This window comes from Veillonella montpellierensis (assembly GCF_947090115.1).
In the GTDB taxonomy this organism is placed as follows: Bacteria; Bacillota; Negativicutes; order Veillonellales; family Veillonellaceae; genus Veillonella; species Veillonella montpellierensis.
In genome coordinates, this window is record NZ_CAMUMS010000001.1 from 57,672 (window position 1) to 115,342 (window position 57,671).

At 34.5% G+C, this 57,671-nt stretch carries 57 protein-coding genes, 1 tRNA gene and 1 riboswitch (2 of these 59 cut by a window edge); of the genes, 55 read left to right on the forward strand and 3 right to left on the reverse strand.

The window, feature by feature from the left end; translation table 11 throughout:
• The 23 genes from cobS to dapA all read left to right on the forward strand — a co-directional run.
• Positions 1–542: the 3' portion of an adenosylcobinamide-GDP ribazoletransferase gene (cobS, locus tag P6940_RS00260; RefSeq protein ID WP_028257702.1), read on the forward strand. Its footprint begins 202 nt before the window's first position; only the last 542 of its 744 coding nucleotides appear in the window; its start codon lies off the left edge, out of view; its stop codon occupies positions 540–542.
• 194 nt (positions 543–736) lie between these two features.
• Complete coding sequence (locus P6940_RS00265) at positions 737–1,615, forward strand: GHMP kinase (protein WP_028257703.1); 879 nt, start codon at positions 737–739, stop codon at positions 1,613–1,615.
• A gap of 121 nt (positions 1,616–1,736) precedes the next feature.
• On the forward strand, positions 1,737–2,858 hold the full coding sequence (cobD, locus tag P6940_RS00270; protein WP_277292845.1) for a threonine-phosphate decarboxylase CobD: 1,122 nt from the start codon (positions 1,737–1,739) through the stop codon (positions 2,856–2,858).
• A complete protein-coding gene (cobC, locus tag P6940_RS00275; protein ID WP_028257705.1) occupies positions 2,836–3,465 on the forward strand; it encodes an alpha-ribazole phosphatase in 630 nt (209 codons plus the stop codon). The genes cobD and cobC overlap by 23 nt, the downstream gene beginning before the upstream one ends.
• Before the next feature lie 15 nt (positions 3,466–3,480).
• Positions 3,481–4,173 carry a pseudouridine synthase gene (locus P6940_RS00280; RefSeq protein ID WP_028257706.1) on the forward strand — a complete coding sequence of 231 codons (693 nt, stop codon included), beginning with the start codon at positions 3,481–3,483 and terminating at the stop codon, positions 4,171–4,173.
• Positions 4,174–4,247: 74 nt separating this feature from the next.
• Entirely contained in the window at positions 4,248–5,321 is a 1,074-nt protein-coding gene (locus P6940_RS00285; RefSeq protein ID WP_028257707.1) for a M24 family metallopeptidase, read from the forward strand.
• A gap of 14 nt (positions 5,322–5,335) precedes the next feature.
• The gene (gene efp / locus P6940_RS00290) at positions 5,336–5,893 is read left to right on the forward strand and encodes an elongation factor P (RefSeq protein WP_028257708.1); all 558 of its coding nucleotides are present in this window, start codon (positions 5,336–5,338) and stop codon (positions 5,891–5,893) included.
• Between the two features lie 145 nt (positions 5,894–6,038).
• Positions 6,039–6,443 (forward strand): Asp23/Gls24 family envelope stress response protein, encoded by a 405-nt coding sequence (locus P6940_RS00295; protein WP_277292846.1) that lies wholly within the window; start codon positions 6,039–6,041, stop codon positions 6,441–6,443.
• 7 nt (positions 6,444–6,450) lie between these two features.
• Positions 6,451–6,807: an Asp23/Gls24 family envelope stress response protein gene (locus P6940_RS00300; protein ID WP_277292847.1), complete on the forward strand. Its 357-nt coding sequence runs from the start codon at positions 6,451–6,453 to the stop codon at positions 6,805–6,807.
• Complete coding sequence (gene nusB / locus P6940_RS00305) at positions 6,800–7,210, forward strand: transcription antitermination factor NusB (protein ID WP_038151521.1); 411 nt, start codon at positions 6,800–6,802, stop codon at positions 7,208–7,210. The genes P6940_RS00300 and nusB overlap by 8 nt, the downstream gene beginning before the upstream one ends.
• Positions 7,207–8,157 (forward strand): metallohydrolase, encoded by a 951-nt coding sequence (locus P6940_RS00310; protein ID WP_277292848.1) that lies wholly within the window; start codon positions 7,207–7,209, stop codon positions 8,155–8,157. The genes nusB and P6940_RS00310 overlap by 4 nt, the downstream gene beginning before the upstream one ends.
• 5 nt (positions 8,158–8,162) lie before the next feature.
• Positions 8,163–9,380, forward strand: a complete 1,218-nt coding sequence (gene xseA, locus P6940_RS00315) for an exodeoxyribonuclease VII large subunit (RefSeq protein ID WP_277292849.1) — start codon at positions 8,163–8,165, stop codon at positions 9,378–9,380.
• Positions 9,364–9,570 carry an exodeoxyribonuclease VII small subunit gene (xseB, locus tag P6940_RS00320; protein WP_028257714.1) on the forward strand — a complete coding sequence of 69 codons (207 nt, stop codon included), beginning with the start codon at positions 9,364–9,366 and terminating at the stop codon, positions 9,568–9,570. Before xseA ends, xseB begins: the two co-directional genes overlap by 17 nt.
• A 37-nt stretch (positions 9,571–9,607) precedes the next feature.
• Positions 9,608–10,486 (forward strand): polyprenyl synthetase family protein, encoded by an 879-nt coding sequence (locus tag P6940_RS00325; protein WP_277292850.1) that lies wholly within the window; start codon positions 9,608–9,610, stop codon positions 10,484–10,486.
• A gap of 1 nt (position 10,487) precedes the next feature.
• Positions 10,488–10,964: a divergent PAP2 family protein gene (locus tag P6940_RS00330; protein WP_277292851.1), complete on the forward strand. Its 477-nt coding sequence runs from the start codon at positions 10,488–10,490 to the stop codon at positions 10,962–10,964.
• Positions 10,961–11,767: a TlyA family RNA methyltransferase gene (locus P6940_RS00335; protein ID WP_277292852.1), complete on the forward strand. Its 807-nt coding sequence runs from the start codon at positions 10,961–10,963 to the stop codon at positions 11,765–11,767. Before P6940_RS00330 ends, P6940_RS00335 begins: the two co-directional genes overlap by 4 nt.
• A 9-nt stretch (positions 11,768–11,776) precedes the next feature.
• Positions 11,777–12,658, forward strand: a complete 882-nt coding sequence (locus P6940_RS00340) for an NAD(+)/NADH kinase (protein WP_277292853.1) — start codon at positions 11,777–11,779, stop codon at positions 12,656–12,658.
• Positions 12,655–13,260, forward strand: a complete 606-nt coding sequence (locus P6940_RS00345; RefSeq protein WP_277292854.1) for a tRNA (mnm(5)s(2)U34)-methyltransferase — start codon at positions 12,655–12,657, stop codon at positions 13,258–13,260. Before P6940_RS00340 ends, P6940_RS00345 begins: the two co-directional genes overlap by 4 nt.
• A 108-nt stretch (positions 13,261–13,368) precedes the next feature.
• Entirely contained in the window at positions 13,369–13,824 is a 456-nt protein-coding gene (gene argR, locus P6940_RS00350; RefSeq protein WP_028257720.1) for an arginine repressor, read from the forward strand.
• 3 nt (positions 13,825–13,827) lie between these two features.
• Complete coding sequence (gene recN, locus P6940_RS00355) at positions 13,828–15,507, forward strand: DNA repair protein RecN (protein ID WP_277292855.1); 1,680 nt, start codon at positions 13,828–13,830, stop codon at positions 15,505–15,507.
• 142 nt (positions 15,508–15,649) lie between these two features.
• Positions 15,650–15,817, forward strand: a riboswitch (Lysine riboswitch).
• Positions 15,818–15,913: 96 nt separating this feature from the next.
• Positions 15,914–16,711 carry a 4-hydroxy-tetrahydrodipicolinate reductase gene (dapB, locus tag P6940_RS00360; protein ID WP_277292856.1) on the forward strand — a complete coding sequence of 266 codons (798 nt, stop codon included), beginning with the start codon at positions 15,914–15,916 and terminating at the stop codon, positions 16,709–16,711.
• A gap of 139 nt (positions 16,712–16,850) precedes the next feature.
• Complete coding sequence (locus tag P6940_RS00365) at positions 16,851–17,882, forward strand: aspartate-semialdehyde dehydrogenase (RefSeq protein WP_277292857.1); 1,032 nt, start codon at positions 16,851–16,853, stop codon at positions 17,880–17,882.
• A gap of 35 nt (positions 17,883–17,917) precedes the next feature.
• The gene (gene dapA, locus P6940_RS00370; protein ID WP_277292858.1) at positions 17,918–18,796 is read left to right on the forward strand and encodes a 4-hydroxy-tetrahydrodipicolinate synthase; all 879 of its coding nucleotides are present in this window, start codon (positions 17,918–17,920) and stop codon (positions 18,794–18,796) included.
• A gap of 939 nt (positions 18,797–19,735) precedes the next feature.
• Here dapA and lexA read toward each other — a convergent pair.
• The gene (gene lexA / locus P6940_RS00375; protein WP_277292859.1) at positions 19,736–20,413 is read right to left on the reverse strand and encodes a transcriptional repressor LexA; all 678 of its coding nucleotides are present in this window, start codon (positions 20,411–20,413) and stop codon (positions 19,736–19,738) included.
• A 288-nt stretch (positions 20,414–20,701) separates the two neighbouring features.
• Here lexA and P6940_RS00380 point away from each other — a divergent pair, with 288 nt between their 5' ends.
• The 18 genes from P6940_RS00380 to P6940_RS00465 all read left to right on the forward strand — a co-directional run bounded on the left by P6940_RS00380 (position 20,702) and on the right by P6940_RS00465 (position 39,475).
• Entirely contained in the window at positions 20,702–21,724 is a 1,023-nt protein-coding gene (locus P6940_RS00380; RefSeq protein WP_277292860.1) for a GspE/PulE family protein, read from the forward strand.
• Positions 21,708–22,739: a type IV pilus twitching motility protein PilT gene (locus P6940_RS00385; RefSeq protein WP_277292861.1), complete on the forward strand. Its 1,032-nt coding sequence runs from the start codon at positions 21,708–21,710 to the stop codon at positions 22,737–22,739. The genes P6940_RS00380 and P6940_RS00385 overlap by 17 nt, the downstream gene beginning before the upstream one ends.
• Positions 22,726–23,904 carry a type II secretion system F family protein gene (locus P6940_RS00390; protein WP_277292862.1) on the forward strand — a complete coding sequence of 393 codons (1,179 nt, stop codon included), beginning with the start codon at positions 22,726–22,728 and terminating at the stop codon, positions 23,902–23,904. Before P6940_RS00385 ends, P6940_RS00390 begins: the two co-directional genes overlap by 14 nt.
• 15 nt (positions 23,905–23,919) lie before the next feature.
• Positions 23,920–24,321 carry a prepilin-type N-terminal cleavage/methylation domain-containing protein gene (locus P6940_RS00395; RefSeq protein ID WP_038113396.1) on the forward strand — a complete coding sequence of 134 codons (402 nt, stop codon included), beginning with the start codon at positions 23,920–23,922 and terminating at the stop codon, positions 24,319–24,321.
• Between the two features lie 20 nt (positions 24,322–24,341).
• Positions 24,342–24,959 carry a prepilin peptidase gene (locus tag P6940_RS00400; RefSeq protein WP_162138907.1) on the forward strand — a complete coding sequence of 206 codons (618 nt, stop codon included), beginning with the start codon at positions 24,342–24,344 and terminating at the stop codon, positions 24,957–24,959.
• Positions 24,960–25,000: 41 nt separating this feature from the next.
• Positions 25,001–25,483 carry a hypothetical protein gene (locus tag P6940_RS00405; protein ID WP_028257283.1) on the forward strand — a complete coding sequence of 161 codons (483 nt, stop codon included), beginning with the start codon at positions 25,001–25,003 and terminating at the stop codon, positions 25,481–25,483.
• Positions 25,484–25,699: 216 nt separating this feature from the next.
• Complete coding sequence (locus tag P6940_RS00410) at positions 25,700–26,029, forward strand: hypothetical protein (RefSeq protein ID WP_028257282.1); 330 nt, start codon at positions 25,700–25,702, stop codon at positions 26,027–26,029.
• Complete coding sequence (locus P6940_RS00415; RefSeq protein WP_277292863.1) at positions 25,998–26,564, forward strand: hypothetical protein; 567 nt, start codon at positions 25,998–26,000, stop codon at positions 26,562–26,564. The genes P6940_RS00410 and P6940_RS00415 overlap by 32 nt, the downstream gene beginning before the upstream one ends.
• A 147-nt stretch (positions 26,565–26,711) precedes the next feature.
• Positions 26,712–27,119, forward strand: a complete 408-nt coding sequence (locus P6940_RS00420; RefSeq protein WP_028257280.1) for a hypothetical protein — start codon at positions 26,712–26,714, stop codon at positions 27,117–27,119.
• 11 nt (positions 27,120–27,130) lie between these two features.
• Positions 27,131–27,982 carry a hypothetical protein gene (locus P6940_RS00425; RefSeq protein WP_028257279.1) on the forward strand — a complete coding sequence of 284 codons (852 nt, stop codon included), beginning with the start codon at positions 27,131–27,133 and terminating at the stop codon, positions 27,980–27,982.
• Between the two features lie 149 nt (positions 27,983–28,131).
• Positions 28,132–28,533, forward strand: coding sequence for a hypothetical protein (locus tag P6940_RS00430; RefSeq protein ID WP_156004865.1), 402 nt, complete (start codon positions 28,132–28,134; stop codon positions 28,531–28,533).
• Between the two features lie 76 nt (positions 28,534–28,609).
• Positions 28,610–28,951 (forward strand): hypothetical protein, encoded by a 342-nt coding sequence (locus P6940_RS00435; protein WP_277292864.1) that lies wholly within the window; start codon positions 28,610–28,612, stop codon positions 28,949–28,951.
• 265 nt (positions 28,952–29,216) lie between these two features.
• The gene (locus tag P6940_RS00440) at positions 29,217–29,915 is read left to right on the forward strand and encodes a shikimate kinase (protein ID WP_277292866.1); all 699 of its coding nucleotides are present in this window, start codon (positions 29,217–29,219) and stop codon (positions 29,913–29,915) included.
• A 293-nt stretch (positions 29,916–30,208) separates the two neighbouring features.
• Positions 30,209–30,673 (forward strand): PaaI family thioesterase, encoded by a 465-nt coding sequence (locus P6940_RS00445; RefSeq protein WP_028257276.1) that lies wholly within the window; start codon positions 30,209–30,211, stop codon positions 30,671–30,673.
• A gap of 422 nt (positions 30,674–31,095) precedes the next feature.
• Positions 31,096–32,118: a phenylalanine--tRNA ligase subunit alpha gene (gene pheS / locus P6940_RS00450; RefSeq protein ID WP_028257275.1), complete on the forward strand. Its 1,023-nt coding sequence runs from the start codon at positions 31,096–31,098 to the stop codon at positions 32,116–32,118.
• A 12-nt stretch (positions 32,119–32,130) separates the two neighbouring features.
• Positions 32,131–34,575, forward strand: a complete 2,445-nt coding sequence (gene pheT / locus P6940_RS00455; RefSeq protein ID WP_277292868.1) for a phenylalanine--tRNA ligase subunit beta — start codon at positions 32,131–32,133, stop codon at positions 34,573–34,575.
• Positions 34,576–34,627: 52 nt separating this feature from the next.
• Positions 34,628–37,078 carry a DUF3656 domain-containing U32 family peptidase gene (locus tag P6940_RS00460; protein ID WP_277292869.1) on the forward strand — a complete coding sequence of 817 codons (2,451 nt, stop codon included), beginning with the start codon at positions 34,628–34,630 and terminating at the stop codon, positions 37,076–37,078.
• Positions 37,079–37,096: 18 nt separating this feature from the next.
• Positions 37,097–39,475, forward strand: coding sequence for an endonuclease MutS2 (locus tag P6940_RS00465; protein WP_277292870.1), 2,379 nt, complete (start codon positions 37,097–37,099; stop codon positions 39,473–39,475).
• A 284-nt stretch (positions 39,476–39,759) separates the two neighbouring features.
• Here P6940_RS00465 and P6940_RS00470 read toward each other — a convergent pair whose 3' ends face one another.
• Positions 39,760–41,838, reverse strand: a complete 2,079-nt coding sequence (locus P6940_RS00470) for a transglycosylase domain-containing protein (protein WP_028257271.1) — start codon at positions 41,836–41,838, stop codon at positions 39,760–39,762.
• Positions 41,839–42,192: 354 nt separating this feature from the next.
• Between P6940_RS00470 and tyrS the strand changes: the two genes are divergently transcribed.
• The 4 genes from tyrS (at position 42,193) to P6940_RS00490 (ending at position 47,875) form a co-directional block, all read left to right on the forward strand.
• Positions 42,193–43,404 carry a tyrosine--tRNA ligase gene (gene tyrS / locus P6940_RS00475; RefSeq protein ID WP_028257270.1) on the forward strand — a complete coding sequence of 404 codons (1,212 nt, stop codon included), beginning with the start codon at positions 42,193–42,195 and terminating at the stop codon, positions 43,402–43,404.
• 482 nt (positions 43,405–43,886) lie between these two features.
• On the forward strand, positions 43,887–46,268 hold the full coding sequence (ppsA, locus tag P6940_RS00480) for a phosphoenolpyruvate synthase (protein ID WP_277288180.1): 2,382 nt from the start codon (positions 43,887–43,889) through the stop codon (positions 46,266–46,268).
• Between the two features lie 96 nt (positions 46,269–46,364).
• Positions 46,365–46,997: a helix-turn-helix transcriptional regulator gene (locus tag P6940_RS00485; protein WP_028257268.1), complete on the forward strand. Its 633-nt coding sequence runs from the start codon at positions 46,365–46,367 to the stop codon at positions 46,995–46,997.
• A gap of 53 nt (positions 46,998–47,050) precedes the next feature.
• Positions 47,051–47,875, forward strand: a complete 825-nt coding sequence (locus P6940_RS00490) for a pyruvate, water dikinase regulatory protein (RefSeq protein ID WP_028257267.1) — start codon at positions 47,051–47,053, stop codon at positions 47,873–47,875.
• Between the two features lie 373 nt (positions 47,876–48,248).
• On the opposite strand, the gene rpmB is transcribed toward P6940_RS00490, so the two are convergent.
• Positions 48,249–48,437 (reverse strand): 50S ribosomal protein L28, encoded by a 189-nt coding sequence (rpmB, locus tag P6940_RS00495; protein ID WP_028257266.1) that lies wholly within the window; start codon positions 48,435–48,437, stop codon positions 48,249–48,251.
• A 158-nt stretch (positions 48,438–48,595) separates the two neighbouring features.
• Between rpmB and recG the strand changes: the two genes are divergently transcribed.
• From recG to P6940_RS00545, 10 genes are all read left to right on the forward strand, one after another.
• On the forward strand, positions 48,596–50,638 hold the full coding sequence (recG, locus tag P6940_RS00500; protein WP_277292871.1) for an ATP-dependent DNA helicase RecG: 2,043 nt from the start codon (positions 48,596–48,598) through the stop codon (positions 50,636–50,638).
• A gap of 411 nt (positions 50,639–51,049) precedes the next feature.
• Positions 51,050–51,235: a 4-oxalocrotonate tautomerase gene (locus P6940_RS00505; protein WP_028257264.1), complete on the forward strand. Its 186-nt coding sequence runs from the start codon at positions 51,050–51,052 to the stop codon at positions 51,233–51,235.
• A 112-nt stretch (positions 51,236–51,347) separates the two neighbouring features.
• Positions 51,348–52,802: an IMP dehydrogenase gene (gene guaB, locus P6940_RS00510; RefSeq protein WP_277292872.1), complete on the forward strand. Its 1,455-nt coding sequence runs from the start codon at positions 51,348–51,350 to the stop codon at positions 52,800–52,802.
• Positions 52,803–52,868: 66 nt separating this feature from the next.
• Positions 52,869–53,546, forward strand: coding sequence for a WecB/TagA/CpsF family glycosyltransferase (locus P6940_RS00515; protein ID WP_423839089.1), 678 nt, complete (start codon positions 52,869–52,871; stop codon positions 53,544–53,546).
• A gap of 14 nt (positions 53,547–53,560) precedes the next feature.
• Positions 53,561–54,217, forward strand: a complete 657-nt coding sequence (locus P6940_RS00520) for a phosphatidylserine decarboxylase family protein (protein ID WP_028257261.1) — start codon at positions 53,561–53,563, stop codon at positions 54,215–54,217.
• On the forward strand, positions 54,210–54,878 hold the full coding sequence (gene pssA, locus P6940_RS00525; protein ID WP_277288470.1) for a CDP-diacylglycerol--serine O-phosphatidyltransferase: 669 nt from the start codon (positions 54,210–54,212) through the stop codon (positions 54,876–54,878). Before P6940_RS00520 ends, pssA begins: the two co-directional genes overlap by 8 nt.
• Positions 54,879–54,893: 15 nt before the next feature.
• Positions 54,894–56,153 carry a glycosyltransferase family 2 protein gene (locus P6940_RS00530; protein WP_028257259.1) on the forward strand — a complete coding sequence of 420 codons (1,260 nt, stop codon included), beginning with the start codon at positions 54,894–54,896 and terminating at the stop codon, positions 56,151–56,153.
• A 60-nt stretch (positions 56,154–56,213) separates the two neighbouring features.
• Positions 56,214–56,975, forward strand: a complete 762-nt coding sequence (gene surE / locus P6940_RS00535; protein WP_028257258.1) for a 5'/3'-nucleotidase SurE — start codon at positions 56,214–56,216, stop codon at positions 56,973–56,975.
• A gap of 47 nt (positions 56,976–57,022) precedes the next feature.
• Positions 57,023–57,097, forward strand: a tRNA-Ile gene (locus P6940_RS00540).
• 231 nt (positions 57,098–57,328) lie between these two features.
• Positions 57,329–57,671: the 5' end (the start) of a tRNA (adenine(22)-N(1))-methyltransferase gene (locus P6940_RS00545; protein ID WP_051211991.1), read on the forward strand. It continues 362 nt past the right edge of the window; only the first 343 of its 705 coding nucleotides appear in the window; the start codon lies at positions 57,329–57,331; the stop codon falls past the right edge of the window.

Sequence of the window (57,671 nt, forward strand, 5' to 3'; positions counted from 1 at the left end):
TTGAGTTTCTTTTTACTGGCGGTCTTCATGCTGATGGGTTCATGGATACTTGCGACGGCTTGTTTTCCGGAAGAGATAGAGAACGAAAGCTAGAGATTATGAAAGACAGCCGTATTGGCTCTAATGGGGTAGTAGGATTTGTTTTTTTAGTATTATTAAAATGGCAACTGTTGGTGTCTATACCTCATGAATGGATGCTATTAACTTTGATAAGTCTTCCTCTGTTAAGTCGTTATACTATGTGCTTCAGCATTACTGCATATCCCTATGCACGTCCACAAGGCATGGGAAAGGCTTTTGCTGAATTTGCCCCTAAATACACATTGCTGTATACAACAGTAATGGCGTTTATGCCTGCGTTTTATTTTGGATTAGCTTATGGGATTATGTTTATTAGTGCTATTGCTATTAATATCATATTAAATCGTTATATAGTAAAACATTTAGGTGGCACGACAGGGGATACATATGGATTTGTAACAGAACTAACAGAATTACTGTTATTAGTTGTTGTTATTGCTAGTATGACTATAGGCTTATAAAAACTTGATAGAATTAGTAGCTTATATTGTATGGATATACATGCTTGATAATACTGATATATTCTTTGATGAATCGAAAAGTATGAAATTCATGCCTTCAAACTATTAGCAATATTTATGAAAATGGCTTATAAAGATAATGTGTAGTTATTTTAATTTCTAGTAATATTATGTATAGAAAAGGAGAGCTAATTGTGACCTACCATGTGCGGGCACCAGGAACCTGTGGAGAATTTATACAAGGTTCTATGCAAGGGCAATCCTTTTTGGTAACTTGTCCGATTAATAGATATTCATATGCTATGAGTGATGTGTCATATCCATTAAAACGTTCTATGTGTGCCTTACAACCTAAAGCATATTTAGCCTATGAAAGAACGCTAGAGTATTTAGAGATACAGCCGGAACAGTTTTCTCCCATATATGTACGGTCTGATATTATACAAGGAAAAGGAATGGCATCTAGTAGTGCAGATATCAGCGTTACAGCTATGGCGACAGCATTGGCATATGGTCGACGTTTATCTATGAAAGAATTGGAAAAGATATGTTTGTCTATTGAGCCTACAGATGCGTCCTTTTATCCTTCCATCATACAATTTGATTATCAATCAGGTCGGATCTCAAAGTCTTTAGGCGTGTGCCCACCTATGAAAATAGTTATTTTTGATGAAGGGGGTACGATAGATACTGTAGATTTTAATAAACGCACTGATTTATCTGCATTGATTCGAGAAAAAGAGCCTTTTATAGAAGAAGCCATTAACTATTTTATTCAAGGATTAGAATTACACGATATATCATTAATTGGGCAAGCAGCAACAATTAGTGCTTTCGCTAATCAGAGAATATTACATAAACCTCATTTATACATATTTCATGATATCGGAATTCGTTATAAGAGTGTTGGCACTATTATTGCACATAGTGGTACGATTATGGGACTACTATTTCCTAATGATTATAGTGGTATTGCTGATTGTATTTATGAAATTAAGCAGAATCTACCCACATTAACTTATATTGACACGGTAGAAACAACATGTGAGGGAATTACATTTGTAAAACGATAGATGTATTGACAGCGATTAGCTAGAGTTATTACAATAAAATTATTAGTAAGATGATAACGTAGTAGAATATGTGATTTTATTTATAGAAAGGAGTCCGATAGGAATATCGGACTATTATTGTATGACACAGAAAGTTCATGGCGGTAATATTTATCAATTTGCTAAGAATCATAACATTGCACCACAGGATGTTATTGATTTTAGTGCCAATATTAATCCTCTTGGGGCTAATAAAAAAGGCGTTGACATGATGAAGTCTCAGATTGATATGATTACCCATTATCCAGATCCAAATCATAAGGAATTACTAGATGTAGCAGCTCAGTATTATAAGATAGATCCTTCTATGATTGTAGCTGGCAATGGGGCAGCGGAAATTTTATCTGCTATTTGTCGATTGCCAAACTATACAGGAGTTATGGTGCCAGCACCAGGTTTTTCTGAATATGAATCTTCGGCTAGTATGGCTCATATGGAAGTAGCACCTATTTATTATAAGTGTAATGAAGATGAGAAAATTTTTGAGGTTCCTTATACGGCACTTAAGTCATTTGCCGCTAAACTACATGGACAAGATGGAAGAGTCATTCTTTTTTTAGGAAATCCGAATAATCCTGACGGTACTCTATTAGATATTGATCAAGTTGATGAGTTAGCTCGTATATATGATTATATTGATAGCTTGTTGGTTATTGATGAATCATTTATTGACTTTACAGATGGAAGCCACAGTGTACGGCAATTAGTGAGAAAGCATGATAACTTAATTGTTGTACATTCGTTAACTAAATTTTTTGCTGTACCAGGGTTGCGAATAGGATTAGCTTTTGCAAATGCTTCGTTGACCAGACAAATACAATCATTAATTCCCACATGGTCCGTAAATTCATTAGCACAAGTATATGCTATTGAGGCATTACAAGATATATCTTATAGTCAAGCTACGAAGGAATATATTCAACAGGAAAAAGAACGGATGTATGACGCATATAACGCTCTGCCAGGTGTAGTGGCTTATAAGCCTTCTGTTAATTTTATGTTGATTCATTGGCAACACAAGAAGGTTACCGTAGAAGATTTAAAAACATTCTTAGAAGATCATCAAATATTGATACGTAGTTGTGATAATTTTTATGGATTAGGTAATGATTGGTTTAGAATTGCTATTAAATCAGTGGAGCTGAATAATAGATTATTGATGACAATTAAGGAGTTTATGAATGAATACAATTTATTTGGTTAGACATGGGGAAACGGAGTGGAACTATACAGGAAAATATCAAGGACAAACTGATGTACCGTTAAATGAACGAGGTATTTTACAAGCACAACAATGTTCTTTGGCAATGAATGAAATTACATTTGATAAGGTGATTTGCAGTGATTTGAGTCGCGCATATATTACGGCTAAAATGATTGTTGGAAGTAGAAATGTAGACATCGTAAAAGATAAGCGGTTACGGGAAATTAACTTTGGCGCATGGGAAGCATTAACATATAAAGAGATTGATGCCAAATGGCCTGGAGCCATTGAAGAAATGTATCGTCATCCTGAAAGATTACGCATTCAAGGCGGAGAAAGCTTTCAAGATGTGCAAGAACGTGCATGGCAAGCATTAGAAGAAACCATTCATACCACTCAGGATGGAGATACTATATTAGTAGTGGCTCATGGAGGAACGAATCGCACTATTATTTGTAAATTACTAAACTTGCCGTTGGATTATTCTTGGAATTTAAGTCAAGGTAATACTGGTATTAGTCGATTATTTTATTATGGTATGGGTGCAGAGGATCATAATATTTTAAATATGTTAAATGATACTAAGCACATTGAAAATAAATTGTAGTAGAGAAAGCCTTATATGAGAATTGATAAATTTTTAGCGAACAAAGGATTAGGAAGTCGTAAAGACGTTCATAGACTATTAAAAAGTGGTGTGGTTAGAGTCAATGAAGTTGTAGTTACTAAAAAAGAATACTCTATTACTCCTGCAGTAGATCAAATTACTGTTAAGGGAGAAAAAATATCGAATACCTTACAATACTATATAAAATTTCATAAACCAAAAGGATATATAACAGCAGTAGAAGATAGCGATCCTGTAGTTATGGATATATTACCAAAGGAATTCAAAAAAATGGGTGTTTTCCCAGTAGGACGATTAGATAAAGATACAGAAGGATTATTGTTACTCACTAATGACGGGCAGTGGGGACATCGTGTGATTCATGGTAAGAAACATATACCTAAATGCTATTACTTTGAGTATGATGGGAAGTTAACAGATGTAGGCGTTCAGCGTATTCAAGAAGGAATTACATTGGGTGATGGTACACAATGTAAACCAGCAGACATTCGCTTATTGGTGCATCAGGCTGGATATATTACTATTGAAGAAGGTAAATATCATCAAGTAAAACGTATGATTAGTGCAGCAGGGGGGACTGTTTTATATCTTAAACGAGTATCAATAGGACCTATTGATTTAGCTGGTATTGAGACAGCCGGATCGTACCAAGTATTATCAAATGAGGAGATACATTGTTTTGATTAATCGATAGAATATCTATTCAAATATACTTTTTTATGGTATTATAAAGTGAACTTTGTTCAGATAGGAGTTATCACATGAATGGATTACAACGATTGCAATCATATCTAGTTCAGAAGGATTGCCATGCTATGCTGATTACTAGCCCTACTAATCTTCATTATTTTGCAGGGTTTACAGGAACAACAGCAGTAGCCTTTGTTACGCCAAACCAGGCTTTTTTATTTACTGATAGTAGGTATACAGAACAAGCAAATAAGCAGTGTCAAGGGTATGAAGTAATTCAATATACTAATTCCATATGGAGTTCTATATGTGATGTGATACGTACCAATGATATTCCTATTAGCCTATGTGGTATTGAAGGAAATCAGTTGCCAGTCAACACGTATGAAACAATTTGTGAATCGTTCGATGATAAAGTTACATTTACATCGATAGATCTTACTGCATTGCGGCAAGTTAAAACAGAGAAAGAGCTAATATATATGCGTAAGGCTGCAACTATTGCGGACGAAGCATTTACTGTGCTTTTACAGTCGTTACAAGTTGGTATGACTGAAAATGAGGCACGCATTATATTAGAAACAGAAATGTTGCAACGTGGTTCGCAGGAACCATCATTTGCTACCATAGTAGCTTCTGGTTATCGATCTAGTATGCCACATGGTGTTGCTAGTGACAAGGTCATTGAAATAGGCGACTTTGTTACTTTTGATTTTGGAGCAGTGTATGAAGGATATCATTCTGATATGACACGTACAATCGTGATGGGACAAGCATCATCATTGCAGAAACAATTATATGATGTGGTGTTACGGGCGCAAACAAAAGGTGTAGAGTCTGTTCATGTAGGGCAGACTGGTGCAGAATTGGATGCGGTTTGTAGAGAATCAATTAAAGCAGATGGATATGGGGAGTATTTTGGTCATGGTACAGGACATGGAGTAGGTCTTGACATTCATGAATTGCCAGTAGCATCGCCACGATCTGAATCTGTTTTTGAGGCAGGAATGATAGTCACCATTGAACCAGGTATATATTTGCCAGGTACTATTGGATTGAGAATAGAGGACAGTGTTATTGTTACGTCGCAAGGTTGTGAGGTGTTAACACATAGCCCTAAGAATTTAATAGAATTAGGTATTTAAATGGAGGTATTTTAATGATTTCTAGTAATGATTTTCGCCCAGGTACAACAATTGAAATTGACAATAATGTATGGCAAGTCGTAGACTTTCAACATGTTAAACCAGGTAAAGGCGCAGCGTTTGTACGGTGTAAATTAAAAAACTTACAAACTGGAGCTGTAGTAGAACGTACATTTAATGCAGGTGAAAAAGTTCCTAAAGCACATGTTGATCGTCGTCGTATGCAATATTTGTATGAAAGTGATAATACTTATACATTTATGGACAATGAAACCTATGATCAAGTTGAATTAACTCTTGAACAATTAGGAGATGCAAAAAACTTTTTATTAGAAAATATGGAAGTAAGTATTATGTTCTTCCAAGGTATTGTTATTGGTCTTGATTTACCAGTTGCAGTAGAACTTAAAGTAATCGAAACAGAACCAGGCATTAAAGGAGATACAGCGACTGGTGGCAATAAACCAGCTGTATTAGAAACTGGTTATACTGTTAAAGTTCCTATGTTCATTAATGTTGATGATGTTCTTCGAATTGATACAAGAACAGGACAATATATTGAACGTGCCTAACGCTGAAGTTTTCAGATATAGTATATAGGCAATCGCTCTTTACCAATGGATTTATATCCTATATATGTGTTATTATTAAAAGCATTTGTCTATTTGTTAGCATACTGTAGGCAAATGTTTTTTTTAGAAAGGAGAGCGAAATAATATGGCAGAACGAGCTATCTATTTAGAAGAAGGCAAAATAAAAATTAATGAAGATGTATACGCAACTATTATTACTAACAAAGCTTTGGAGACTAAAGGGGTAGCTGGGATGAGTGGTACTTTTAGTGATGAAGTAGCTAATTTGTTAGGACGAAAAAAAACGAATGAAGGCGTGAGTATATCTTTCGAAGAAGATGGCGCTCTATGTATTGATATGTATGTGATTGTAAATTATGGGTATCGTATTCCTGATGTGGCATTACGATTACAAGAACGAATTAAAACAGCTCTTGTTGATATGACTGAAGCTAAAGTAGAACACATTAATATTTTTGTGCAAGGATTAGTATTTAATGATTTGTCACAGACAATCATTAAGGAGCAGCAAGATGAAACAAAAAAATAAGTCAATTATGTCAAAAATACATGTTACTGATAGGGAAATACTGGATGTAGCTACAAAAGTAGTAACTAATATGGATGAAGTTCATTCATTAAGTACAAGGCTTATTGATGATGTTATGGATGGTATTGGTCAAAAATTTGGAAAGAAATCATTACCAGGATTAAATTTAAAGCATCGTAAAGAAGGATTAGAAATTAATTTATATTGCAAGGTTTTTTATGGGTATCAGTTAATTGATGTATCTAAACATATACAACGTAATATTCGAACAAAATTAAAAGAAACGTTGGGATTAGAAGATGTTAAAGTAGATGTTCACATTGAGGGCTTAGTAACAAAACAAGAGGAGTTTCATAATGAGTAATAGTAATAAACGAAATCGTAGGCAAGCAAGACAATATGTCTTTCAAACACTCTATGCTAATGAATTTCATAATACAATCGATGAGATGGTATTCCCTGAAGGGTACAAAGATGGGAGTATGGATGCCACATATGTGAAGAATACGCTACAAGGCATAATAGCACATATGCAGGATATTGATATGTGTATGCAATCGTTTTTAAATAAGCGTCGCGTAGAACATTTAGATAGGATTGATCGAGCAATTTTACGATTGGCTATTTATGAAATTAAATTTTCTGATGATAGATTAGCACCTTCTATTATTATTAATGAAGCGGTTCAGTTAGCACAGTCCTTTGCATCCACATCATCATATCGATTTATTAATGGCGTGTTAGATAGTATAGTGAAATCAAAATGAATCATTACTATTTAGGCATTGATACGAGTTGCTATACGACTTCTTGTGCTATTGTTAATCAAGAAGGTAATCTCATTGGCGAAGCACGTCGATTATTACAAGTTAAATCTGGTGCATGTGGATTACAGCAATCAGAAATGGTATTTCAACATACACGTGCATTACCAGATCTTATAGAATCACTAACCTTGGATGGATCTATTAGTGCTATAGGGGTTAGTGCGTTTCCTAGACGTGAGGATAATTCTTATATGCCAGCATTTTTAGTGGGGTTAGGACATGCTAGGACATTGGCTCATATATTAAAAATTCCGTTATATCGATTTTCACATCAAGAGAATCATATTTTAGCAGCACTACGTCAGATTAAATTTATTCCTATGGAACCATTTTATAGCTTACATGTATCAGGTGGAACTACAGAGTTATTATATTGTCAATATGATACATCAGGTTGCTTTCATACAGAATTAGTGGGGGGCAGTTTAGATTTACATGGAGGACAATTCGTTGATCGCGTAGGCGTGGCTTTGGGCTTTCATTTCCCTGCCGGTCCTATGATGGAAAAAGCAGCAAATAAGGCATTTACCTATGATCCACTGCCTTCATCTGTAAAAAATGGACATATTAGTTTTAGTGGCCCTTATAGTGAAATGATGCGTCGCATACAACGATGCAAAGCGACAAATGAAATGGCACTTTCTGTATTTAAGTGTATTGCAAAGTCATTAGATAAAATGATTTCATATCATGTACAACAGAGGCCAGCTTTAACTCTAGTTGCTGTAGGAGGTGTTATGTCGAATCAATTTTTACGGCATCAATTAGAACGTACTACAGGAAAATTACATATGAAACTAGTTTTGGCAGATGCTAAATATAGCTATGATAATGCTACGGGCAATGCATTTGGAGCTTCTTTACTCCATCAAGCATGTGGAGGATAATATATATGGAACATATATTTTCTATAACTAAATTAAATGCTTTTATCAAGCGTACATTAGACAAAGAATATGTACTTAAAAATGTGTATGTAGTAGGTACTATTGTAAATGCTAAACATCATAGCAATGGACATTTTTATTTCACTTTGAAAGATGAAGAATCAGCGATTGATGTGACACTGTGGAAGAGCACGGCCATACAAAAAGGCCTGGTTAAGCAAATTGAAAATGGATTGCTAGTTACTATGAAAGCCTCTATTAATTTTTATAGTAAAACAGGACGATTACACTTGATTTGCCAGGATATGCAAGTGGGTGAAAAAAGTAGTATTCAACTCGAGTTTGAAGCACTGAAAAAAGAATTATCCGCACTTGGTTATTTTGATGATGATCATAAGAAAGCATTACCTACTATGTCTACTTGTATTGGCATTGTAACATCTCAATCTGGTGCAGTATTGCATGATATTTTGCATGTAAGTAAACAAAGAAATCCTCTGATTCCATTTAAGTTGTTTGCTGTACCAGTGCAAGGGGATAAGGCTGCTATTAGTATAGCAAAAGGAATTCAACGAGCCGATAAAGATAAGGACATAGAATTAATTATTGTTGGCCGTGGTGGTGGAACACCGGAGGATTTATGGTGTTTTAATGCTAGACAAGTTGTAGAAGCAATTTATGAATGTAAGACGCCCATTATTTCTGCAGTAGGCCATGAAACTGATTATACTCTTTGTGATTTTGCTGCTGATGTAAGGGCTGCTACACCAAGTCATGCGGCAGAAATGGCAGTGTACCCATTGCGTAGTTTACAAGAACAATTAGATGCAAAAGAGATGTATTTACACAATCATATAGATAATGTATTGTCTGAAAAAAAACGACAATTAAGTGCTATATTTAATCGAAAACTTGGTATTCCTGCATTAACTTCTATTCATCAAGAACAAAAACGATTGCAAAATTATAAAAGTACATTGATACAATTAGTGACTACAGAAGTAGATAGTAAAAAAAATCAATTATTTACGATAGGCAAGCAATTAGAATTGCTTAACCCATTACATTTAATGTTGAAAGGATATAGTCGTGTTGAATCAAAAAATCATGTGATTACTTCCGTAGATACCATATCAGTAGGTGATTCTATCAACATTACCTTATGTGATGGGAGTGTACAGACACGCGTTGAGGATATAAAAAGATATGACAACAACAATTAAAAACTATGAAAAAAAGTATGCTGCATTAGAATCAATTGTACAAACATTAGATAGAGATGATTTATCAATTAATGAATTGTTAATAAATTATAAAAAGGGATTAGTACTAGTTAAAGAATGTACTAGCATACTAGAAAATGTAGAAGATGAAATTCAACAGATTATTGAAGAAGTAAAAATTACAGAATAGTGATATATAAAATTACTGTAATAATTGAGAGGACATTATGATAGCAAACTATTTAGCAAAGGGTAAGAAGTTTGTAGAAGCAGAATTAGCAACGTTATTAGCATCAGAAATTCCAGAATATAGTCGATTATATGAATCTATGAATTATAGTTTATTACAAGGAGGAAAAAGAATTCGTCCTATTTTAACCATGGCGATATTGGAATCGTTAGGCGAGGATTATAAAAAATATACGGAATTCTTATGTGCCTTGGAGTTAATACATACATATTCTCTAATTCATGATGATTTGCCAGCAATGGATAATGATGATTATCGTCGAGGACACTTAACCAATCATAAAGTGTTTGGCGAGGGAATGGCTATTTTGGCTGGCGATGGCTTATTGACATATGCTTTTGAGTTGTGTACAAAAAATAAAGTAGTATCTGCACAAATATGTAAGGAATGCATTGGAGTATTAGCTGCTGCAGCAGGGCCAAATGGTATGGTTGGTGGACAAGCATTTGATTTATTAAGTGAAGGTAAGCACATTCCTTTAGAAGAATTAAAGATTTTGCATAGAGGGAAAACAGGTGCTTTATTTTCTGCCGCTGTAGAACTAGGATTAATTTTGGGGCAAGCAGATGCATCTACCAAAGAAGAATATCGTATTTATGCAAATTGCTTAGGATTATTATTTCAAATTACTGATGATATATTAGATGTGGTAGGAACGGTAGAAGAACTTGGCAAGACGCCAGGGAGTGATGAACGACAAGATAAATCTACCTATGTATCATTGCTTGGACTAGAAAAAGCTAGAGCAGAAGCAAAAAACGTAGCGAATATGGCTAGTCAGGCACTGGATAATACTACCCATGATACTAGGATATTAGAGGCGTTAGTAACGTATTTAGTAGGTAGGTCAAATTAATATGGATACGATAATAGTATTATTTCATAATTATGTAGCACAAAGTGCTTTTTGGGGATGGTTTGGGGCACAACTCCTTAAATTTTTTATTACATTAGTAAGATATAAAACATTTTCATGGGAACGGTTAGTTGGATCAGGTGGATTTCCTAGTTCTCATACATCCTTTGTTATTGCCACTACCACATCGATAGCTATTAAGAATGGTGTGGAGTCTGATATTTTTATTTTAGGTGTTGTTGTATCCTGCATTGTTATGTATGATGCATCGGGAGTGCGCAGAGAGGCAGGAAAACAAGCGCAAATTTTAAATCAATTAATTCATTATTTTAAAAATAAGCAGATTCCCGTACGACTAGATGGGGCTACATTAAAAGAATTATTGGGACATACACCATTTGAAGTATTCGGAGGCCTTATGTTAGGTATACTTATTGCATGTATTCAATATTTTGTAGTTTATGGTGGTGCTATATGAGTACGAAAGAACGATTAGATATAGTATTAGTGAATCGTGGTTTATTTGAAAGTAGAGAAAAAGCAAAAGCTGCGATTATGGCAGGTCAAATTTTTATGGACGAGTCCATACGAATTGATAAAGCGGGAACGAAGGTTCCTGTAGATGCTAATATTGTTATAAAAGGTAATACATTACCCTATGTTAGTAGGGGCGGTTTGAAGTTAGAAAAAGCGATACATTTATATGATATTGATTTAACAAATGCGGTTATGATAGATATCGGAGCTTCTACGGGTGGATTTACTGATTGTGCATTGCAAAATGGAGCGAGTAAAGTCTTTGCTATTGACGTAGGATATAATCAATTAGCTTGGAAACTACGACAAGATTCACGCGTTATTAACATGGAAAAACAAAATATTCGTTCTGTTACACCAGTCCAAATAGGCGAATTAGCAGATTTTATTTCTATTGATGTGGCGTTTATTTCATTGGACAAAGTATTACCAGTAGCCGTTCATTTATTAAAAGATACAGGATCTATGGTGGCATTGATTAAGCCACAATTTGAAGCTGGAAAAGATAAAGTCGGTAAAGGTGGCATTGTTAGAGATCCGATGATTCATAAAGAGGTATTGTCGCGTATTTTATCAGTTGCTAGTCAATGCCATTTGTATTTACAAGGTCTTACATTCTCTCCCATCAAAGGCATGGAAGGAAATATCGAATTTTTAGGTTACTTTACAAAGAATGAAGTGGGTGCATTACCAATTACTGATGAACTAATTCAATCAGTAGTAGATAAAGCACATACATTATAGGAGAAAAAAATGCGAATTGGATTTTTTCCTAATATGGGAAAGCCTAATATTATAGAAATACTGAATACAGCATATAGAATTTGTAAGGATAATGATATCGAAGTGTATATTCCTGATGATATTGAGGAGTATAATTTAGTAAATCTCTTATCCATACCTACTTCTCATGTGCTAAGAAAACCAGATATTTTTAAACAATTGGATATGGCATTTAGTTTTGGTGGAGATGGAACAATTATCCATTTAGCTCGTCAAATATACCCATATAATGTACCGGTTTGTGGTATTAATTTAGGGGAACTTGGATTTTTAAATCAAATTGAATTAGAACAAATGACATCGCATATTAAAAGAATCGCTAATGGAGAATATGTGATAGAAAATAGAGGCCATTTACATGCGAAAATTCAAGGACCAACAGGTACACAAGAATTAGTACCGATTATTAATGAATTGGTTGTTACACGATCTGAACCAGCAAAAATGGCACGTATTAACTTAGCTATTAATGGGGGCCATACGCAAATGTATCCTGCAGATGGCTTGATTGTTGCATCGGCTACGGGATCTACTGGTTATAATTTATCGGCAGGGGGGCCTATTATGGCACCGGATAATCGATCCATCATTGTGACACCCATAGCACCACATTTATTACAAAGTGTGTCAATGGTATTAAAAGAAAGTGCCCAGATTGATATCACTATGCCTAGTAGAGAGAAGCAATTGCATATTTGTATTGACGGCACCTTTGAATATAACTTTTCTAGAGAAGAGATATTGCATATAGCATCGAATCCAGTATATTGCCGATTTGTACGTTTTGAAGATCAGAAATTTTTTAGTACACTTTTTAAAAAGTTATCGGCAAGGCGGGATGAATTATTATGATTAATGTTAATCATGCTGTTCAATTTCAACATTGTATTTGGGATGAATGTATTGTTGATGCTCAGGTAGTTATTGATGCAACTTGTGGAAATGGGAATGATTTACTATATGTATGTGAAAAGGCATCTAGGCTAGATAATAGAAATTGTGAATTTATAGGAATAGATATTCAAAAAGTAGCAATTGAAACAGCAAAAGCCAAGCTCTCTATAAATCAACATAGTTGTAATCATAGGACTGGCGCGAAGAAAGTGACACTGTTAGTAGGTTCCCATGATATTCTTATTGAACAGATTGGGCACAGAGGAAAACGATTTGATTTGGTCTTATTTAATTTAGGATATTTGCCTGGAGGAGATCATACAATTACTACTCAAATTGAGAGCACCTTAGCAGCTATTTCAAGTAGCATGAAATATTTATCTACGAATGGTTATGTGACAATTGTAGCTTATCCTGGTACGACATATGGGCAATCAGAACAAGAGGCGGTAGAAGATTTTTTATCACAACAGTGTCAGAAGCAATTTGATATTGCTATGTGGAAGCCAATCAATCAAATTAATCGGCCACCTCAACTATACATAATAAAAAGACGCTAATTTAATAGATAATACATAGAAATGTATAAAAAGTCGTACTTTTATACATTTCTATGTGATATAATTAAAAATAATAGCATTGTGGTTAATATCATAAAAGGAGCCATTATGAAACGTTACCGATATAACAAAATTAAAGAAATCGTGCAATCTCATTCTATTGAAACACAAGAAGAATTGGCAGCCGCTTTATTGGCTGAAGGAATTGAGGTTACACAAGCAACTGTATCGAGAGACATTAAAGAATTAATGTTAATAAAAATTCCTACAGGTGATGGACATTATCGTTATGCTCTATCGCCGGAGGAAAATATTGTTTTATCTAGAAGTCGTATTAATCGTTTATTTCAAGACTCTATTATTAAGGTCGATAATAGTTTGAATATGATTGTACTTCATACAATTCCTGGATCGGCTCAATCAGTAGCATTTTCTATTGATCATGCAAAATGGTCAGAGATTATCGGTACCTTAGCGGGTGATGATACAATTTTATTGATTGCTAAAACAGTAGATGAAGTGCCAACAGTATTAAAACGTATTGCTGAATTAATGAAGGATTAATCTATGCTATTGCAAATGGGAATTCGAAACTTTGCTTTGATTGAGCAGATGAGAATCAACTTTCGTGAAGGAATTACTATTTTTACAGGAGAAACAGGCTCTGGAAAATCTATTTTGATGGATGCTTTTAGCATTTTATTGGGAGAACGAGCTAATAGTGAATTTATTCGCTATGAAAAGGATAGTTTTATTATTGAAGGTGTTTTTGATATTTCCCATAATAAAAGATTACTAGAGGTGTTGGATAGCAAGAATATTTTAGTAGAGGACGGACAACTTATTTTATCTCGTTCTTTCAATCGACAAGGAAAATCAACAATTCTTGCTAATGATCAACCTATCCCCTTAAAGGCGTTAAAGGAGATTGGACAGTATTTAGCGGATATTCATGGTCAATATAGCAATCAATTATTACTAGATCCAACTACGCATCATGAGTACCTGGATACCTATACGGAAGAAGCTAAGCAAGCTTATGAGAAGTATCAATCCTCCTATACAGTATATAAAAATGCTAAATGCAAGGCGGATCATTTGACAGAAACTATGGCTGAACGAGCTAGAGAGCTAGATATATTACGCTTTCAAATTGATGAAATAGAAACGGCTGCTTTAGAGCCTGGAGAAGATATATCTATCAGGGATGAGTTAAAAAGGCTTGATAGTTTTGAATATATTAATAAGGTAGTATCATCGTGCTATCATGCATTTTATGAGGGAGAAACACCTTTGTTAGATGTTATAACAAGTATTCAAAGTGAAATACAAGGTGTCACAAAATATGATGATCAACTTGCTACTATATTAGACTTGATGAATTCTGCCTATGTTCAATTAGAAGAGGCAGCACAATCACTAGATCGATATGGTGATACGATTAGCTTTGATGAAGAGCGATATGTGTATTGTCAAGAACGGGACTCTCTGTTATATGCATTGAAGAAAAAATATGGGACAACTATTGAAGAAATACAAGCATATGAAGAGAAGGCACAATCTCGTTTAGAAGAGTTGGAAAAAGAAACGTATGCACAAGAGACTCTGGAAGAAGAGTTAGCATTGGCAAAACAACAAGCAGAGACTGATTTACTTGCCTTATGCACTATCCGCCAGAAGAATGCTGACTCGATTGCAAAAGCATTACAAAAAGAGTTGTCTATTCTAGGTATGGAAAAAGCACGATTAGAATTTTCTATCGACTGTGATCATAGCTTAACTGCGTTAGGAGCTAACTCGATTGAGTTATTATTCTCAGCAAATACAGGAGAGGTTTTATTGCCTTTGCATAAAGTTGCATCTGGTGGTGAATTGGCGCGGATTGCCTTAGCCTTTAAGTCTGTATTTAGTGATAATATGCATAAAACACTAGTTTTTGATGAAATTGATGTTGGTATCAGTGGTGATATTGCATTACGTGTGGCGGAACGAATACAAAATCTATCTACCCATAATCAGATATTTTGTATTACCCATTTGCCGCAGACTGCAAGTATTACATTACATCATTATCATTTGTCGAAAATGGAAAAAAATGGACGTACGTATTCTACAGTGAAAGAACTTGATAAAGAGGAGCACTTACGGCAAATAGCATGCATGATGTCTGGTAAAAATATTTCTCATACAGCTATGGAAACAGCTAGAGAACTGATGGAACATTTTGCTATTTCTTCTAAATCTTGATTAGTATTTACATATGCAGGTGAGACAGAATAATTTTCTAATTATTCTAATAGGGGCATAAAATTATAGTCGGATAGTTGAGTATGCTTATATTTGACTTATATGAAAAATACACGTATACTAATTACATTAGAATATCATATACGGAGATAGAGGCGCGAGATGTAATAGTAATTTTGTGGAGTTTGGTAAGCAGAGAAGCATAATAAAAGGACTGATCGCCGAAGTGATAATTATACTAACGATTATTGCTGGTTATATACTTAATAGGTATGTGACTGTCATCATTTGATGGAGTGCTAACTCATTGTTCTTGCATTATTTTTATTCTCGTTATAGGAGAATAAGTAGTATATAGAAAGATCAGTGGATAACACCGCTGGTCTTTTTTTTAGGAGGCGTTATCATGATTAAAGTAATGGTGTCAGGTGCGGGCGGTAAAATGGGAAAAGAAGTAGTAAAAGCCGTACATGATGATAGTGAACTTACATTAATAGGAGGTGTCGATCCAAAATTAGCTGGCCGTGATATCGGTTCAGTGGCAGGGATAGAACCTTTACACATTGTAACTTCCCCATCATTAAAAGACGCTTTATCTCATGAGAAACCAGATGTGATAGTGGATTTTACATCGCCAGCGGTTATTTTTGAAAATGCGAAACAGATTTTGTCTGCGGGTATACATTTGGTTATTGGTACTACAGGCCTTACAGAAGAAGAACGGACTGAACTTGATCGTATTGCTAGAAAAAATGGTGCCAATTGTCTTGTGGCTCCAAATTTTTCCTTAGGGGCAGTGATGATGATGAAGGTTTCATCTGAATTAGCACCATACTTTCCAAATGTAGAGATTATTGAATTACACCATAACCATAAATATGATGCGCCATCGGGTACATCTATTCTAACGGCTAAATTGATTAATGAAGCTAAAGTAGCAGCTCATGTTACTGCGGCAGAAGATTTAACAAAAGAAAGTTTACCTGGTGCAAGAGGTGCCAAAGTCGATGACATTACTATTCATAGTGTGAGGTTGCCTGGGTATGTAGCTCATCAAGAAGTTATTTTTGGCGGATTCGATGAAACATTGACCGTTCGTCATGATTCTTTGAGCCGTAAATCTTTTATGCCTGGTGTTGTATTAGCTTGCAAAAAAATAAGTTTATATCCAGGATTAACCTATGGATTAGAACATTATTTATAATTAATGCATTAGGACATTTGTTATATCGGACGTATTATAGACGCTTGTTCTATATAGTAGTAGTAACAATATATTGAAATAGTAAGAACCATAGTTTATATAAATAGAATATGTGGTAATTAAAAAAAGAGGGATAGATATGAGGAAACCAAATGTTGCCATTTTAGGTGCTACCGGTGCTGTAGGGGCAGAATTTATTACATTAATTGAAGAACGCAAATTTCCATTTAATACATTAAAGTTATTAGCATCAGCTCGTTCAGCAGGGACTACACTTGTAGTTAATGGTAAAAAGTATATAGTAGAAGAGGCAAAACCAGAATCGTTTGAAGATATTGATATTGCTTTATTTGCAGGTGGATCCATTTCTAAATCTTTAGCACCAGAAGCAGTAAAGCGTGGTGCCATTGTTATCGATAATTCTAGTGCATTTCGTATGGACCCAGAAGTACCATTGGTAGTACCAGAAGTTAATCCAGAAGATATTGATAAGCATAAAGGAATTATTGCTAATCCTAATTGTTCTACGATTATTATGGCATTAGGGTTAAAGCCTTTGCATGATTTATCTCCTATTAAGCGTATTGTTGTTAGTACTTATCAAGCAGTATCTGGAGCGGGTAAAGAAGGGTTAGAAGAATTAGAAAAACAGGTAAGTGCATCTGTCCATCATGAGCCAGTAGTAGCGAATATATTGCCAACTACTTCTTGTCCTAAACATTATCCAATTGCGTTTAATGTGATTCCTCAAATTGATATATTTTTAGAAAATGACTATACAAAAGAAGAAATGAAAATGGTTTATGAAACACAAAAAATATTCCACGATGATACAATTCAAGTTGTACCAACTACTGTACGAGTTCCTGTGTACCGTTCTCATTCAGAATCTGTATTAGTCGAAACAGAATCATCTGTTAGTGTAGAGGATTTTAAAGCTGCTTGCCGTACATTCAAAGGTTTGCAGGTAAAAGATAATCCGATGGAACAGATATATCCTATGCCATTATATACATCTAATCAAAATGATTGTGAAATTGGACGTATTAGAAAAGATTTATATAATGAAAAAGGAATGAATTTTTGGATTGTAGGTGATCAAATCCGTAAAGGTGCCGCCTTAAATGCGTTGCAAATTGCAGAGTACCTTATTGAGAAACAAAGCTTTTAATAGATGAAGAGTCTATAGACTTAGGGAGGCTAAGGATGAAAACTTTTGGTCGTGTAATAACAGCTATGATTACACCGTTTTGTCAAGATGGAACAGTAGATTTTGAAGGAAGTGTACAGTTAGCCAATTATTTATTAGATCATGGATCAGATGGATTAGTAGTATGTGGTACAACTGGTGAAAGTCCTACAATTTCTGATGAAGATAAATTGCTATTATTTCAACGTATTGTAGAATCTTGTGGCAAGAAAGGTACTATTATTGCTAATACAGGCACTAATAGTACGCAACATAGTGTAGAATTTACGAAACGCGCTAGTGCTACTGGAGTAGATGCGCTTATGGCAGTTGTTCCATTTTATAATAAACCGAATCAAGAGGGGCAATATTTACATTTCAAAGCTATTGCAGAAGCTTCAAGTTTACCGATTATGATTTATAATGTACCAGGACGGGTAGGCACATCTATTACAGCTAATACGCTAGCACGTTTGCATAGAGAATATCCACATATATGTGCCATAAAAGAAGCTAGTGGTAATTTAAATCTTGCTTCTGAAATTAAATATTCTTTGCCAGATAGTTTTATGATGTATAGTGGTGATGATGGGTTAACATTACCTTTATTGTCTGTTGGTGCTTGTGGTGTTATTTCTGTTGTATCGCATATAGCAGCTACAAAGATGAGTAATATGATTCAAGCCTATGAAGAAAATAGAGGGCTAGATGCGGAACGCATTCATCGAGAACTAGTTCCTCTTTTTAAAGCCATGTTTATAACTACGAATCCAATTCCTATTAAATATGCGGTTCGAAAAATGGGATTACCAGCAGGTCCTTTTCACTTGCCTATGTGTGAACCTAATGACGCAGAAGCGGCCGTTATTGAATCTGCTTTAGAACCATATAAATGAGTAGTATGACACTGGATATAGTATATTAGATTGTATGTATGGTATAGAGTTTTATTATATAGAGACTATGCATTATGATTCTTTATAAAAAGCGCATTACAGAAAAATTTTATTAAGTTCTATAGTTATGAACAGATACTATTAAGTTACTTTTTAGGAATGAGTTTGGTATTCTACTGAACTCATTCCTTTTAATTTGAGATTATATAGTTAATCTTGTAATAATTAATATAACTCTCTAATTTATTGGTGAAATTTTAGTAAGTAATAAATTTTCTAACTATAGTGACTATGATTTGAATAAGTCAAAAAGTTAATCATTTTAGTATACAAATAATCTTTTGTAGGATACACTTTTCACAATGACGTATTTTATATTTTCTACATTCTATGTTGGTGGTGTCAGTCTTGATTTTTATGCAATATATAAAATTGGATATATAGTGCGATAAAACATATATATATTTTTTTTTTTTCGTAATTTTAATTTTTGAAAATTCTTTGTAGTTTTTGAAATTCTATTCAATACTCTTCTTAGTGATTCTGTCATTTTTGTTAGTAACATTACTAAAATTTATACCAGTGATAAAACCGTATACAGCAAGAAGAATAACTGGAAATTGTATATTATCAAAAATTTATATTTTTTAATAAGTACAATTTGCTTATAGTATGACCTATTTATATATCTTAGCAATGCTCGATCATAAATGAGTTGATTGGCTAACAGAAATTTAGAAATCATATTAAGCTAGGCAATTATTCTATGAATAAAATAATAAACAATCACCTACACGCATGTATTTTCATAAAATATATACGTGTAGGTGATTGTTATTTATGCAGATATTTATTATGTTAGTAGGTACATCTAGGTGTATCTATTAACATTGTTGCTTGTAATGCGTTGAAAATTATTTACTAATTTTGCGCGAATTATTATATAGAATCCCGAACTAAGCCTATTACGAGTCCTTCAATGACACAGTTTTGAGTAATAATAGGGGAGAAAGCATCGTTTTCTGGTTGTAGACGAATATGGTCACTTTCCTTAAAGAAACGTTTGACTGTTGCTTCATCATCAATTCTAGCGACTACAATATCTCCATTATTAGCAACATTTTGCTGTCGTATAATTAGCAAATCTCCTTCTAAAATACCAGCTTGAATCATCGATTCTCCTTGTACTTTTAATAAGAAACAATCAGAGTTACCTGTTAATCGAATCGGTAAGGTAATCATATCTTCTATGTTTTGTATAGCCGTAATAGGAGCACCAGCTTGTACAGTGCCAACTAATGGTATTTGACGAAGGTGAGATCCCATAAACTCAAATTCCTCAGATGTAGTACATTCGTTGGTTATGTTATTTACGGATGGTTGTGTTTTGGGCATATGCATTACAGAAATTGATCTATTTTTATTTTTATCGCGTTTAATATATCCAAAACGTTCTAAGGCATTTAGATGGGAATGGACTGTAGATGTAGAGCTTAATCCTATATATTCACAAATCTCTCGCACAGTAGGACAACGATATTCGTTTTGTAAGCAATTAGTTATATATTCTAAAATTTTTATTTGTTTTGAATTAATATCGGTAGCAGGGTGTCTCATGGAAATCCTTTCGTAATGGTATGGAGTGTGGAATAAATGCATCATAGAATATGGGGCGCTCATGTACTGTACCCAATATAGCTATATATACCTATTATATAGGTCATATGTTCGTATAGTCAATAAATATACTTAAAATAAATATATAGCATTACCACAGTATGAACGGTTATTTATGTAAATAAAAAAATTTTTATACCTTGGCAGGAGTTTAAAAAATAATCTCGAATTTATTGGTGCAACAGGTAAGACAGGTGTAAAAGAAAAAAGTTGCAGAAAGGAGGGCTTGTGTTTTACGTCGATTTAGAATTAGATAGCATCATAGAAGCAGCATTATTAGAAAAGGCTAGCGATATACACTTTGAATCAGTAGTCAATGGTGTATTAGTACAATTTAGAGTAGATGGGTTGTTAACACTTTATAAAAATATAGCAGCTGAATATGCAGAACAAGTTATTAATCGTATTAAAGTAGAAAGTGGACTTGATATAGGAGAAAAACGCATTCCGCAAGATGGTCGTTGGGATTGGAAGAAATCAGATAGATTTGTTCAAATGAGAATTTCTACCATGCCTACAATTTATGGTGAGTCGGTTGTATGTCGTTTGATGGGAGATGTGTGTAATTACAAATCATTAGAAGAATTAGGTATGGACGCAGAGTTAATCACTTATATAGATAAAATATTACAACGCCCATATGGTTTATTTCTAATTACAGGGCCTACTGGTTCTGGAAAAACTTCTACATTATATGCTTTATTACGGCGGCTTGAATTGAGTATGTATAAGTTAATTTGTTTAGAAGATCCAGTAGAGGCACATATTGAACATGCTAGACAAATTCAAATTAATGAAAAAGTAGGCGTTACATTTGCTACAGGTTTGCGAGCTGTGTTACGACAAGATCCAGATATTATTATGGTGGGGGAAATTCGTGATACAGAAACTGCGTCATTGGCCATTCAAGCAGCATTGACGGGACATAAAGTGTTTTCTACAATTCATACAAATTCATCAGAAGCAGTAGTGGAACGGTTGATTGATATGGGGGTTGCACCCTATTTGATTGAGGCTACTTTAATTGGTGCTATGGCTCAGCGATTAGTGAGAAAATACGTACCTACTATAGAAAGTTATCAGGGGCGAGTAGGTGTATATGAATTATTATCCATACCAAGTGATACGACACATTGGATACAGTCAATACCAGAACATTTAATTACATCATTAGCAGATAGTGCCAAAATTTTAGTTGAGCGAAAAGTGACAACACAAGAGGAGGTAAAAAGGCATGGAATCTTTATCTAGCCAGACCTCCACATTGATAGATGTTTTATCAAAAGCAATGGAAAAAGGTGCAACAGATATTCATATAGGAGAATTAGAATCCATTTATATGCGTATTGACAATGAATTACTTAAACAGGATGACATGCATGGGAGTTATCAAATTTTTTTAGATATTGCTAGTCAGTGTGGTATTAAGTTGATTGAAAAGCAATCCTATGATGCAGCCTTTACCTATAAGAATACTAGAATACGTGTTCATTTATATAGATCCAATGGGCATTGGAGTGCTACCTTGCGCATACTATATAATCGAACCATTGGATTTGAAAGAGATAGGCAAGCAGATTTATTTCGTTCCATATGCACTACAAAAGATGGACTTGTACTAATTACAGGACCGACTAGTTCAGGAAAAACATTTACTTTAGCATCTTGTGTGTCGTATATAAACGAACATATGAATCGTCACATAGTTACGTTGGAAGATCCTATTGAATATATATTTACTAATAAATGTTCATTGATTCATCAACGAGAGCTAGGCAAAGATATACAATCAATGTCGACGGGAGTTAGAGATGCACTACGAGAAGACCCTGATATTATTATGATAGGAGAATTACGTGATTCTTCAACCTTAGAGGCAGCACTGCACGCAGCAGAAACAGGACATCTAGTGTTTGCAACCATGCATACACAACGAGCCACTATGGCGATTCATAGAATGCTATCTATGTTTTCATCAGAGCAACAAGAAGAAATGCGACATCAACTATCACAGGTATTACGAGTTATTATTTGCCAACGATTATTTGTTTTTGACGGTAAATTTATTACTGCTCGTGATATTTTGATTAATACACCTGCTGTTGCAAATTTAATACGACAACGTAAAGAGCCACAAATTTGTTCTATTCAAGAAACGACTTATCCAATGCAGACAATGGAAATGGCAGTTAAGGAATTGCAAAAAACATGGGGAGCAAGATCTGAATTTACAGCATTATTAGGATATTGTTATGAAACTATATGAATATACATGTGTTGATACTTCAGATGCTTTTATAGAAGGTCATATGTGGGCAGAAAATCAACAAGAGGTAGCTATTAAGTTAAAAGAGCAAGAATATACAATTATATCTATTCATGGTGCTACTGCAAAATCACAAGAGACAAGATGGCGACGTAAGGATGTTATAGAATTTTCCTATCGTTTATCGCTGTTGTTGAAGGCTGGTATTCCGTTGAGAAGAATTATTGTATTGTTATGTGAGCAACATCCAGATAATATAAACTATATTCGATTATCAGAATCTATTCAAAGAGGTAAATCATTGGCTAGTGCATTATATGAGCAAGGATTTCCTTCAGTTGGTATAGCGGTATTAAAGGCTGGAGAAGCGTCTGGATCTCTAGATGATAGTCTTCTGTTGATTCGTAATTATTATGAACAAGAAAAGATTTATAAGGAAAAAATAATAGGTGCTTTAACATATCCATCATTTTTATTATGTTTAATGATTATTTTTATTGGTGTTGCTATTGTATTTATTTTACCTTCCTTTCAGCGTGTATTTCAAACTATGCATATGGATGTTCCTGCTATGACACAAGTTATTTTCACGGCAGGAAATATGATTCGTGAACATATAGTTAGAATTATACTACTTCATTGTTTAGGATTGATTATATTGGGAATATGGTATTACAAAGGGGGTGGAAAATTATACGTTCATAAATGGCTGTGGAAACAATCAAATCGCTATAATTGGCTAGCGTGCATCTATTATATAAATATTTTACAAGTTTGGTCGTTACTCATTCAGAGCGGTATTTCTCTTATTGAAACATTAGAACTATCGACTAAATTATGGAGAAATCAATATGCTAGAATATGTCACCAAGACATGATTAATGCTGTTAAGCATGGCAAACCATTAGGCCTAGCCATGAAGGATTGTTACGTAGGGACGCCTTTTATTCATGAACTCATTCAAATTGGGGAAGAAACTGGTGAAATGGTAGATATGTTATGTCATTGTAGTACTTATTATCAGGCACTATTAGAACAATATACTAAGAAAATGGAACGATTATTAGAACCTATTATGTTAAGTTGTATGGGAATTAGTGTAGGATTTTTAGTAATCACTATTTTATTACCTATGTTTGATGCTATTACATCTATGATGAAATAATATTAGGAGGTATATATGGGAGAATTTGAGAATGAAATCTTAAGATATAATAGACAACTGCGTTATTATCAAGAGGCTATACAGCGACAGATAAAAAATGGATTTACATTAGTTGAATTAATGGTTGTTGTTGCGATTATCGCTATTTTAGCAGCTATTGCTATGCCACAATTTATGACGGCCACAGACAAAGCTAGAACAGCAAAAGAAACAGCAGACATGCAAGTTATCAAAAATGCAACACAGTTGTATTTGCTAGATAAAAATGTAACAACACCTCCTACTGTAGAAACATTATATAAAGAGGGCTATTTAACAGAGCACGTAAAAGATACAAAAGATAAGGAATATACAATTAGTTTAGAAAATAAGAATGGGAATTCATTTAAGAGTATAGTTGTTACTAAACAAGAATAAAAATGATAAGGGCTGATGGTATGATATGGATTTATATTTGGACATATCTATGTATATGGTATGTTATCTATACCTTACAAGAATGGAATATTGTAACATGGAATGTATCTGTTATTAAACTACATAGTATTATTTCTTTGAATGCAGGCCTATTATTATGGATTTGTATGCAACACTTTCATCAGACAATAGACATTTTCTTAGTAGTTATTTTCTTAGGCGGGTTACTACTAGGTGCTACCATCGATCAGCAATATTATATATTGCCTGATATATATGCATGCTTATTAGCAATTAGTGGCTTATTATATCATTACATTCATGAAGCAGATATGATGTTATGTTGTGAAATATCATTGTTAGTTATGATAGCTACCTATATGCTTAGAAAAATAAGTCGTAATGGGTTGGGAACAGGTGATGTCAAGTGGTTTGGGGCTTTAGTTTGTTGGCAATCACCTATTGGCAGCCTATGTATGGTTATCAATTCTTTTTTATTAGGAAGCCTCTATCTCATATTTCTATATATTTCTAATAAAAAATGTGATTCATACATACCATTTGGCCCTTTTATCTGTCTTAGTAGTTGTATATCTTTTGTTATACCGCAAGAATGGTATGTGTGGATATGGCGATAGTATAGATACTATACATTATCACTAAAGAAAGAGATAAAAAGATGATACATAAGATACATCGATATAGTAGAGCTTCATATAATGGATTCGTTGGAGCAGAATGGATTATATCAATTACTATTTTATTACTAGTTGTATCTGTAGGGCAGGCAAGCTTACAACGATATACATCAAATCACTATGCACTACAATCATATGCAAGAGAATTAGCACTTTCTTTAAAAGAAGCACAATTAAATAATATGATGGGGCGCATAACTAATGAATCACTAAGAAGTGTATTAATAAAAACACATAGTTATGAACATCGTTCATCTTCAAAGGCAGTTCCTAATACCAGAGTCGAATTACCAAGTCATATAGTTATTATTGGTGGTACAGGAGAGGTATTTTTTAATGGTAATGGATTACCTGACCAATTAACTCGTATTATTTTAGAAGACACGATAACTAAAGAAAAAGTTCAAGTTATTATCGCTGTACAAACTGGACGTATTCGGTGTGATATGACTGGAGTTGGATGACTATAGTATATGCCTTATTGCTGTAAGTCAATTGATTTAATACGGCATACATTCTAGACGAATAGGAACAGTTTATTACTTTATGGTCATATTTTTTTATTTAAAATGTATTTCTCTAGATAATAAACATAATAATGTGAAAGATAATTATTATGATTAGTGGAAGGGGGATTTTATATTAAGTATAACCCAATAGATCATCCCTCAGGATTTATTATGAGTGACAGTATTATAGCAATATCAGTTATATGCATTGTATTGCCAATTATATATTTTTTATCTTATACCGTTATTTATGATATATATGAAGTCAAGTGTAAGGATACTTATTTGCAAGCAGCTATTTCTTATACAGAACGAGGGAAGATGTATTATAAAAATAATAAAAAACCTTTGTTGGATCGCGTTGAATATAGAGATTTTTATATTCAAGGAACTGTATCAACTGATATGGTAAATACAGTACGAGTTGTTAATTATCGAGTTGGTGTATATAAAAATGAACAAGAAGTATATGAATTATCGACTCTCTTGGGAACCATCTAATACAAAAGGATTTATATTGGCATCGACTATTATGGCCACTATTATTTCTTTTTTACTCATAGGCGTGATCTGCTTTTGTGCTTCTCACAGTATACAATATATCGAACAAGTACAATCCTCTTTAGAGACAATGGCAGACGGCAGATATACACGATTATTTATTGGTAATCGTATACGATTTTCTAATGAACCTTCTGTAGTTGATAGTGACTATTCAATGGTTTCTATTGGTAAAAAAGGATATTGGAGATTTAAAAAAGATGGCTGGATATTAGCTCGAGTTATGAGCAATGGTGTATTACAACCGATAAGTGGAACAGCTGTTGCGAATGAAGTCACTAATACGTATGTTACAAAGAATAATAATGAATTTGTGTTTTCTAAAAATAATGAAGGTATTCAGTTAAGCTGGCAGATTCAAAGAAAAAATCCATATGATGAAGCTGATTTATATATTATGGGGACGTATTCTGTAAAAGAAATTATTTTGCCAGATTATTACTGGTTTAGAAGTGTGTTAAATAGGAATGAATAGTTGTGTTGTATATGAAAATTATGGATAACATTCTATAGTGATATGATATAGCACATAGTAGATAGAACAATGAAAGAGGGACGTTCTATATATTCGATGTAAGATTTTATCCTGTTGTGTACTAATAGCATAAGGATTTGATTATAGGTGAAGCATAAATTAGAAAAAAATGGATTTATTTCTTATATGGTGTTATGTATTGCCATGGGGCTTATTCTAGTTTGGTCATTAACATATAGACAAGTGGTAGTGATGGAACAGACTGTACAAGAAGAATTAGTGTATACTAAAAATTTATACAAGGTAGATGGTGGTGTTACATGGTTTCTATTATACTGCAAAGATAATTGGCGCAAATTAAGGAGTTCTTATGTCTTAGAAAATAGTAGTCAATACAGACTTACGGTTCATCATATAGTAAATAAAAGAGATACTATATCGGCCATTGTTACTTGTGAAGATAAAAAATATCAACTGTCATCTCAAAAACGTATTGAACTAGGTATCGATAGGAATCGTCAATCTATTTTTATAGAGCAAATATATCCCTATTAAGGAGGAAATATATGAAAGGAAAATATGTAGGCATTTATATTGATGATAACATTATAACAGCCGTAATTATGCGCATTATAAAAGGTGTTTGTAGAATGGAAGATGCCATTACTATGTCTCGCTCTAAATCTAGCGGAGAGGACATCTCCTCGCTGATTCATAGATATTCGTTAGAAGAAGAAAAGATTGCTATTGTAGGGAAAACACAAGTGTATATTCATGGAGAATTCAGTAAATTACAAACAAAAGAAGAAGTACGTTCTATGCTTGAGTGGCATATTGATGAATATATACCTTGGGATAGAAACACTTATGAATTCGATTTTTTCTTGCGTACAATAGATGACAAACCATATGTATATATTGTTGCTGTCAATAAAAACGATACTAATGAATTGATTAGCGGTGTCACAAAAGGGGGAGGATACATTCGAATAGTTGATTATTATCCAGCTCCTTTAACGTATCTATATGAAAAAAGAACTGGATTGTTGTTAGGGATTATCAATGGGGAAACTAATACCATTCATTTTTTTGCATGGTGGAAAGGTGCCTGTGTTGCTGAATGTGAAGTGGCTATAGATGAAGAGGTGATCTGGAAACGGTTAGAAGAGATAGAAGATACATTAGCTATGTTTGAAGATACTACTATAGAAGGAGTACAGCTATATGGGAAAGAACAATTAGCTACTGAGAAAGCTATACTATGTGATAGTATTATAGAGCTTTATGGTTCGATAACGCCAGTAGATATCGAAATATCTGATAGAGCGTATGAGTTATATAAAACTGGAAATCTTGCATGGGAATGTGCAGCAGGACTCTGTATGAGAGGACTTTCTTATGTGAATATTACTCAATAATTTATGGAGATATAAGGATGATTAATTTATTGCCCATTGAAATATATTATAGAATACTAAGAAAACGGTACTATCCTTTTGTTCTCGGGAGCATGATTCTATCTATTTTCATTTTAATAATAGTAATAGGTGTAGGAATATATTCTTACTTGCAATATAATAATGCTCAAAAGGCTTATGACTTGTGTATTCATAGTGATACTTATTATGCACAACAAGAAAAAGAAACACGCTATCGAAATAGTTTACAAGCTTTATCTTCTGAGACAAATACAAACAAAGAAACGAGTCGCATTCCCTTATATATAGCAGATTCCATAGCAGAAGGAATTGTATTACAAGAAATTACATTTTCCGATACGGGAATTTTAATTACTGGCATAGCACAGAATAGTCAATATTATGAACGGTTCGTTCATAATATTAAATATAAAATCAAGGGAGTACAAGTGAATGGGAAGCAAAACCATACGAAGTCAACTGAAAGAATTACATTTTCATTACAGTGCGTATATGAGAGCAAATCACCTAAAAACGAAAAAAATTCTTAGTACTATTGTTATATATGTATTGCTAATAATTAGTGGCGTATATAGTATTTTCTATTTTCAGACTTTAAAGAATAAGATGATAGAATCCTATGAAAATATTACACAAGCTATGGCTATAAAAGAACTGGTACTTAATAGCAAAGATGCAAAGTTCATTGTTAATGCATTACGTCAAAAAGAAGATTATGAAGGTATATGTGGACGTGTTAGAGATATTATTGATACTAATCATGTACAAGTTGTGCGGATAGAGGATCATAAGGAATATATGGATGTCGAGATTATCGGTACATTGCGTGAGTATTTAGAACTGGTAGATGTACTTGAAAAAGAATTGATGATTGTCAGAGTGAAACCACAACAATTTACGTATAATCAAGGATATTTACATATTACATTTCATGTGGTCGTCGTATAATATAATCTAGTCAGTACAATTAGGATAATTTTATATGTATAGAGTTAGTCTCACATATGTACATAGTCACTGATAAAGTGTATAGAAGAGGTAGCTAGTGCCACTGTAAGAAAGATGAATTTTAGATAAGCTGGATATAGATACTATAAAAAGGTATGCACTATGAATAGCAATGAATGATGTATACCTTTTTGTAGTATATTTTATTGATAAAGTATAGTACAATAAGAAAATAAGATTATTAGAATATGATAAGGGAATGGATATGAAAGATGTGGTAAAAAGAAATATTGTACTTATCGGTTCTATGGGTAGTGGCAAAAGTCATTTTGGTAGAAATTTATCGGAAAAATTACATTGGCAATTTGTAGATACTGATAGAGTACTAGAAGCACGGTACGGGTTGCCTATTGCCGATATTTATCGAAAGTTGGGGGAAAAAGGTTTTCGTAAAGCAGAATCGGATATTTTAAAGCAAGTGTCTATCTATCATGAGGCCGTCATTTCTGTAGGTGGTAATTTTCCTATTGAAATGAAAACATTACGATTTTTAAAAAAATATTCTTATATTATTGGTATTAGAGCTGCGCAATATCGTATTGTGAGTCGAGTAAATCGCCGTATTGGTAAACGACCTACTATGAATTATGATGATGTATCAGGTTATGTTACGGCAATGCTTCATTGGTGGAAACCGGTATATAAAAAATGTGATTTTGTATTAGATACAACTAATGGGCACACAAAAGAACTTATAAGTGTAATTGAGGGCCAATTTCAAAAAAATAATATTTACTTTAAAAAAAGACATAATAATTCTAAGAAACTAGCAAGTAATATAATACAATCTGTTAATCGAGATAAGAGTCAAACGAGAGAAAAAAGACAAACTTGCCATAGCTATAAAGTAGCTCATTATCAACAAAAGACACGAGAAAAACACTTAAGAGGTAAAGAAAATTAGATAGTATTCATTTATAAGATACCAGAAGTTGTAGTGTAACTAACATGAAAGCACGTATGCTAGGTTAGCATTAGCTTTTCCCTATACTTGCCATCAGTCAAGATAATTAAGTGGGTATTTTTGATAATGTGCCACCAGTAATTTGTATTACAAATGAGTATTTTTATCTTTTGAACTCTAGTATTAATATAAGAATGTAACTTTTTCACTTGTTTTGTATAAGCATTGTAGCTATTATGTGCATCTGATAATGTATTACGGCATACATAAAGAATGGATAAAGGAGATAGTCTATGATTACCAATTTAGTGGATTACTTTGAAGATATTAGAAAGCGTAATACATTTGAGTGGACAAATGATGCATGGATTCATCAAGTATTACCAGGGCATTGTGAAATGTTTTTTCAAACACATATAGAAAGACATGCTAATTTACGAGGCGATTTACACGGTGGTGTATGTATTAGTTTTGCTGATAGTTTTATGGGGACAAGTTGTTTTACTTTAGGTAAAGCAGTTAGCACCTTAGAGATTAGTGGAAATTATTTAAAGTCAGTTAAGAGTGGTTCATTGCTCCGCGGAGTGGCTAATGTAGAACATAATGGAAAAACAACTATGGTTACTACTGGGCGTGTATATAATGAAGAAGGGGAATTAGTATTCATGTCTAAGGGTACATTTTTTGTGCTCGATGTAATTACATTACCTGATTTACCATGGCAAGTTATAGCAGAAGATAATCCAGATGAAGTATAAAGTATAGTATCTGGTTTTGACTTATAACCAGCACTCAATACGTCATTCAAAATAGTATAAATATAATGTCTGATTTTGACTTTTCTTGTGAAATTCAGTATAATTGATGTACTGTGAACTGATTGAATGATACTGTAATCAGTGTTTAATAGCATAATGAATTTGGCTATGATAAAATGAGCCTCTATAGTAAAAAAGATTTCAGAGAGCAAAATAGTGCTGAGAGTTTTGCATCTTTTTATAGAGTGCATTTCCTTTTGGAGCTATCAATTGAAAATATATAGTTATCACTATAGAATGATATATAAGTAGGTTGGTCGTTTTATTCTCGTTACGAATATTGAGTACTAATTAGGGTGGTACCGCGAGTTTAGACTTCGCCCCTTGCATGGGGTGAAGTCTATTTTTATAGGAGGATTCTAATGGAAGAGCAATTAAAAAGTATTAAAGAGTCTGCATTATCTGCGATTCATGGAGCAAGTAATAATCAAGAACTGCAAGATATACGTGTTAAGTTTCTGGGGAAAAAAGGAGAATTAACAGCACTATTAAAAGGACTAGGAAAATTATCTAAAGAAGAACGTCCTGCAGCAGGTGCTAAGGTGAATGAAGCTCGTGTAGTTTTAGAAGAAGCTATTAGTGCGTTGCAAGACAAATTTGATGCAGCGGAACTAAAAGAAAAATTAACGCGGGAACAAATTGATATTACACTACCAGGGCGTGCACCTCAAAAGGGTCATATGCATCCATTGACGATCGTTAATGAAATGATTGAAGAATTCTTTATGAAGATGGGATATACTGTAGAAGAAGGACCAGAAATAGAACAGGATTATTATAATTTTGAGTGTTTAAATTTACCAAAAGATCATCCAGCGAGAGATATGCAAGATTCGTTCTATATTACGGATAACTTTTTATTACGTACACATACATCACCTGTACAAGCACGGACTATGCAAGCTCATACATCGAATGCACCTATTCGTATGATTGCGCCAGGAAAAGTATATAGATGGGATTATGATGCTACTCATTCACCAGTATTTCATCAAGTTGAAGGATTGCTTATTGATAAAGATATTAAATTTTCTGACTTAAAAGGCACATTAGAGCTATTTTTGAAATATATGTTTGGAGAAAAGACTAAAATTCGGTTTCGCACAAGCTTTTTCCCATTCACTGAGCCAAGTGCTGAAGTAGATATATCTTGTGTTATGTGTGGTGGTGAAGGTTGTCGTGTATGCTCTCATACAGGATGGCTAGAAATTTTAGGATGCGGTATGGTGCATCCTAATGTATTGCGATTAAATGGCTATGATCCAGAAAAAGTTCAGGGGTTTGCCTTTGGAATGGGCGTAGAACGTATTGCTATGTTGTTATATGGTATTAATGATTTACGATTGTTTTTCGAGGATGATACACGTTTCTTAAAACAGTTCTAGGAGGTAGACACGATGAATGCAAGTTTAACTTGGATGAAAGAATATGTGCCAGTTAATTTAAAATGCCCTGCACAAGAATTGGCTGATACATTGACACAGGCAGGTATTCCTGTAGAAAATGTTATATCTGTCAATAAAGGAATTGAAAAGGTTTATACAGGACAAATTGTTGAAATTACAAAACATCCTGATGCAGATAAGTTGCAAATCTGTCAAATAAAATGTATAGATGAAAATGGAAATATTGAAATTAAGCAAATTGTTACGGGTGCTAAGAATGTAGAAGTAGGACAAATTGTACCAGTGGCATATCATAAGTCGCATCTTCCTAATGGTGTGGTTATAAAAAAAGGAAAATTACGTGGTATTGAGTCAAATGGTATGTTGTGCTCCACAAATGAATTGGGAATCTCTCCTGATTTAGTGTTACCAGAAGAATCCAATGGTATTTATATTTTGCCGCCAGATACTCCTATTGGGAAAGATATTAAAGATGTGATGATGTTAAATGACATCGTATATGAATTTGAATTAACTGCCAATCGTGCAGACTGTTTTTCTATGGTAGGTTTGAGTAGAGAAATTGCTGTCATGACAGGTGAAAAGGCAATCTTTCCTACGATTTCTGTCGTGGAAAATGGTGATCCTATTGATGGAAAAGTATCAGTTTCTATTGAAAATAAAGAATTATGTACTCGATTTATCAGTCGCTTAGTTACAGATATAAAAGTTGGACCATCTCCATTATGGATGCAAAATCGTTTGCGTAATAGTGGTATTCGCCCTATTAATAATGTAGTAGATGTTACTAACTATGTTATGCTCGAATTAGGACAACCTATGCATGCTTACGATTATGATTTTGTAAAAGGACATCACTTAATTGTTCGTAATGCACAAAAGGGAGAAGTTATTCAAACATTGGATGGAACAGACCGTAAACTTACAGAATCTATGTTAGTTATTTCTGATGAAGAACGTCCTATAGGTGTGGCTGGTGTCATGGGAGGATTTGATTCAGAAGTAACCAGCAATAGTAAGTCTATTATTTTTGAAGCCGCGGTATTTAATGGTCCTTCGATTCGACGTACATCACGTTCCTTAGGTATGCGTTCAGAAGCATCTGGACGGTTTGAACGAGGGGTTAATTCTTCTTATACAGAATTAGCTATTGATCGGGCATGCCAATTATTACAAGAAATTTGTTCATCTTGTAAAGTTGCTAGCGGTCGAATTGATGTAAATCTAAGTCCTGTTGAAACTCGCGTAGTAAACTTTACAGCTGAGGCGATTAATAATTATTTAGGTACAGATATTTCTGAATCTACTATGATTGATATTTTACAATCTTTATGCTTTACAGTTACTAAACAGGATAGTACTATTATAGCTACGATTCCATCCTGGCGTGCTGATGTGGCTATTATGCCAGATATCGCCGAAGAAATAGCACGTATTTTTAATTATGACAATATTAAACCGACTACTCCTTGGGCTGCATTGTCGAGTGGGTCTATGAGTCCTAAAAAAGAATTGACTAAGAAAGTAAATCATTATTTATCCTCTGTGGGAATGAGCCAAGTAATGACCTTCAGTTTTATGCATAAAGATAGTTTACATCATTTATTATTGCAAGAAGATGATCCTCGTTATACAGCCATACCTATTTTAAATCCTATTTCTGAAGAATTTCCATATATGCGTACAACACTAGTACCAGCTATGCTTGAATGTGCTACTCGCAATATGGCTCAACAAAATAAAAATCTATGGCTATTTGAAACCGGTAATGTTTATGAGCCTAAAGAATTACCTTTGAAAGAACTACCTCATGAACGACCTATGGCTTGTGGATTGATGATGGGGAAAGTAACGGAGCCACAATGGTGTGTTACACAACGGATGACAGATTTTTATGATATAAAAGGCGTTGTAGATGGATTATTAGCTGATATGGGTATCACTAACTATATCGTAAAACGTAGCTCACAAGCATATTTGCATCCTGGCGTTAGTGCCTCATACTATGTTAATGATGTAGAAATCGCTAGATTTGGTGAATTACACCCACAGGTAGCTAAGAATTTTGATATGGAAAGTAAGGCATATATATTTGAAATTGATTTAGAAGGCATTTTACAGATAGATATACCTACATTACGATATGAACCGTTTAGTAAATTCCCAGGTATTAGTCGTGATTTAGCGATTGTCGCGCCTATTACTAGTAGTAGTGAAGATATTTTGAAAATAATTCGTGAAAATGGTGGGGCTTATTTAGAAAAGGCGTATATTTTCGATGTATACGAAGGCGAGCACATTGAAGAAGGATTTCGTAGCTTAGCATATACACTACAATTTCGCTCTATGGAAGACACATTAAATGATAGTGATGTTGAAAGTACTATTGATACAATTATTGCGAAGTTGGCAGAAATTAACTGCAAATTACGTTAATGATAAAGGGGAGGGTTTGCATTTGTAAACCCTCTTTCTTTGTGGAGGAACTATGGAATTATTAGCCCCAGCGGGTACGATGGAAAATTTTATAGCTGCTCTTGAGGCTGGTGCAGATGCAATTTATTTAGGTGGAAAGCAGTTTAACGCCCGGTCTCATGCAGATAATTTTAATTCAGGAGATTTATCAGAAGCAGTTCGATTAGCACATCTATTGGGTGTACAGGTTCATGTGACAGTCAATATTTTAATTGGCGATAAAGAAATGGAAGGATTGTCTACTTATTTACAAGAACTTGAAAGGATTGGCGTTGATGCGATTATAGTGCAAGACATGGCGGTAGCAAAGTTGGCAAAACAAGTGGCACCGTCACTTCAATTGCATTGCAGCACACAATTGACAGCAACCAACTTGGCAACTGTTAAATTTTATGAAGCTATGGGATTTAGTCGTGTTGTTTTATCTCGTGAGTTAAGTTTAGAAGATATTCGCATTATTTGTGAAGGTGCTAAGGCAGAAATTGAAGTATTTATTCATGGAGCACTGTGCGTGTGTTATTCTGGACAATGTTTGATGAGTAGTTTTATAGGTGGACGTAGTGGTAATCGTGGTTCTTGTGCACAACCATGCCGATTACCCTATGAACTAGTCAATGAATCTGGTCAATGCGTAACGCCAAAACATACACCATACCTACTTAGTCCTAAAGATTTAAATTATAGTGAACATATAGAAGAATTAATTCAAATGGGAGTCGCCTCGTTTAAGATCGAAGGGCGTATGAAACAGGCTGAATATGTTCATAAAGTAGTAGGGGCGTATCGACATATCATAGATGCAGCAGGATGTGTGACTAATGAGGATAAATATGCACTACAGTCTGCATTTAATCGTGGCTTTTCAACAGCCTATTTAGATGGATGTGTAGGTAAAGATATGATTACCGCAGTAGCACCGAATCATCGAGGAAAATTAATAGGCCATAGTACGGTACATAAGGGGAGGCTTAACCTTCATTTAGATGAACCTATTGAAAAGGGTACTGTGTTAAAAATTATTAATGAGTCTGGTCATATAGGGCATTACAAATTAACGGATGCGTGGCAAAAAATTGATGAGTTGCGGTATACAATTGTACCTGATGACAAACCTATAGCTGGTAAGATATATACAGTATCACTACCAAAATCACGAAAAAAAAGAGGACTTAGTGAGTTTTCTAGAAAATATCCTATATATGGGTATTTACAAATTACAGATGATAATCGTACATCCTTAACGTATGTATTAGAAGATGGTGTATCTGTTGAAGTAGTTCACGAATTTTCTCCAGCGATAGCTACACATAGACCGACATCATTAGAACAAGTACAATCGTATTTAGGACGTTTGGGCAATACTGTATTTCAATTAGCCTCTATTTCTATTCCTGAAGGCGATTATATGTGGCCTGCTAGTGTGCTAAATGAGTTAAGAAGACAGGCAGTTGTAAAACTTGAGGAAAGTTTGTTGCTACGGCATGAGGAGAAAAGACTAGGTCATAAGGAAAGAAGAAACGTTTATGATTATGAGAATAATATGTATCCACTATGGAAGACTGTAGAAAAACCAATTTTATGGCATAAAAAAAGTCCTATTATTAGTGTGCGATGTGATGAAATTGAACAGGTTAAAGCTGCTATTGCGGGAGGGGCTAAAAAAATACTATTTGGTGGAGAAAGATTATATCGTAGACCTTATGAAGATAGTATATATCAATATATAGTTGAGTATTGTCATGACCATGATGCCATCATTGTAATGGGCACACCAAGGGTCGTTAAAGAAAATGAAATACCGATGATATGTCATACGTTAGCTAATATTATTGCTAGTCAACCAGATGCGATTAGCTTTCATTCTCCGGGTATATTAATATTATTACAGAGCTTGAAATATACAGGCCCTATTGAAGCGGATACAGGATTAAATATTTTTAATAGAGAAGCCGCTTCATTTTATGAAGCGATTGGTGTTACAGCCATAACGCCGTCCGTAGAAATGACATTACAACAAATTACAAGTCTAGTAGATTATGTTCAAATACCTATTGAAACGATTGTTCATGGGCGTATAGAAATGATGATTTCTGAATATTGTGTCATTGGTAGTTTTTTAGGGGCAAGTAGTAAGAAAACATGCATGCAACCTTGTTTACATGGGAGGTATTATTTAAAAGATAGAAAAGGTGAATTATTTCCTGTATATACAGATCCATATTGTCGTATGCATATCATGAACGGACATGTATTAGATATGCGTGCGTATATACCAGAATTAATAAAACGAGGCATTTCTATTTTACGAATTGAAGGACGACAAGAAACAGGGGATAATTTATTATCCATTGTGCAATCATATGTGGATATTGTAGAAGGACGAAAACTTCCTCCTAAGAAAGATCTGTTAGATACGAAAAGTACAAGAGGACATTATTTTAGAGGAATTTTTGAAGGTAATTAAAGGCGGTGACAACCTATTGTGTTTAGTGAAGATATATTAGATTTTTCTCACATTAAACAAGCATTACAAGCACATTGTAGTTCTACCTTAGCTAAAGAGTATGCATTACATATAAAGGCAATGCAAAATAAAGATAAAATTCAAGAAGCATTAAATGAAACGGTAGAGGCTATTCAATCATTACAAAGTGAAATCGAGCAACCCTTAGGCGGCACTAGGGACATTCGTGAAGCTTGTAAAAAAAGTAAAAAAGATATTGTATTAAGTAAAGAGATGTTCCGAGATATCTTTGTTAGTATTCTTGCGTATAAACGGGTACATAGATTTTTTAAAGCTAACTATATAAAATATCCGTTGTTAGCACTGTGGATTCAAGAGATGCCTAACTTTGATAGATTAGAAGGAAAATTAAGAAGGACTTTTGATGATAAAGGAGAATTACTTGATACAGCCTCTCCTAAATTATCACAAGTGCGTGCTAGTATTAAACATACTAAAGAACGTATAAAGCATGAGCTGCAAAATATATTACAGAATAAAGAGAATCAAAAATACTTTCAAGAGCTATTGGTAACACAGAGAAATAACCGCTATGTTGTTCCTGTTAAATCAGAATATCGTCATATGGTAGAAGGTTTAGTCCATGACCGATCAGCAACGGGATCTACCTTATATATTGAACCAATGCGGCTGGTGGAATTAAATAATGATTTACAAGAAGCTCTACTAAATGAAGAACAAGAAATATTGCGTATTTATACGGAGTTATCTGGCTATGTAAAATCTGATAGCCATTCTTTATTGGATACATGTGAAAGAATTGGCCATATCGAATTTGTTTATGGGAAAGCTTCGTTAGCTATATCGATGAAAGCTACGCCTGCTATTTTAAGTGATCAAAATGAAATAAAATTATTGCGAGCAAGACATCCGTTGATTGAACCGCAACAAGTAGTACCCATTGATATTATTTTGGGTAAAACGTATCATATATTATTAATTACTGGCTCGAACACAGGCGGTAAAACGGTAGCCCTAAAAACATTAGGACTCTTAAGCTTAATGAACCAATGTGGATTATGTATTCCTGCAGAGACTGGCTCTATACTTCCTGTTTTTCAAAATATATATGCCGATATTGGAGACGAACAGAGTATCGTGGCGAGTCTGAGTACTTTTTCAGCACATATGCGACATATCAAAAAAATTCTGAGTCACATTACTTGTAGAGATTTAGTATTACTTGATGAAGTTGGATCGGGAACTGACCCAGAAGAGGGGAGTTCTTTAGCACTAGCTATCATTGAGTATCTTCGTATGCGTAATGTACTTACCATGGTGAGTACACATTATAATGAATTGAAACATTATGCTTATGAAACATCAGGTGTAGAGAATGGACATGTAGAATTTGATGAACGTACACTACGCCCTACATATCGGCTGCATATTGGAGTAGCAGGGAGTAGTCATGCTTTGAGTATTGCTGCTCGGCTAGGACTTCCTCAGGAAATTATTGCAAATGCTAAAGAAACTAAAAATAGTTTTGCTACCAGTAATATGGATGCTATATTATCTCAATTAAATGAAGAGTTACGGAAAACAAAAGAAAAAGAGAGAGCTTTAAAAAAAGAACTAGAGGAAACACGGCGACTACGATCACAGGTGGAACGAGAAAAACAGTCCATACATGAAAAGAAAAAAATAATTTTAACTAAGGCGCAAAAAGAAGCAGAATCTTTGAAACGATCTATTCGTATAGAAAGTGAACGAATTATTAAAGAACTGAAAAGTCAATTTTCTGAAACAGATAAACAAAAACGCCAAGATGTTATCACCGCAGCTCGTAAGAGTGTTTCAAAAGTCCAAGTGCCCCTAGAAAATAGTGATGATGAAAGACAGTTGTTACCTATTGATCAAGTTATAGTAGGTCATATGGTGTATGTAAAATCGTTAAATGCATTGGGAACGATTCTATCTATACAGGGGAAAAGAGCTACAGTAGATGTGAATGGCTTAACAGCAACAGTAAAAGTAATGGATTTATATGCTATGACAGATGAAGAATCTAAGAAACTAGCAAGAAATCAGAATGTAGGCATGATAAAACAGGGAAGAAAGAGAAGTAATGCCGCTATATTACGTCAACAACAAGCTAAAACGGAAATCAATTTATTAGGGTGCACCGTTGATGAAGGCGTAGTAAAAGTGGGGCAATTTATTGATCAAGCTTTATTAGCTGGTATTGGGTCAGTTCGTATCATTCATGGTAAAGGAACTGGTGCTTTGCGAGAAGGCATTCATAATTATTTACGCACATTACCTCAAGTTTCTCACTTTGAAATTGCTGGATATGATGAAGGTGGAGCGGGAGCTACTAATGTGGTCTTAAAATAGTTTTATGCCATAAAATAACAATGATGCATAGTCTGTATAAGTGGTGCAATCATAGAATGATTAGTAAAAGAAGAATAAGAAAAGCTCGTATGACAATTGTCATACGAGCTTTTCTTATATATCTCTAGCGTAGTGATAGTCTATGCAGTGGAGTAACAATCATCACTCACTATAGGGAAGATCATCGAATTTGTTCTACAAAATCACTTAACGTATATATGATGACGTTCAAGTCGCATTATACAATCAAGGAAGGTGAATTTTTGTTTAGAAAAATATGATGATTATTCTTTCGAAGGTGTTGATTCTTTAGGCTTTGCTGTATCTGATTGCATAGGCGTATTGGAAGACTTTTCATTAGTATCGTTAGCAGTTTCTGCATCATCTTTTTTATCTTTGTCTGTTTTTGACTTCTTTTTAGCGTCTTTTGCAGGCGGTGTATACAGCCCTTCGTTGACAATAGAACGGGCTCCCGATGGAACTATAAAATCAGAAGCAGGTATATTTTCTAAGGCAACAGTCATGAATTCTTTCCAAATTTGAGCAGGTACAGTACCACCAGTAGTCCCATTCAAGGTTTCTACACCATAGTCGTCACCCATCCACACGGCCGTTACCATATCTGGTGTGTATCCAACAAACCATGCATCTTTAGAGTCATCCGTTGTCCCTGTTTTACCAGCCATAGGACGACCAATATAAGCACCGCCACCAGTACCACCTTTAATAACAGATTCTAGCATATTAGTAATAATGGCTGCATCTTTTTCCTCTACTACACGTTTTTCATCAACTGTATACTCTTCTAAGACTTGGCCATTTCGATCAATGATTTTAGTAATAGCAATAGGTTTAACTTTTACACCACCATTTGCTAACGTACCATATGCTGTAGCCATATCAATAGGGGATACACCATGTGTTAATCCACCAAGTGCTGATGCTAAGTTATTATCACTTTTTTTATCTAATGTGCTAATTCCCATTTCTTCAGCTAATTTTAACACTTTACTCATGCCTACTTCATCAGCTAGTTTTACAGCGGGCACATTAATAGAGTGTTGTAAGGCGTAGCGCAATGTTACTTTGCCTGAAAAGGTTTTTTCATAGTTTTGAGGTTTCCAACCATTAAAGTCAACAGGTGAATCTTCTATGAATGATCCCGGTGTTTTTCCTTGTTGAATGGCTGCTAAATATACAAATGGTTTAAAGGCAGAACCAGGCTGGCGTTCTGCTTGTGTTGCACGATTAAATGAGTCATTGCCACGACCACCTACCATAGCTACGATATAACCATTATGAGGATTGATAGCAATTAAAGCACCTTGTGGTTGGGATAAGCCATTTTTATCTGTGTAGAAGGTAGGAAGCTCATTCATAGCATCTACCGCTGCATTTTGTGCATCCATATCGATTGTTGTATATACTTTTAAGCCTTCTTTATAAATGGCATCATCACCATATTTTTGTGCTATTTGAGCAATTACGTAATCAATAAAATACGATGCATTTGACTTAGCATGAGCAGGTTCTGTCTTTTCTCGTAATTCTAAATCAGCTTCTTTTGCTTCTTCTGCAGAAGCACTATCAAGATAATCGTATTTTACTAATTGTCCTAATACAGTAGCTTGACGTTTTTTACAAGCTTCTAAATCATTAAATGGAGAATAGGCATTTGGACTTTGTGGCAGTCCTGCAAGGACTGCGCATTGTGCTAATGATAAATCTTGTACGTCTTTCCCAAAATAGACATGAGAGGCAGCTTGCACACCATATGCACCTTGACCAAAATAAATTTGATTCATATACATTTCTAAGATTTCTGATTTTGTATAGTGTTGCTCTAAGCGTAGAGCTAGTAATGCTTCTTGCAGTTTGCGTTTTAATGTTCTGTCTTGTGTTAAGAATGCGTTACGTGCCAACTGTTGAGTAATTGTACTACCACCTTCAGCAACACCACTATGGGCAATATTAACCCACACTGCTCGAAGTATGCCAATAGGATCTATGCCATGATGACTATAAAAACGAGCATCTTCGGTAGCAACAAAAGCATTTTGTAGATTTTTCGGCACATTCGCTAATTTAACGGGTAATCGATTTTCTGTAGAATGTATAGTAGTAATTAAATTGCCATGTACATCATAGATTTGTGAAGAAGCGGCCGGTTGTACAGAAGCTACATCAGGCAAGCTTTGCATAGTGGCACTAATAAAACCACAACCAGCACCGGCAATAATTAATATAAATAAGATAGAGAATATCCATATAAATCGCTTAATAGGGGACTTCTTTTTCTTAGAAATTGGTAATTTTTTTGTTACACGTCGTCGAGATTGGGGCGACGAGTTTCTTATAGCCATACGACACCTCTTTGTGTACAAATCAGTAATATATAATAGAAATTAGTTATATTATAGCACATTTTTAAAATTCATTTCTGATGAATGATAAACTGACATACATAGGGTTATTTTATTTAATAGATTCTTTTTTGTATGTAGCATGATGTATTCATTTCAGCAAGTCAATATGCTATTGGATAAGATAAGAATCATGGGTATTAGTCATGATTTTACGTTTCTATCTAGGTATAAGAGATTATATTCTATATAGTGGATAGATAAAAAATCAGAAACGATTTTTTAAATATGATATAATACGATATGTTATAATAATATAAAACATTACTAGGAGTAGCATATAGGAGGATATTGATGATTAGTGCAGAGGAACAATTACGAATTATTAAGCATGGAGTATCTGAGTTAATTCCAGAAGATGGATTTAAGAAAAAATTAGAAACTGCCGTACGAGAAAACAAGCCATTAATTATTAAATTGGGGCTAGATCCAACTGCACCAGATATTCACTTAGGTCATACAGTGGTACTTCGTAAATTAAAAGTCTTTCAAGATTTAGGACATCAAATTGTTATTTTGATTGGTGATTTTACAGCTCGCATTGGTGATCCTACTGGTAAAAGCGTAACTCGTCCACCGTTGAGTGCTGAGGATGTGGAGCGTAATGCGGCTACCTATAAAGAACAAATCTTTCGTATCTTAGATCCCAATAAAACTATTGTACGTTATAATAGTGAGTGGCTTAGCACTCTTAGTTTCGAAGATGTATTGAAATTAGCTGGCAAATATACTGTGGCACGTATGTTGGAACGGGAGGATTTTCATAAACGATATACAGAGGGACGACCTATTGGCGTTCATGAATTTATGTATCCACTCATGCAAGGCTATGATTCAGTGTCCTTACAGGCGGATGTAGAGTTTGGTGGTACTGATCAAACTTTTAATCTATTAATGGGACGCCATTTACAAGAAGAATATGGACAAGAGCCTCAAACGATTATTACTATGCCTATTTTAGAAGGCCTTGATGGCGTTCAAAAAATGAGTAAATCATTAGGTAACTACATTGGTATTTCTGAAGCACCTAATGACATGTATGGCAAAGCTATGTCAATTCCAGATGAATTGATGGAACGATACATTACATTTGTATCGGCCTATTCGATTGATGAGCAAGATGCATTCATCCAGGATATTAAAACAGGCGCTATCCATCCACGTGATGCAAAAATGAAGTTAGCTCATCATATTGTATCTTTATATCATGGAAGTGAAGCAGCTGATGGGGCGCAAGAACAATTTGTTACAGTATTCCAAAAACGGGCATTACCTTCGGATATACCAGAGCATAGTATGGCAATAACGACAGAACCTACTTTTATACCACAATTTTTAACAGACGTAGGATTGACTGCAAGTAATGGAGAAGCTCGTCGTTCTATTAAGGCGGGTGCTTTTAAAATCAATGGTGAAAAATGTAATCTTGAAAATGTCCAATTAGAAGACGGTATGATTTTGCAAGTAGGTAAGAGAAAATTTATAAAAATTGTATTTGAAAACTAATCTTAAGTAATAACCTTATAGTATATGGATATGCATAATAGTATATAGATTTTTAATAATATACAGATTTTTGAAAATAATCTCCTCATTTTGGTGTGAGGAGATTATTTTTTATGTACTATAGGTATGACTCATTATTTAATTATATTGAAAGTGGGAGAATTAAAAAAATATTATAGGGTGCCATGAAGTTGTTTTGCAATTTATTACTGTGATTTGAAACGTTTTAGATTCGTCAATCTTTTTAGAGTTCCCTATTGTAGAGACAATAAAATGATAGGGGAAAATCAGTCGGCTATAATGCAACGAACAGCTTAGTACATTAGTGTTATATAGTAGAAATAAACATAGTATGTAGGATATATCTATTGGAATATATAGTGTTGACATAAAAACAAATGTGCTATACTATATAAATATAAAATTAGAATTATGATATTCTATTATAAATTATATCTAGCATTAATCAGGGAGGTTCTCTTATGAATCGTGAGACAGCGTATGTACTTTGGTTTGATGAATTGAAACGTGAAGATGTAGCATTAGTTGGCGGTAAATCATCTTCATTAGGTGAATTGACATCATCTACAGGTGTGCCAGTTCCATATGGGTTTGCTACCACTGCATATGGATATCGTCAGTTTATGAAAGAAACTGGAGTAGAAGCCAAGATTCGTGAAGCTCTTGATGGACTAGATGATGTAGAAAATTCTGCACTTTTACGTGAAGTGTGTGCTCATATTCGCAAGATGATTTGTGAAGCAGAAATGCCAGAAGACTTGGCAAAAGCAATTCGTGATGCCTATCAACAGTTGGCAAAGCAAGTGGGTGAAGACGATCCATTTGTTGCTGTACGATCTAGTGCTACTGCAGAAGATTTGCCAGATGCTAGTTTTGCAGGGCAACAAGATACATATTTAAATGTACATGGGGCAGATGTAGTCATTCAAAAAGTTAAAGAATGTTATGCCTCTACATTTACTGACCGTGCTACGTATTATCGAGTTAAACAAGGATTTGACCATATGACCGTTGCTTTGAGTGCAGCTATACAAATGATGGTATTTTCTAAAGCGGCAGGAGTTATGTTTACCGTTGATTTAGTGACAGGTAATGATAAACAAATTACGATTGAAGGATCTTATGGACTTGGAGAATATGTAGTTGGTGGTACTGTTACACCAGATAACTTTACTGTCGATAAAGATAAAATGGAAATTACCAATCGTATTATTAATGATAAAAATATACGTCTTGTTCGTAAACCAGATGGTGATTGCATTGAAGAAACTGTACCAGAGAAAGAAGCTCGTGTACAGGTTATTTCTGATGAACAGATTTTACAATTAGCAGATTATGCAAAACAAATTGAAAAGCATTATGGTTGCTATATGGATATGGAATGGGGAATTGATGAACGGGATGGAAAGTTATGGATACTACAAGCACGACCAGAAACCGTATGGTCCCGTAAATCTGACAAAAAAACAGAGGAAAAGAAAGTAGAAACGCAAGAAAGTACTACTAATCGTACTATTTTAGTTAAGGGACTACCTGCTAGTCCAGGTCTTGCAGCTGGCAAAGCACATGTTATTATTAATCCAGATGACATTGCGGACTTTAAAGAAGGAGAGGTTTTAGTTACTACGATGACTGCTCCAGATTGGGTACCAGCTATGAAGAAAGCGAAAGCAATTGTTACTGATGCAGGTGGTATGACATGTCATGCATCCATCGTAGGCCGTGAACTGGGGATACCTTGTATCGTAGGTACTAAGAGTCGTAGCCAAGAAGGCACAAAATCTATAAAAAATGGACAAATGATAACTGTTGATTCCACTAATGGGATTGTTTATGAAGGTGTCTTAGAAGATGTTACTAAAAAACGAGAAGTAGCAACCGCTAGCACTGCTGAATATATTCCTGTAACGGGTACTAAAATTTATATGAATTTAGGCGATCCAGATTTAGCTGATACGTATAGCCAATTACCTTGTGACGGTATTGGTTTAATGCGTGAAGAATTTATTTGGACTACATTTATCCATGAACATCCACTACATTTAATTGAGACAGGGCGAAGTGAGTTTGCTGTCAATACATTGGCTGAAGGCATGAGAAAGGTAGCACAAGCATTAGCTCCACGACAAGTTGTTGTTCGTTTAAGTGATTTTAAATCTAGTGAATATAGAGATTTAAAAGGTGGCGATGTATTTGAACCGCATGAATCAAGCGCATTACTAGGATGGAGAGGTGCTTCTCGCTATTATGACCCTAAATATACGCCAGCTTTTAAATTAGAATTACAAGCTATTAAAAAGGTTCGTGAAGAATTTGGATTAAAGAATCTTCAAGTTATGATCCCATTCTGTCGTACGGTTAAAGAAGCAGAAGAGGTTACGACGTTAATGGCGCAAGAGGGACTAGTTCGTAGTGCTGATTTTAAAATTTGGTTAATGGCTGAGATTCCAGCAAATATCATTTTAGCTGACCAATTCAATAAATATGTTGATGGATATTCTATTGGATCTAATGATTTAACTATGCTTGTTCTTGGATGTGATCGGGACAATGAAATCGTTCAGCATGTATATGATGAAAGAAATTTGGCAGTTAAACGCGCTATTCGTCATTTAATTGAAGTGGCACACAAAGATGGAAAAACTGTTTCTATTTGTGGACAGGCACCAAGTGTATATCCAGAATTCTGTGAATTTTTAGTTAAGAGTGGTATTGATTCGATTTCTGTTAATCCCGATGCAGTAAAAAATACAAAAAAAATGGTAGCTCAATTAGAACAGAGATTAATGATGGACTCTTTAACTGGTCGTGGTCGTGTAGAAACTGAAGATTATACATGGTAACTACATATATAGTATAAAATAGTGCGTATTGTAGGTGTTTGCAATACGCATTATTTCTGTATATAGAATATAGATTTTATAGTGAGGAGGTGTCATATGGAGTTATCAAAGCGCCAAGAAAAAATATTAGATATTGTTCGTGATGAAGGGCCTATTACGGGAAATGCTATTGCTAAAAAGTTAGACGTAACTAGATCAGCATTACGTTCTGATTTATCCGTTCTTACTATGATTGGTATGCTAGATGCTAGACCAAAAGTAGGCTATTATTTTGTAGGAAAATCTCAAAATAACTTATTGGTAGATGCATTAAGTAAATATAAGGTGAGAGATGTACTTTCTCAAGCGGTAGTGGTTTCACAAGATATGAGTTTATATGATACTATTGTTACTATTTTTACAGAAGATGTAGGTACATTACTAGTTTGTGAAGATGGGTATTTAATTGGCATTGTATCGAGAAAAGATTTATTACGTGCTTCTATAGGACAGAATAATCAAACAACAGTTCCCGTTTCTATGATTATGACACCAGTTAGTAAAATTATAGTAGTATCGCCAACTGATACAGTAGTGGAAGCAGCACAAAAATTGATAGACTATGAAGTAGATTGCTTACCAGTGGTAGAAAAAGAAATGGAAGGCAATAAAAAGAAGTATAGAGTGATTGGTCGCATATCTAAAACTAATATTACTAAATTGTATTTGGAATGTAGTGTGCCCTATTAATGCTATATAATGTGCATATGATAGATACAAGACGATTCAAGTGGAGGTGCTTTATGGCAGGAAAAATAATTTATGCTATTTCAGATTCAATTGGCGAAACGGCTGAAGCTGTAGCAAGAGCTACGGCAAGTCAATATGATAAAGAACAGTTAGATATTATACGAGTACCGTATATCAGTGGAGAAGAACAAATTGATGCGGTCTTACAAGAGGCACAAGGTAATGAATGTGTAATTTGCCATACGATTGTATCGGTTAGTTTACGAAATTATTTACATGATAAAGCTGAAAAACTAGGGCTAGAAACTGTAGACATTATGGGCCCTGTCTTGAGAGCAGTAGGAACGATTGCAGAAACAAAGCCACGCTTAACGGCGGGGATGGTTCATAAACTGGATCAAGAGTATTTTAAGAAGGTAGAAGCTATTGAATTTGCTGTTAAATATGATGATGGTAAAAACCCAAGTGGCTTTGAAAAGGCGGATATTGTAATTATTGGGGTATCAAGAACTAGTAAAACCCCATTGTCTATGTATTTAGCATATAAAAAATATAAAGCTGCAAATTTGCCATTGGTGCCAGAAGTGCCGTTACCAGATGAGCTGTTTAGGATTCCACCTAAAAAGATTGTGGGGCTTATTATTGATCCATTTAAATTGAACAATATTCGTAGTGAGCGGTTAAAGGCTATTGGCTTAGAAGGAGAGGCTAATTATGCTTCAGTGGAAAGAATTGAGGAAGAATTAGCTTATGCTAAGGCGGTTATGCGTCGTGTTCATTGTCCTGTTTTGGATGTATCTAATAAATCTATTGAAGAAACAGCTGCTATGGTGATGCAAATTATTGATAGAAATAAAACTAATGAATCTAGAGATTAATGAAAAGGATGACTTGCTATAGTAATGGGGAGAGGTATCATTTTATGAGTGCTAAAAAATAGATTACTAGAAAGACAAACTTTATTTAAGACAGTAAATCTAATGGCGTTTTAGCTTTTTAAATCACATTTTCTCCACCGTTTAAAGTTCACTAAAAAGATAAAATGCCGATGGACCTAGACATTTTTAGTTCCATCGGACTTCAAAACAACACGTTTTGTCCTATAACTCTAAAACCTGGATAGATTTAGGTGTTTTCTAATTATATTGGTTAAAAAATAATATGTTTTGTCTCATCAGTGGCATTTTATGAAATAAAAAAAGCTTCTCCTAAGAGAAGCTTTTTTTAGAGTACATGTACTTGTTACTAATTTTACGCGCGTGTAATTTTATTAGAACGAAGACAACGAGTACATACGTTTACTTTTTTAGTTTCGCCGTCTACAATTGCTCGTACTCTTTGGATGTTTGGTTTCCAAGTTTTGCGTGTACGGATATGAGAGTGACTTACGTTCATACCGCTAGATGTGGATTTGCCACATACTTCACAAAGGTTAGCCATTAGTTACACCTCCAAGCATAATTTACAACATAACAAAATTATTTTATCATAAAGACTATCATAAAGCAAGAACTTTTATATTTTGTTCAATATCTATATTTTTGTTATACTAACTATATTCATATCGTATAGTATATCATATTTTTTAGGAGAATCCTATGAATGAATTATTACAGTCCATAAAAGGTGTTGGGCCTAAAAGGGAAAAACAATTACATCAATTAGGTATTCATTCTGTTACACAACTATTGAATTATTTTCCTAGAGCCTATGAAGATAGAAGCAAAATATATTCGATAAATCAACTAGTTAGTGGCGATCTAGCGACTATAGTAGGTAAGGTAATAGCAGTTCAAGAAAAGAAACCACGTCCGCGATTATCTATTTTAGAAATAACTGTGTCTGATGGGACTGGTACTGTTAGATTTGTTTTATTTAATCAAGGCTATAAGAAAAATTTTTATAAAAAAGGCGATCTCCTATGCGGTTACGGCAAGGTAGAAAAGGGATATGGTTGTTGGCAAATTAATTCGCCACATATAGAACAATTACGCAAAGGTGTTACACCTGAACTCGGCATAATCCCCATATATCCACTAGTGGAAGGTGTTAGCCAATTCATTATTAGACATACTATACATGAATGGTTCTCTAGTCACAGCCAGCTTACTGAAATTATCCCTATGAGTATACGCAATAGCAGAAAATTTCTTCCGAGATATGAAGCATTGAAAGAAATACATTTTCCCTCATCAGTAGAAGCATATGAACTAGCTAGAAAACAATTAGCCTATGAAGAATTATTTATTATGCAATCTGGATTAGCCTTATTACGATATAAACAACAAGTGCATGAAGGATTGTCAATGGCTAATGATGGTATATTAATGGAGCAGTTTAAAAATAGTTTACCATTTCGTTTAACGAATGACCAACTCCGTGCTATACAGGATATCTCTTCTGATATGCAAAGTGATAAGCCAATGCAACGGTTAGTACAAGGCGATGTGGGATCTGGAAAAACCGTTGTGGCTGTATTAGCTTTATTAAAGGCTGTAGAAAATGGTTATCAAGGATGCTTAATGGCACCTACAGAAATTTTAGCACAACAACATTTTGATAGTATTTCTAGTATGTGTAAAAAGTTACCAGTTAGAATTGCCCTATTAACGGGGGCTCTAAAAGGTAAAGAACGAGAATACTTGTATGAACAAGTTTCAGAAGGAACGATTGATATTCTTATTGGTACTCATGCAGTTATACAGGAAACAGTAAAGTTTAAGTCATTGGGCATAGGTATTGTGGATGAACAGCATCGATTTGGGGTGGAACAACGAGCACTACTGCAAAGAAAAGGGCGATATCCACATGTTTTAATTATGAGTGCTACTCCGATTCCTAGGACGATGACTTTATCGATATATGGTGATTTAGATGTGAGCTTAATTAAAGAAATGCCTCCAGGCCGTAAACCAGTATTGACATATAAAGTTAATTCATCGTATAAAAAGCGATTATTAGCATTTTTTCGTAAAGAAATGTCATTAGGTCATCAAATTTATATAGTTTGTCCTTTAGTGGAGGAGTCGGAAAAACTTGATTTACAGGCAGCTGAAAATCTATATTTAGAACTTATCGAATATTTTGGCGATTCCATAGCTGTAGGCTTAGTACATGGACGTATGCCTGCTAGTGAAAAAGAAACTATTATGAGCCAATTTAAGAGCGGTGCTATTCAATTATTAGTATCCACTACTGTTATTGAGGTGGGTGTTAATGTGCCTAATGCAACAGTTATTTGTATTGAAGGGGCAGAACGATTTGGGTTGGCACAATTGCATCAATTAAGAGGGCGTGTAGGACGTGGTATTACTCAATCCTATTGTATATTAGTGAGCGATTCTACTAGTGAAGCGGCACAAGAACGATTACAGTTAATGACACATATCCAAGATGGATTTGAATTAGCTGAGCAAGACTTACTATTGCGTGGGTCTGGTCAATTATTTGGATTAGCACAATCTGGACTACCAGATTTGCGGATTGCTCATATCATTAAGGATATAGATATCTTAATAGAAGCACGACATGATGTAGATGATTATATAAAATCTGTTGGTATAGAATCGTTACGCACTTATGTAGACGATGAATTGAAAGAACGATTTGGTAGTAAATTTTTACGCATTCTCTATAGTTGATAGGAATAGTATTTTTTGTTATATACAGCATAATTTCATATCTATTTACCTATGCTTCGTGATAAGTTGTCAATAATAATTGAATTTACGATGCATTCTTTCATACTCAATGCTCAAATTAATGATGATGTAGATATAATCTATGTGGCCATAGTAGTCATAGAATCTAATCTACTTTGTTTTGTTTGAATAAGAAGTGACAATCTTAAGAGAAGATATGCTGCCATTTAATTTTCTAAATGGTGTACGATTCTAAAATGAAAGAGGGTAACTTTTACTAGAGTGTTCTCATATATAGGTATTATAGTGTTGTCATATAGAGGCATTATAGTGTTGTCATATAGAGGCATTATGACGTATAATTAAGTAATAGAAATTCACTATTTCGGTTTTATGATGGAGGTAATGATTATGCCAATGATTCATGTAGAGCTTGTTGAAGGTCGTACAAAAGAACAGAAAAAAGAATTAGCTAGTGCAATTACAAAAGCTACAGTTGATATTATCGGTGTGCCTATGGAAGCGGTAAAAGTCATGTTTGTTGATTTAAAGGCAGATGAATTTATGGAAGGTGGCGTTCTTCGTTCCGAACGATAAAACGACATACTAGAACGGATTGTATTATATTAGCAATACATATAGTAGGCTTTAGTAGGTTTGTGATGGTTAATATACTTTAGTACGCTACTGCTTAGAAAGGATATATACCATGAGAGATGATAAATTCGGTTTACGAGGACTTACTTTTGATGATGTGTTATTAGTGCCAGCTGCATCTGATGTATTACCTCATGAGGTAGAATTAGGAACACAATTGACAGAAACTATTCATTTGAACATTCCTATGATTAGTTCTGGTATGGATACGGTTACAGAGTCAAAGATGGCTATTGCCATGGCTAGACAAGGTGGATTAGGCGTTATTCATAAAAATATGACCATTGAAGAACAAGCTGGTGAAGTAGATAAAGTAAAACGATCTGAGCATGGTATTATTGTTGATCCTATTTATTTAAGTCCTCAAAATTTGCTTTCAGAAGCAGAAAATCTGATGAGCAAATATGCTATTTCTGGCATCCCTATTACAGAACATGGCAAGTTAGTAGGCATTATTACCAATCGTGATATGAGATTTGAAAGTGATTTATCTAAGATGATTGGCGATTGCATGACTAGAGAACATTTAGTAACAGCACCTGTAGGAACATCATTAGAAACGGCTAAAGAATTATTAAGACAACATCGGATTGAAAAACTACCTCTTGTTGATAGTCAAGGTATGTTGAAGGGCTTAATTACAATTAAAGATATTGAAAAGGCTACTAAATATCCTAATTCAGCAAAAGATAGTGATGGTCGATTATTAGTTGGCGCAGCGGTGGGTGTTAGTAAAGATTTATATGATCGCATGGATGCATTGGTAGCTGCTAATGTGGATGTGATTATTGTAGATACAGCACATGGACATTCAGCAGGTGTGTTACGTACATTGAAGGATATAAAGGCGACTTATCCACATATGCCTGTTATTGCAGGTAATGTGGCAACAGCATCAGGAACGGAAGCTTTAATTGAAGCTGGGGCAGATGCTGTTAAGGTCGGTATTGGACCTGGTTCCATTTGTACGACACGGATTATTGCGGGAATTGGTGTACCACAAATTACTGCTGTATATGAAGCAGCTAAAATTGGTAGACGTTATGGAGTACCAATTATTGCTGATGGGGGCATTAAATATTCAGGTGATATTGCTAAAGCGATTGCTGCAGGTGCTAATTGCGTTATGATGGGGAATATTCTAGCTGGTACTGAAGAAAGTCCAGGAGAAACTGTTATCTATCAAGGACGTAGTTATAAAGTATATCGTGGCATGGGTAGTTTAGGAGCTATGAAGTTAGGCAGTAAAGATCGTTATTTTCAATCAGAAGCCAAGAAATTGGTACCAGAAGGTATTGAAGGACGTGTTCCTTATAAAGGCACATTGGCAGATACTATATTCCAAATGGTTGGTGGGTTGCGTGCTAGCATGGGATATTGTGGATGCCATACAATAGAAGAAATGATTGAAAATACACAATTTATTCAAATTACAGCAGCAGGGCTTAAAGAAAGTCATCCACATGATGTTAATATTACAGTGGAAGCGCCTAATTATAGTTGCTAATATATGAGGTGTGAGAATTTGCGTAATCAATTAAAGGTATTATCTATACCTATTGATGCAGTTACCATGGGTGAATCTGTAGAACGGATTTATGGATTCATGAAGCAGCCGGGGCTACATATTGTAGCCACGGCAAATGCTGAAATGGTAATGTTAGCTAGAGAAGATGAAGAATTAAAGAATATATTAAATCAGGCGAGTTTAGTGGTGCCAGATGGTGCAGGTGTATTATGGGCGGCTGAACAAAAAGGAGAACATTTCCCGGAACGTGTAACAGGGATTGATTTGACTCGTCGATTATTTAAAATGGCAGCTACTAAAAATACACCTATTTATTGCCTAGGCGCTGCTGATGGTGTTGCTCAACAAGCAGTAGATAATTTACAGCGGGAAGTGGGACCACTCAATATAGTGGGCATACATTCCGGCTTTTTTAATGCTGATGAAGAAAAAAATATTATCAAGACGATTCAAGATGGGGGAGCTAAATTGATTTTTGTTGCTTTAGGTGTGCCAAAGCAAGAAAAATGGATTGCTCAACGGTTATCACAGCTTGATGGTGTAGTAGCTATGGGAGTTGGAGGTTCTTTTGATGTATTGGCAGGTAATATACCTAGAGCACCTCAATGGATGCAACGTCACCGATTAGAGTGGTTATATCGATTGTATCTAGAACCAAAACGAATTACTCGCATGGTTGCGTTACCTAAGTTTATGTTTGCGGTAAAAACTAATAAAAACTAGGAGGGAGATACACTATGCCAACAGGGCGTATTGTAAAAGATGGATTTGTATTGATAGGAGCTATGTTCATTTTGGCTATTATCATATGGAATGTAGCTAGTTCATCTATATTAAAATTTTTAGCAATTATTCCATTTGTGCTGGCATGTTTCTTTCTATATTTTTTTAGAAACCCTAAACGTACGATTCCTAAAGGTGAAAATCTTATTTTGTCGCCAGCAGATGGCAAAGTTATGGATATTTCTGAAGTTTATGAGGATTTATTCCTTAACAGAAAAGTAAAAAAAGTGACTATATTTCTTTCTGTATTTGATGTTCATGTTAATCGAGCACCAATTGAAGGAGAAATTACTTTTAGACAATATACATGTGGCGGATTTTTACCTGCCTATAAAAAAGAAGTAGGATTTGAGAATGAACGTCATACTATTTGTATTGACAATGGAAAAATAGAAGTATTAGTTACTCAAATTGCGGGATTATTAGCTAGAAGAATTATTTCATGGACAGACTTAGGATCTCATTTAGAAAAAGGACAGTTATATGGAATGATTAAGTTTGGATCGTGTACAGAAATATGTATGCCTACGGATGTGGAAATACTGGTAAAAAAAGGACAACATATTTCTGGAGGAGATACTGTGATTGGGAGGTTGCCAAGTCATGAATAGATCGATATTTCCGTGCATAGCCACAAGCTCTAATTTGGCCTTTGGTGTCATAGGAATTACTATGTCCGCTAAGGGATATTATGAAGGGGCGGCTATTTGCGTATTATTATCTTTGTTAGCAGATGCTCTAGATGGAAGAATTGCAAGAGCCTTAGGTGTAGCAGGTCCTCTGGGGCGTGAGCTAGATTCATTAGCAGATGTAGTGGGATTTGGTGTTTCTCCAGCATTTTTGTTGTTTTCTAAAGAATTGTTTGGCATGGGCTGGTTATCATATGTGCCGTTATTGGCCTTTGCCGTATGTGGTGCATTCCGATTAGCACGATTTAATATTATGACAGAAGAAGTACACGGATATTTTCAAGGGTTACCTATTCCAGCAGCAGGATGTATGGTAGCAACATATGTTTTATGTGGAGTTAGTGTATCACCGATTATTGTGCTAATTGCCATGATAGTTGTAGGCTATTTGATGGTGAGCAATGTGCATTATCCAGACTTTAAAGGTAAAAGTGCAGATGTTATGCATAAGATTGCTATAGGAATTGTAGTACTTTTATTTATTATTGGAATGATACTTAATTGGCATGCATGGGCTGTTTTGATATTTGTTTTGTATGCACTATTTGGTATACTTAATACACTTTTCAATAGATTCAAATAGAGTGGAGGAAATTAAATGGATTACTATTTAGATCTATTGTTAATTCCTATCCAAATAATTATTTTCATATATACTATATATCTATTGATTTTAATGTTTGTAGGTTTATGGAAACATAAAGAAGTTAAAATATATGCTCCTAAAAACCGTTTTGCTATTATTATTTGTGCGCATAATGAAGCGTGTGTTATTGCTTCACTTATCGATAACTTGAAACTACAAGAATATCCTAAGGAGTTGTTTGATATTTTTGTAGTGGCAGATAATTGTACTGATAACACAAAGTTAGTAGCAGAACAAGCCGGGGCCATCGTATATGAGAGAACAGATGCGAGGGCTAAAGGTAAGGGGTATGCCATGGGATGGATGTTTGATAGATTATTATCTATGGACACTAACTATGATGCATTTTGTATTTTTGATGCTGATAATTTAGTGCATCCTAAATTTTTACAAGAAATGAATTGGCATCTAGAAAAGGGAGAGCATATTATCCAAGGTTATTTAAATGCTAAAAATCCAGTGGATACATGGATTTCTGGATGCTTTTCAATCGCTTTTTGGATGGTCAATCATATGGTGCATTTAGCAAAATATCGATTAGGTTTATCTACTGCATTAGGCGGTACAGGGATGTGTTTTAGATCTGATATTGTACGAAAGTATGGCTGGGGTTGTACGAGTTTAACAGAAGATATGGAATACTCCATGAAAATGTTAACAAGAGGCATTCGTACATGTTGGGCTCATGATGCAATTATTTATGATGAAAAGGTATTAACTTTTGTGCAATCGTGGAATCAGCGATTGCGATGGGCACAAGGACAATTTGATTGTGCTGGACGATATATTCCTCAGTTATTCATAGCTGGTATACGACAACGAAATATTAAAATCCTGGATGGCATCATGCAAGTCAGTGGACCTTATTTTATGATGTTGTCTACCATTATGTTGTTGCTATCCCTAGTAAATACATATGTAGCACCTATTTATACGAGCCTTTGGCAACAAATTTTGCCAATGTCAGTGCTTTCTTTCATAGGCATTGCACAATATGTAGTTCCATTATTGATTCTATTACAAATAAAAGTGCCCTTTAAGATATATTTATATTACTTAATTTATCCTATTTTTGTATATTCATGGATGATTATTAATATTTTAGGGTTCTTTAGACGTCATAAAACAGAGTGGCATCATACAAAACATATTCGTGCTGTATCCATGTCAGATATTAAATTAACGCGCATGAATGATGTGGGAAACAAATAGAATATAAAGAGTCGCTATCATGTAAATACATAAAAAGGCGACTCTTTTTTAGGAGGTTATATGCATATTTTAATGACAAATGATGATGGTGTAGAGGCAAAAGGCTTGAGAGACTTGGCAGATTATTTGGCAAAGCGTCATCGAGTTACTGTTATAGCACCAGCCATGGAGCAGAGCGCTAAATCACATGCGTTAACAATTGATAATCCCATACATATGAAGAAAATTTTTACAGATAGGGATGCATTAAAGATTTACTCCCTTACAGGGACACCTACAGATTGTGCTAAATTTGCTTTATCGTACTATTTAATGGAAGATATGCCAGATTTATTTATATCAGGTATTAATCATGGATATAATTTAGGCTCTGATGCAATATACTCTGGGACTATAGGAGCAGCTATGGAGGGCCTTTTTTATGGCATTCCATCATTAGCATTATCTGTTGAAAAGTATAATGCAAATCATGTATCGACTTTATTTCCTTTTATAGAAACGTTTATTACTAAATTTTTTTTAGAACATGACTATAAGGGATTATTAAATGTTAATATTCCTTATAATGGACCATATGATTGGTCACGAGTTCGAATTGCATCACAAGGGTATCAAAAATATGTAAATATTATTGATCCTCGTATTGATACGCGAGGACGTAATTATTTTTGGGTTGCTGGTACGGTTGTTAAAGATTTTAGTGAAGAAGATAGTGATGTATATTATAGCAGAAATGATATGATTACAGTTGTACCTTTGACATGGGCACAAGAAGATATACAAGGCAAAAAAATATTGAAGGAAATTATAAAATATCCTTGACGATAAACTGAAAAATTGAGTATAATTATGAAGATGATTAATCGCATGGGCCTATAGCTCAGTGGTAGAGCAACCGGCTCATAACCGGTCGGTCCCTGGTTCGAACCCAGGTGGGCCCACCAGATACATTCTATATAATATACAAGATAGGATAGTTTAGTAGACATTTATATTGGTATTAGTTTTCTCTAATTCAATATAGATGTCTATCTTTGTTTATATCCACTAGAAAGAAAAAGGATATAAGTAGAACTTGAACTTTTATAGAATGGCGATTATTATAAGTGTGAAGTAAGTACTAGTTATGTGATGTATCTATTTGCTATAGAGTATCAGTCATAAAGAGGTGTACTGTGAAATTAACGAAGCGATTACAGGCTATATTAGATATTGTTCCACAAGCAGGTGTTATTGCCGATGTAGGAACTGATCATGGCTATCTGGCAGTAGCCATGATTAAGGAGAAAAAGGCCGGTCGGGTTATTGCTATTGATGTAAATGCAAGACCATTGGAGACGGCAAAACGATATATTGAGTCATGTCAGTTAACATCATATATTGAATGTAGATTAAGTAATGGTCTACAAAATACAAAGGTAGGAGAGCTAACAGGTGCCGTTATTTGTGGCATGGGTGGATTTTTAATGCGTGATATTATAAGAGAAGCACCAGAGTTATTAGACTTTTATGTAGTGC

Excerpts from the sequence above, each read along its gene's own strand:
- recG (WP_277292871.1), top strand. The coding sequence starts at position 48,596 with ATGAATGAATTATTACAGTCCATAAAAGGTGTTGGGCCTAAAAGGGAA.
- argR (WP_028257720.1), top strand. The coding sequence starts at position 13,369 with ATGAAACGTTACCGATATAACAAAATTAAAGAAATCGTGCAATCTCAT.
- P6940_RS00530 (WP_028257259.1), top strand. The coding sequence starts at position 54,894 with ATGGATTACTATTTAGATCTATTGTTAATTCCTATCCAAATAATTATT.
- surE (WP_028257258.1), top strand. The coding sequence starts at position 56,214 with ATGCATATTTTAATGACAAATGATGATGGTGTAGAGGCAAAAGGCTTG.
- P6940_RS00285 (WP_028257707.1), top strand. The coding sequence starts at position 4,248 with ATGAATGGATTACAACGATTGCAATCATATCTAGTTCAGAAGGATTGC.
- P6940_RS00295 (WP_277292846.1), top strand. The coding sequence starts at position 6,039 with ATGGCAGAACGAGCTATCTATTTAGAAGAAGGCAAAATAAAAATTAAT.
- P6940_RS00330 (WP_277292851.1), top strand. The coding sequence starts at position 10,488 with ATGGATACGATAATAGTATTATTTCATAATTATGTAGCACAAAGTGCT.
- P6940_RS00425 (WP_028257279.1), top strand. The coding sequence starts at position 27,131 with ATGAAAGGAAAATATGTAGGCATTTATATTGATGATAACATTATAACA.
- P6940_RS00310 (WP_277292848.1), top strand. The coding sequence starts at position 7,207 with ATGAATCATTACTATTTAGGCATTGATACGAGTTGCTATACGACTTCT.
- pssA (WP_277288470.1), top strand. The coding sequence starts at position 54,210 with ATGAATAGATCGATATTTCCGTGCATAGCCACAAGCTCTAATTTGGCC.
- P6940_RS00460 (WP_277292869.1), top strand. The coding sequence starts at position 34,628 with ATGGAATTATTAGCCCCAGCGGGTACGATGGAAAATTTTATAGCTGCT.
- P6940_RS00485 (WP_028257268.1), top strand. The coding sequence starts at position 46,365 with ATGGAGTTATCAAAGCGCCAAGAAAAAATATTAGATATTGTTCGTGAT.
- cobC (WP_028257705.1), top strand. The coding sequence starts at position 2,836 with ATGAATACAATTTATTTGGTTAGACATGGGGAAACGGAGTGGAACTAT.
- P6940_RS00395 (WP_038113396.1), top strand. The coding sequence starts at position 23,920 with ATGGGAGAATTTGAGAATGAAATCTTAAGATATAATAGACAACTGCGT.
- P6940_RS00325 (WP_277292850.1), top strand. The coding sequence starts at position 9,608 with ATGATAGCAAACTATTTAGCAAAGGGTAAGAAGTTTGTAGAAGCAGAA.
- lexA (WP_277292859.1), bottom strand. The coding sequence starts at position 20,413 with ATGAGACACCCTGCTACCGATATTAATTCAAAACAAATAAAAATTTTA.
- P6940_RS00300 (WP_277292847.1), top strand. The coding sequence starts at position 6,451 with ATGTCAAAAATACATGTTACTGATAGGGAAATACTGGATGTAGCTACA.
- efp (WP_028257708.1), top strand. The coding sequence starts at position 5,336 with ATGATTTCTAGTAATGATTTTCGCCCAGGTACAACAATTGAAATTGAC.
- ppsA (WP_277288180.1), top strand. The coding sequence starts at position 43,887 with ATGAATCGTGAGACAGCGTATGTACTTTGGTTTGATGAATTGAAACGT.
- P6940_RS00410 (WP_028257282.1), top strand. The coding sequence starts at position 25,700 with ATGAGTGACAGTATTATAGCAATATCAGTTATATGCATTGTATTGCCA.
- P6940_RS00390 (WP_277292862.1), top strand. The coding sequence starts at position 22,726 with ATGAAACTATATGAATATACATGTGTTGATACTTCAGATGCTTTTATA.
- guaB (WP_277292872.1), top strand. The coding sequence starts at position 51,348 with ATGAGAGATGATAAATTCGGTTTACGAGGACTTACTTTTGATGATGTG.
- dapB (WP_277292856.1), top strand. The coding sequence starts at position 15,914 with ATGATTAAAGTAATGGTGTCAGGTGCGGGCGGTAAAATGGGAAAAGAA.
- P6940_RS00345 (WP_277292854.1), top strand. The coding sequence starts at position 12,655 with ATGATTAATGTTAATCATGCTGTTCAATTTCAACATTGTATTTGGGAT.
- P6940_RS00415 (WP_277292863.1), top strand. The coding sequence starts at position 25,998 with ATGAATTATCGACTCTCTTGGGAACCATCTAATACAAAAGGATTTATA.
- P6940_RS00520 (WP_028257261.1), top strand. The coding sequence starts at position 53,561 with ATGCCAACAGGGCGTATTGTAAAAGATGGATTTGTATTGATAGGAGCT.
- P6940_RS00400 (WP_162138907.1), top strand. The coding sequence starts at position 24,342 with ATGATATGGATTTATATTTGGACATATCTATGTATATGGTATGTTATC.
- P6940_RS00470 (WP_028257271.1), bottom strand. The coding sequence starts at position 41,838 with ATGGCTATAAGAAACTCGTCGCCCCAATCTCGACGACGTGTAACAAAA.
- dapA (WP_277292858.1), top strand. The coding sequence starts at position 17,918 with ATGAAAACTTTTGGTCGTGTAATAACAGCTATGATTACACCGTTTTGT.
- P6940_RS00280 (WP_028257706.1), top strand. The coding sequence starts at position 3,481 with ATGAGAATTGATAAATTTTTAGCGAACAAAGGATTAGGAAGTCGTAAA.
- recN (WP_277292855.1), top strand. The coding sequence starts at position 13,828 with ATGCTATTGCAAATGGGAATTCGAAACTTTGCTTTGATTGAGCAGATG.
- P6940_RS00505 (WP_028257264.1), top strand. The coding sequence starts at position 51,050 with ATGCCAATGATTCATGTAGAGCTTGTTGAAGGTCGTACAAAAGAACAG.
- P6940_RS00365 (WP_277292857.1), top strand. The coding sequence starts at position 16,851 with ATGAGGAAACCAAATGTTGCCATTTTAGGTGCTACCGGTGCTGTAGGG.
- P6940_RS00435 (WP_277292864.1), top strand. The coding sequence starts at position 28,610 with ATGATAGAATCCTATGAAAATATTACACAAGCTATGGCTATAAAAGAA.
- tyrS (WP_028257270.1), top strand. The coding sequence starts at position 42,193 with ATGATTAGTGCAGAGGAACAATTACGAATTATTAAGCATGGAGTATCT.
- P6940_RS00335 (WP_277292852.1), top strand. The coding sequence starts at position 10,961 with ATGAGTACGAAAGAACGATTAGATATAGTATTAGTGAATCGTGGTTTA.
- nusB (WP_038151521.1), top strand. The coding sequence starts at position 6,800 with ATGAGTAATAGTAATAAACGAAATCGTAGGCAAGCAAGACAATATGTC.
- P6940_RS00445 (WP_028257276.1), top strand. The coding sequence starts at position 30,209 with ATGATTACCAATTTAGTGGATTACTTTGAAGATATTAGAAAGCGTAAT.
- P6940_RS00385 (WP_277292861.1), top strand. The coding sequence starts at position 21,708 with ATGGAATCTTTATCTAGCCAGACCTCCACATTGATAGATGTTTTATCA.
- cobD (WP_277292845.1), top strand. The coding sequence starts at position 1,737 with ATGACACAGAAAGTTCATGGCGGTAATATTTATCAATTTGCTAAGAAT.
- xseB (WP_028257714.1), top strand. The coding sequence starts at position 9,364 with ATGACAACAACAATTAAAAACTATGAAAAAAAGTATGCTGCATTAGAA.
- P6940_RS00515 (WP_423839089.1), top strand. The coding sequence starts at position 52,869 with ATGGGTGAATCTGTAGAACGGATTTATGGATTCATGAAGCAGCCGGGG.
- pheT (WP_277292868.1), top strand. The coding sequence starts at position 32,131 with ATGAATGCAAGTTTAACTTGGATGAAAGAATATGTGCCAGTTAATTTA.
- xseA (WP_277292849.1), top strand. The coding sequence starts at position 8,163 with ATGGAACATATATTTTCTATAACTAAATTAAATGCTTTTATCAAGCGT.
- P6940_RS00490 (WP_028257267.1), top strand. The coding sequence starts at position 47,051 with ATGGCAGGAAAAATAATTTATGCTATTTCAGATTCAATTGGCGAAACG.
- rpmB (WP_028257266.1), bottom strand. The coding sequence starts at position 48,437 with ATGGCTAACCTTTGTGAAGTATGTGGCAAATCCACATCTAGCGGTATG.
- P6940_RS00440 (WP_277292866.1), top strand. The coding sequence starts at position 29,217 with ATGAAAGATGTGGTAAAAAGAAATATTGTACTTATCGGTTCTATGGGT.
- P6940_RS00405 (WP_028257283.1), top strand. The coding sequence starts at position 25,001 with ATGATACATAAGATACATCGATATAGTAGAGCTTCATATAATGGATTC.
- P6940_RS00340 (WP_277292853.1), top strand. The coding sequence starts at position 11,777 with ATGCGAATTGGATTTTTTCCTAATATGGGAAAGCCTAATATTATAGAA.
- pheS (WP_028257275.1), top strand. The coding sequence starts at position 31,096 with ATGGAAGAGCAATTAAAAAGTATTAAAGAGTCTGCATTATCTGCGATT.